Genomic DNA, 48,958 nt, shown 5'->3' on the forward strand with positions numbered 1-48,958 from the left:
CAGGTGCAAGACTTTTTTTTGGAGATCGACCAGTTGCTCGGCCACGTAGGCGCGCTTCTCCAGCTTGGCATTGGCCTTCTTCAGGCGCTCGAGCTCCTTGTCCCGGGGATCGGCGGGCTTGCGGCCCGGCTGTCGCGCAGCCACACCGGCCTCGCCGTGCTCGGCCAGATCCTTGCGCCAGGTTGACAGCTGACCGGCATACAGCCCCTTGCGGCGAAGCCAGGCGCCCTTCTCGCCGTGCGGCAGGGCATCGGCTTCGGCCAGCAGCCGCTTCTTCTCGGTTACGCTAAACCGGCGTCGGGTACGCTTCTCAAGGCGCGGGTCGGTGACAACTTCGTTGGAATCAGACATCTCTTCGCTCCGTAAGCGCCCTGAATGTTACAGATAAAACCGATCAGGTACTGTTGGGAGGGATGTTGACACACAGGGAGATGCCCGCCAATCCGGAGATTGCCCCGTCGAGCTGTGGGGGGATTTCCTGCGGATCGTGGGTGCCCTTGATACGGCTGGATACGTGGATACGCTGCGTATGCCCCTGGCGTGGGAGGGAGGCATCGCAAGTTGTCTCGCTATTCCGATTATGTGCATTGACACCTGATGCGTTACTGGTTACACTAGGCGGGTGATACGAAGCTTTAAACACAAGGGCTTGGCCAAATTTTTCAAGTCCGGCAGCACCGCAGGGATTCAGGCCGCTCACGAAAAAAGGCTTCGACTTGTTCTCGGTAGATTAAACGCAGCATCGGATGCCAAAGACATGGACTTGCCGGGCCTTCGATTGCACGAACTCTCCGGCAATCGCGCCGGCATCTGGTCAGTCACCGTTAGCGGTAACTGGCGAGTGACCTTCCGATTCGAGGATGGAGATGCCGAGATTGTGAACTATGAAGATTATCACTGAGGTACCGTCAATGTTGATGCACAATCCTCCCCATCCTGGTGAAGTGTTGCGAGAGCTTTGTCTTGAGCCACTCGGCCTCTCCGTCACGGCGGCTGCAGAGGCATTGGGCGTTAGCCGCAAGACTTTAAGTGCCGTGTTGAACGGCAAGGCCGGTATCAGTCCCGAGATGGCTATCCGGCTCTCTATCGCGTTTGATACCTCTGCACAAAGCTGGCTGAATCAGCAGTCCCAATATGAGCTCTGGCATGCCGAGCAACATCGCAGGGAGCTCAACGTGAAGAAGCTTGTTGCAGCCTGAAACAGCGCATTACCAAGCCATGCATCGGATGCCAAACTCTCTATTTTGCTCCGGTTTTGTCACCGGTGATAGCGGGCTTTTTGATGCTTGGTTTCAACTACAGTGCAACGGTAAGTTGTTGCCTGACTGAGGGTTTCAGGGGGCGCTTTGCTACGCCGCCCCCAAGTTTCATATAAACGCTCGAGCGTCACATTTCCCGCTCATCCGCTATCATGACTGCCTGATCAAAACAGGCTCTTCCCCATGAAACGCGAAGAAATCGACTTCCCACCTGAACACCAGGCCCTGCGTGACGATGTCAGCCTGCTCGGAGCCATGATCGGGGAGCTTTTGCGCGAGCAGTGTGGGGGTGCGCTGTTCGAGCGTGTGGAGACGGCGCGCTCGGCGGCGATTGACCGCCGCGTGGGAGAGGATGACGGTTCGGCTTTGCTCGCGCAGTGTCGTATTGACGATGCCGACGAGGCCAGCGCCTTCGTGCGTGCTTTTTCCGCCTGGTTTCGCATGGTCAACCTGGCCGAGCAGGTGCATCGGATTCGCCGCCGGCGCGAGTATCTGGCGGCCGGGGAGGGGGTGCAGCCCGATTCGCTGGCCGACGTGTTCGAAAAGCTCGCCGGGGAAGGCCACGGCTGGGAAGCGATCCGGTCGCGCCTCGACGGTCTTCTGATCGAGCCGGTCTTTACCGCTCATCCCACCGAGGCGACGCGCCGTTCCGTGCTCGAGAAGGAACAGCGCATGGCCGGTTATCTGATCGAGCGGCTGGATCCGAGCCTGCCGCGCAACGTTGCCAAGCGGCTGATCGACCGCGTGCGCATGGAGCAGACCATTGCCTGGCAGACGGCCGAGCAGTCGCGCACGCGCCCCACGGTGGCCGACGAGGCCGAGCACGCGCATTACTATCTGGCCAACGTGCTCTATCGGGTCGCGCCGGTGCTGCATGAAAACCTGGCCGAGGCCGCCACCCGCGCCTGGGGCAAGGATCTGTGGCCGGGCGATCTGCCTTCCGTGCTGCGCTTCGGGTCCTGGGTGGGCGGTGATATGGACGGCAACCCCAACGTCACCGGCGAGACGGTGATGGAAACGCTTACCGAGCAGCGCCGCCAGGTGATTGGCAACTATCTTGAAGAAGTGCGCCGGCTCAACCGGCTGCTCAGCCAGACCGACGTGCGCGTGGCCGTCAGCGCCGCGGTGCGCGAGCGCATGGCCGACTACCGCAGGCGCCTGGCCCAGGCGGCCGAGGCGATTCCCGCGCGCCATGCCGAAATGCCCTATCGGGTGCTGCTGTATCTGATCGAGGCCCGGCTTGCGGCCACTCTGGATGATGGTAAAGATGCTTACGGCCACGTCGACGAGTTTGCCGACGATCTTGAGCTGATTGTTGCCAGCCTGGAGGCCAACCGGGGCCGGCGCGCCGGCCTGTTTCCGGTCGAGCGCTTGCTGCGCCGCGTCGATATCTTCGGCTTTCATCTGGCGGCGCTCGATCTGCGCATCGACTCGGGTGATCTGCACGAGGCGGTGGCCGAGCTGATCGGCGATCGCCAGTGGCCCGAGCGCGAGCCGGAAGAGCGAACGCGTTACCTGACCGACGCGGTGGCCGGGGGCGATATACCCGACGGGCGGCAATCGCGCGCCGACCATCCGGTTTTCAATCTTCTGGCCGCCGCCGCCCGGGCGCATGAAAGATTCGGCGCCCGTGCGATCACCACCGTGATCATTTCGATGAGCCGCAACGCCGACGACATTCTCGCGGCGTGGTTCGTGGCCCGGGCTGCGGGCGTCGAGCGCCACGGCCTCGATATCGTGCCGCTGTTCGAGACCGTCGACGATCTGGTGGCGGCCGAAGGTGTGATGGATGGACTGCTGGGCCTCGAGGTGTGGCGCAAGCTGCTCGCCCAGCGCGGCAACCGCCAGACCATCATGATCGGCTATTCGGACTCCAACAAGGACGGCGGCATGGTCGCCTCGCGCTGGTCGCTGCAGGAGGCTCAGCGCAAGCTGCTGGCGCTGTTCAACGCGCACGACGTGAAAGTCACGTTCTTCCACGGCCGCGGCGGCACCGTGGGCCGCGGCGGCGGCAAGACCCCGCGCGCCGTGCTGGCCGCCCCGGTCGGCTCGGTCGGCGGGCGCCTGCGCATGACCGAGCAGGGCGAGGTCATTCATCGCAAGTACGGCTTTCGCACGATTGCGGTGCGCAACCTCGAGCAGACCACCGGCGCGGTCATCCAGGCCGGCTTTCTCGAGCACGACCCCGACACCGAACAGGGCCCCTGGCGCCGGGCCATGACGAAGCTGGCCGATTATTCGCGCAGCGCGTACCGTGATTTGGTCTACGGCAGCGACGACTTCAGCGACTACTTCCGCCTGGCCACGCCCATCGACGTGATCGAGCGCATGCGCATCGGCTCGCGGCCGGCCTCGCGGGCAAAAAAGGTCGGCATCTCTGGCCTGCGCGCCATTCCCTGGGTGTTCGCCTGGGGCCAGTCGCGTCAGGGCCTGCCGGGCTGGTACGGCCTGGGTACCGGGCTTGCGCGCCTGGTCGACGAGGTCGGGTTCGATCAGGTCGAGGAAATGGCGCGCGAATGGCTGTTCTTCTCCAACCTGCTGTCTGACGCCGAAATGGCCATGGCGAAGGCCGATATCGGTATCGGCCGCCACTACGCCGCCCTGGCCGGCGAGCTGGGCGAGCGCTATTTCCCGACCATCGAAGCCGAGTTTGCCCGTACCCGCGAGATGATCTGCCGCATCCTCGGCCAGAAGCAACTGCTCGACAACGATCTCACCCTCAAGCGCTCGATCCTGCTGCGCAATCCTTATGTCGACCCGATGAGCTTTACCCAGGTGGAACTGCTCAAGCTCTGGCGCGCCGGCGGATCCAGGGATGAAGCGCTGGAGCTGGCTCTGATCGACAGCGTTCACGGCATTGCCCAAGGGCTGCGCAATACCGGCTGAGCGCGCGGAATCATTCCCAATGACGGAGCAGGGCAGGCCCCTCCGGCGCCGTCCGGACAACAGCGTGGGTTGGTCGGGGCTACGTCCCCGACGGACGACGTGGCCGGGCCGGGACACGCATGGCCGGCGTCGGTGTTGATCCGGCACCTCGTCCGTCGCGGATGTAACCGCGACGCGGTGCGTGGGCCGGCACTACCCGGGCAACAACGTGGTAGGTCGGGGCTACGTCCCCGACGGACGACCGCGCAATACCGGTTGAGTTGCGTGCTTGCTCGCGTTGAGCAATTGGATTACACTTGCAAGCAAGTACTAGCTTTGCGGGAGTCGTGGTGCGAAAAAGCGGTGAGCAGCGGCGGCAGGAGATCGTCGAAGCGGTGGTCGATCTGGCCGCCGAACCTGGCGGCCGGCAGATCACCGCTCAGGCCATCGCTGACCGGGTGGGTATCGCTCAGCCGACGGTGTTTCGGCACTTCAAGAACCGCGAGAGCATTCTGGAGGCGGTATTCGAATGGATTGCCCGCCAGATGCTTGGTGTTGTAAGCGGCATGGCGACAAGCACCGGCCCGGCCGACGAGCGCCTGCGCGGGCTGCTGGAAAAGCAGCTTGAATTCGTGGCGGGCCACAAGGGCCTGCCCAGGCTGCTTTTCTCCGAGCGCCTGCACCAGGAGAACACGCGGCTGAAGCAGTCGGTCAGGCGCATCATGCAGGCCTATACGGCGACCGTAGCTGAGGTGATTCGGGACGGGGTGGAGGCCGGTATCTTTCGTGCCGATCTGGACTCCGACGAGACAGGCCGGATGACTCTTGCGCTTGTTCAGGGCACCATCATTCGCTGGTCCGTCAGCGACTTCGAATTTGACCTCGCCGGGCAGGGCCCCGCCATCTGGCGTCTGCTCGAGCCAGCGCTGCGTGCGGAGTGAGTTTTTTTTTGAATGACGTGGAAAGCAAGTACTTGCTAAAGAATATCGTTGCAATGACTCATCCTTCCGAGGTGAACCGGTGAAGCGCATCAGCAAGATCACCCCGGCGCGCGCTGTTGCGCTGGCCGCGACTCTCGCGCTTTTTATCCTGATCATCTGGGCTGCGCTGGACAAATATCGTGAAACCGTTGCCCCGGAACCGCCGAGGGCGGCACCACCCATTGCCGTGCGGGTTGAAACCGTGGCGGCGGGCCCCTTTGCCGTCGAGCGAACCTGGCGCGGGCAGATCGCGGTCGATGATCGGGCCACCCTGTCTGCCCAATGGACGGCCGCGGTTGAAGAACTGCCGTTTCGGGAAGGGCAGCATGTCGCGCCGGGCGAGACCGTATATCGGCTCGACGACAGCGAATTGCGCTCGGAAAGGGAAAGGCTGGATGCGGTACTCGAGCGCCTGGACGGCGAGCTGACGACCGCCCGCCGGGAGCTTTCCCGCCAGCGCGACCTGTATGAACGCAAGCTCACCCCCGAGAAACTGCTCGACGAGGCGGCTCAGCGGGTGGATTCGCTGCGCGCCCAGCGACGCGAGGCCGAGGCCAACCGCTCGCTGGTCGAAACGCGCCTGTCCTACACCATTGGCAAGGCGCCTTTTGCCGGCACCATTCAGCGCCTGCATGTCCAGCATGGTGAGCTGGCCCGGGCGGGAAGCCCGGTGCTCGAGCTGGTAGCCGACGATACCCTCAAGGCGGAGGCTCAGGTCGCCCAGAATGATGTTCCCGCCCTTCACGAAGGGCTGCCGGTGGCCGTGCGCGTGCCGGCGCTGGATCGGGACTGGGAAGGGCGCATCGACCGCATTTACCCGGCGCTGGATGACGCCACCCGCAACGCCACTATCGCGGTGTTGCTGCCGGCGGCCGATGGAATACAGGCTGGCATGGCCGCGGTAGTGCATGCACGAATCGGAGCGTATGATCACGTGCTGACCCTGCCGGCCCAGGCCGTGCACAGCGAACATGGCGCCGACTGGGTGTTTGTTGCCGAAGGTGGCCATGCTCGGCGTCGCGCCATCGACACCGGCGAAACCGGCCAGGGCCGCGTCCATGTCCGGGCGGGTCTGGAGGCCGGTCAGCAGGTGATCGTCACGGCCGATCCGCGCCTGCGCGACGGCGCAGCCATTCATGTGGCCGAGGGCGGGCCGTCGGCATGAATCGCTGGCCGCAGTGGGTGCTCGACCATCGCCACGTGGTCATTTCGCTGATCGTGGCCGTGCTGGTGCTCGGCCTGCAGGCGCGCTACGAGCTTCCCGTGCGCCTGTTTCCCGACACCGATCCGCCCACGGTCACTGTCATCACCGCCTATCCCGGCATGGCCGCAGTCGACGTCGACAACGACCTCACCCGCCTGCTGGAGGAAGAGTTCGCCAGCCTCGACGGCATGACCCGGCTGAGCTCGACCAGTCAGGCGGGGCTGTCGGTGGTGCGCGCCGAGTTCAACTTCGAGACGACCTCGGCGCTGGCCGCCGTCGACGTGCAGAATGCGATCGGCCGGATCCGGCACGACCTGCCCGCGGCCATAGACGAGCCGCAGGTGCTCGAATTTTCCACCGCCGACAAGCCGATCATCACCCTGGCCGCGTCCTCGGGCAGCCTGCCGATCGAGCAGGTTCGGGAACTGGCCGACAATGCGGTGCGTGAACGGCTCGAACGGGTTACCGGCGTCGCCGTCGTGGATATCTTCGGCGGGCACAAGCTGGAACTGCACGTTGCCGTCGATCGTGACCGCCTGGATGCGGCGGGCCTGTCCACTGACCAGGTGATGGCCGCGCTCGACGACTGGAACCTGAGCGCTCCGGGCGGCCGCATCGACAGCGGCGACAGCGAAGCCGTGGTGCGCTTCGACGCACCGCTGGCCTCGGCCGAGGATGCCGAACGTATCGTGCTCAAGGCAGATGGCAGTCGTTTCGTTAGGCTTCGCGACGTGGCCGATGTCGACCTGCTGCCGGGCGAAACGCGCTCGGCCTATCGCTACAACGGGCGCGACGCGATCGCCGTGCAGGTGCTCAGGCGCGACGATGCCAACACGGTGGAAGTGGCAGGGCGGGTTCGCCAGGCCGTTAAGGAACTGGCAGCCGAGCTGCCGGAGCTGGATCTGGCCATTGCCGACGACGATTCCGAGTTCACCGAGGCGGTCATCTCCGACATGACGTTCACGGTGATGGTCGCCGTCGGCCTGACCATGGCCATCGTCTTGCTGTTTTTGGCCGAATGGCGGCAGGCGATCATCATCGCGCTTTCGATTCCCGCCGCCTTCCTGAGCGCGTTCATGCTCATGCAGATGGCTGGCCTGGATTTGAACATGGTGACCATGTCGGCGCTGATTCTGGCCATCGGCCTGCTGGTCGACGACGGCATCGTGATTCTGGAGAACATCCATCGGCATCTCGACGAGCTGGGCCTGGATCCCCGCCGGGCCGCGATCGAGGGCACCGGCGAAATTCTGGGCGCCAAGCTGGGCGGCTCGCTGACCACGCTGGGCGTGCTCGTTCCCCTGATCTTCATGGGCGGCTTCATCGGCGAGCTGTTTGGTCCGCTGGCCCTGACGCTGGCTTTTGCCCTGGGATCGTCGTTTCTGGTCGCGGTCACCCTGATTCCCCTGCTGGCGGTGTGGTGGCTCAAGCCCGCCGACCCGGACAAGCCGGTTGGCGCGATATCGGGTGTTCTGGAACGCGCGCTCAAGGCCACGCGCCACGGTTATCTGGCGGCGCTGTGGATCGCCTTGCGCCACCCGGCGCTGACTCTGGCTACGGCTGCCTTGCTGTTGGTCGCCAGCGTGGGGATGCTGCGTCTGATCGGCAGCGAGATGCTGCCGCGTTTCGATTCCGGCAGTTTTCAGGTCATTGTCGATACCGTGCCGGGCACGCCGGTAGAACAGACCATGGCGAGCCTGGACGTGGTTGATGATCTGCTGGTGGGGCGCGCGGAAGTGCTCGATGTCGGCATTCGTGTCGGGCACGAACCCGGCGCACGCTCGATGGGCCAGCGCGGCGCCATGAGCGCCAACCAGGCCGAGGTGACCGTGACCCTCGTGCCGCGCACCGACCGCAAGCTCAGCCAGTGGGACATCATGGACGAAGTCCGACAAGCGCTCGAGCGCACGCCCGGCATCATGCTCGGCGTACCCATTGAAATGGGCGGTACGGCGCGCAGCAGCACGGCCGCGCCGGTGGTCGTGCGCCTGTCCGGCCATGACCCGCAGGAACTTGACGCCGCCGCCACGCAACTGCTGGAACATCTGCAGGGCATTCCCGGCATCACCGATCTGTACAAGGACTGGTCGCTCGATACGCCGGAAATCCGCGTGCAGCTCGACGAAGAACGGATCAGCGAGCTTGGCCTGAGCGCCCGGCGAACGGCCGCCAGCGTGCACCGCGCCGTCGATGGCCACGTTGCCACCAGCTATCGCCAGCCGCCAAGACGCGACCTGGATGTCGTGGTTCGTTACCGCAGCGACCAGCGAAACCAGCTCGACGACCTGGAGAGCATCGTGCTGCCCACACCCGCCGGCAGCGTGCCGCTGCGCGAAGTAGCCTCGTTCGAACAGACGGTCGGGCCACGTATCCTGACTCGCGAGAACGGCACGCGCACTCTGGAAATCCTGGGCTACCACTCCGGCCGGCCCTTGTCGGCCGTCGTCGCCGACGTTGCCGAACGCCTGCCGGGCTTCGAGGCAACCGCGGGGCCGGCGCCGATGCTCGTCGGCGAGCAGCAGGACTTCAGCGAAGCCCGGCAGCGCATGCTGCGAGCGCTGATGCTCTCGGCCCTGGCTGTTTATCTGTTGCTCGTCATCCAGTTCTCCAGCTTCGCCCATCCGATCACCATCATGGCGGCCATCCCGCTGCAGTTCATCGGCGTGGCCTCGGCGCTGCTGCTGGCCGACAAATACGTGTCGATGTCGGCGCTGCTGGGCATCATTCTGCTCGTCGGCATCGTGGTCAACAACTCCATCATCCTGCTCGACCTGGCGCGCCAGCGCGTCCAGACGGGGGCGAGCCCGGCGCGCGCCGTGGGTGTGGCCGTGGTCACGCGCCTGCGGCCAATCCTCATGACCGCACTGTCGACCATCGCCGGAATGTTGCCGCTGGCCATGGAAATGGCCGTGGGCGCCGAACGCTTCTCGCCGATAGCCACCGTCATTATCGGTGGCATCATCACCGCCACCGTGCTGACCATGGTAGTCGTGCCGACCCTGTTCGTGCTGCTGGAAAACCTGAGGCAGCGATTCGCGACGCCGCATGCCGCGCACTGACGATCCGCCCGGCGGCCTGTGCAAATCCCATGCAAATCGGTATAATCCACCGCTCCCCGGCGCCGGTGTAGCTCAGTTGGTAGAGCAACGCATTCGTAATGCGTGGGTCGGCGGTTCGACTCCGTCCACCGGCACCATCCCAACCCCCTGATTTATAAGTTGTTTTAGAGAAATCTTCCCGCTTTCTTAGCGCGGAGCTTTCGTCCCGTGCCCAAAACGGGCCAAAACGGGCCCAAATCGAGCCCGCTCTTCACGAGCATGACCTTCGCGCTCGCCACGCACTCCCAGTGCGATGGTCGGACAAGATGATCTGTCAAACGCGCGAGCGTAAGGGCCCGCGGCCTTGACTGTATTGAGCATGCGGGCGCCAATGTTATCCGGGATTTCGGCCAGCGGCAGTGAGCCGCCCCGGGTCCCAGCGCCGTTTGCATCAAGGGATCGTCGCGCAGCCCCCTGGAAAGCGTTGAAAACACGGTGATGTTTATGGTCAAAGCCTGTGCCGATGCTTTTTGGGGCAATGCCCGGGTTAGAAACAAGCGCTTGCGAACAATTTCCGGGTTTTTTGGCCATATTTCCCGCGCGATTGCGTATTTGTAAAGTATCCGGGCCCGTTTGGGGGCCGCATCACTTGCGCAACGGAGACATCGTCATGCAACGCAAACTTCTGTTTTTCATCATTGTTCTGGGTCTGTCGCTGGTCGCCATCGGCGCGTGGGCGGCCAACCCGCCACCGTTCGATGTTCCCCATGACTTCAGCCCGCAAACGCCGGCGAAGGCCGGCGAGGTCAATGCCGATAAAGCAACCCCTGTTCTGTAAATTTGCCTATCCTTCCATCGGCACTATTGCTCCATCGTGAGGTAGACCCGTCCGGTCTCCCACTCGTCGGAGATTTCCATGGCAACGGCTGAGACCAGCCTCAGGCAGCTGCCTTCATTCGGGAACAGCGTCGCCACAGCCGTTCGTCGCTTGAGCTCCTTGTTCAGGCGCTCGACCATGTTGCTGGTCCGTATCCGGCGTCGATGGGGTTCGGGGAACTCGAACACGGTCAAGGCCTCCGGAATGGCCTTTTCAGCCCACTCGGCGAGCTTGGGCGCCCTTTCCCGGTAAGCCACGATCAGCAGATCAAGCTGACGGTCGGCTTCCTGGCGGTTGAGCGCGTTGAAGACGCTGCGGATGGCTTCGGCAACCTCTCGCTTCATCGACTGGCGCGGCACGTATTTCTGGGCATTTTGCTGCACGTGGAACTGACAGCGCTGCCACGGCACGGCGGGGAAGACTGCCTTGCGGGCGGCCTTCAAGCCCTCGTGCGCATCGGAGATGAACAATTCCATGGCGTGCAGGCCCCGATCCTTCAGGCCCGACAGGAACTCGCGCCAGTGCACTTCCTGCTCCGACAGCGCCACCGAGACCCCGAGCACACTGCGCTTGCCCTGATCATCGACGCCGATGCCGAGCAACACCGCGCAGTCGACCACCCGGCCGCCGTGGCGGACCTTCTCGTAGCGCGCGTCCAGATAGACGTAGGGCATCGCGCCCAAGGGCCGGTTCCGCCACGCCGAGAGCGTCTCGTCGAGCGCACTGGCCGCCCGGCTGACTTCGCTGGAGCTGACCTCGATGCCGCACAGCTCCTCGCTCAAGCGCGCCATCTTGCGCGTCGACACGCCCTGAACGTAGGCCTCGGCAAGCGCCATCCGAAGGGCACGCTCCGACTTCAGGCCTTTTTCCAGGCAGCTCGGGTAGAAATCCGCAGCGCGCGTCTGCGGCACGGCCAGATCCAGCTCACCGATGCGGGTCTTGACCCGCTTGGGCTTGAAGCCGTTGGCATAGCCCTGGCGCTGTTCGGTGCGTTGGTACGGGCCGGCACGCAGGTGGTGACCGCGCTCGAGCTTCATCATCTCGTTGAGCAGCACGCCAAGCGCCTCACCCATGCCGTCGAATCCTTCGTTGGCCAGCAGTTCAAAAATGTGCTCAAGAGCGCTATCCTCTACTTGGTAGGTCATCGGTTGATTCCTTTTCGTCTGTGTCGTCGAAAACTCCGACGAAAGGATAAGCCGGTGGCCTACCTCAATCCAGGGCCACCGAAATTACAGAACAGATGGTGCCACTAGTGTCCGACAGATTTGTGTGCCATTTCCAGTAACTTCCTGATCCATCTATGATTTATGCGTATTTCGGGGTGTCACCGACTTGAACTTGAGTACTGAACCAGTCCAGGCTTTCCAGATTTGCTCGAGGAAAGCTGATGTATGCGGGAAAACTGGTGTTCTCCCAGCTCATGGAGTTTGCGCCCTGGCATACTTTTCGGCGCCTGGTAACCAAGTACAACGGCGACTTCAATGCTCGTACATTCCGGTGTCGGGATCAGTTCTTGTGCATGGCCTTCGCTCAACTGACCTACCGGCGAAGTCTGCGCGATATCGAGGGCTGTTTGTTGGCCCAACCTTCCAAGCTCTATCACATGGGCATCCGGGGCAATATCACTCGCTCCAACGTGGCCGATGCCAACGAAAGTCGCGACTGGCGCATCTACGCAGAGTTTGCACAGTCGTTGATCGGCACCGCTCGCCGGCTTTATGCCAAAGAGGATCTCGGACTGGACCTCGAGGGAACGGTCTATGCCCTCGATTCCACGACGATCAGTTTGTGCCTGTCGCTGTTTCCCTGGGCCGATTATCGAGAGACCAAGGCTGCAGTCAAGATTCATACGCTGCTCGACCTCAGGGGCGCTATCCCAGCATTCATACTGGTTTCCGACGGTCTGCTGCACGATGTCAACATTCTCGACTTGTTCGACCCAGAAACTGGTGCTTTCTATGTCATGGACCGCGCCTACGTCGATTTCCAGCGATTGTTCACCATCAACAAGGCCGGCGCCTTCTTCGTTACTCGCGCAAAGAAGCCCCTGAAGTTCAAACGGGTCAACTCACAGCCAGTCGACAAAACGACTGGATTGATCTGCGATCAAAAAATCAGGCTGACCGGCTTCTACTCCAAAAAGGCTTATCCCAAGTTGCTTCGAAGGGTACGCCTGAAAGACCCGGAGACTGGCAAGACACTGGTCTTTCTGACCAACAACTTCGAGATCACCGCACAGACGGTCTGCGATCTTTATCGGAGCCGATGGCAAGTCGAACTATTCTTCAAGTGGATCAAGCAGCATCTTCGCATCAACCAGTTCTTTGGGCGTTCGGAGAACGCCGTGAAGTGTCAGATCTGGATCGCCATAGCCACCTATCTGCTGGTTGCGATCGCGAAAAAGCAACTCGTCATTCCACTTTCCCTGCACTCAATGCTACAGATTCTGAGCGTGACTCCATTCGAAAATGTTCCGTTGAATCAGCTGCTTATGGATCCGGGGTTGCCTCAAGAAGGCACCTGTGGAGCCAACCAATTGAAATTATTGTGAATTCTGTCGGACACTAGTGAGATGGTGCACTAACTCAATGCCAACTTCGCCGCGCTGCAGAATCAGATCGACTACCTCCATCAGCAACTGCTCGCCCAGCAGGGCACCATCACCAGTCTGGAGGGCACGGTCAGCAATCAGGCCAGCACCATCGCCAGCCTGCAAAGCGATCTGGCCGCTGTGCAGGGCAACTCCGTGTTGGCGCTGGACGGCAAGCTGGCACTGGTGACCGACCCGGTCACCAGCCAGCCCACCGCCCGTTTCGAGGCCGTCAATGTCCAGGTGGTCAACGGCCAGGGCACCACCGACACCATCAACGGCCTGGGCAATCTGATGGTTGGCTACAACGAAACAGATTCATCGGGCATCGAGTTCTGTTCCGATGGCTGGTACGACAACCAGACCGACTGCGAGAGCAATGGCGAAATCTGGGGCGCCAACCAGCGCAGCGGCTCGCACAACCTGGTAGTAGGCTTAGCCAATGCCTTTTCGCGATACGGCGGCTTTGTTGCCGGACGAGGTAACGTGATCAACGGAACTTCGGCCTCCGTCAGCGGCGGCGTTGACAACACAGCCAGCGGGTATTACTCGTCCGTCAGCGGCGGCCGGTTCAACACACCCAGCGAGTATTACTCGTCCGTCAGCGGCGGCTCGGGGAACAAAGCCAGCGGGCAGTACTCGTCCGTCAGCGGCGGCAGCTACAACACAGCCAGCGGGGAATACTCCTCCGTCAGCGGCGGCAGCTACAACACACCCAGCGGGTATTACTCGTCCGTCGGCGGCGGCTATGCAAACACAGCCAGCGGGGATTACTCGTCCGTCAGCGGAGGCCACAACCGCAGCGCTCTCGGCACTTCCGACTGGGCCGCCGGCAGCCTGTTTGAAGACTATTGACGCTGCACGACACCGGGAGAGCACCATGAAACCTCTTGTCATTGTTTGCCTCACCGCGCTGCTGGCCCCGAGCCTGGCCGGGGCGGGCGATCGCATCTTCGCCGACCGCTTTGAACAGTGCTGCCAGATCGGCGGCACGGTCAGCGGTCTGACCGGCACCGGCCTGGTGCTGCACCTGGCCGCAGGCAGCATCAGCGAGAGCCACGCCATTCACAACAGCGGCGCGTACGATTTTGCCACCAGCGTGCCACCCGGCACGTCGTGGGCGGTCAACGTACAGACGCAACCGAGCGGCCAGTCCTGTCACCTAAGCAACGCCAGCGGCACCGCCGGCGCAGATGCGCTGATCTGGAACCAGGGCAACTGGGATGACGGTACCTGGTGGTGAGCCGCCAGCCGCGGCGTTGAAACCCGCCAGCTCGGACTATTCATGACCCGGCCGTCGCGAGACGGCTCCAGGTCCCGTAGCCGGGGCGCTTCGCGACCGAGCGGACCGGAATCGTACTCGCCTGTACGGTGAGGATGCGCGACCGAGCGAAACGGCGCGGATGCGGGGCTTGGGGTCGTCGTAGTAGGTTGGGTCATGAATAGTCCGAGCTAGGCTCAACCCCGACGCGAAACATCGCCGAGGGGTTTTCAGGGCAAGCGGGACCAATGGACATGCCACACCAAGAAATCGGTCAATCCAGATCCTTGCTTCTGGCGCTGAGCCTGATTTGTCTGCTGTCATCCGCCCTCGCTTCCGGACCCGGCACGGCACAGGCACCGGCCTTGCCGCTGGCCAATGTCTATCACCCCGGCGTGGACCTTCAGGCCTACTGGGTCAGCGAAAAACTGGATGGCGTCCGGGCATACTGGGACGGTGAGAAGCTCTGGTCCCGCGGCGGGAATGTGTACGCCGCGCCGGACTGGTTTACGGAGGGTTTTCCGGACCAGCCGCTCGACGGCGAGCTGTGGAGCGGCCGGCAGCGCTTTGCCGAATTATCGGGCGTGGTGCGCAAGCGTCAACCGATCGACAGCGAGTGGCGCCAGGTGCGTTTCCATGTATTTGATCAGCCTGGCGGGGACACGCCGTTTGAACCCTGCTGCTAAAAGCGCTCCGTATCTCCTCCAGTACCTTTCAGCGGCGAAAACGCAGCGGCCGTTTCACCGCCGACGAGTCGGACCGGTTTGTCCGGCCCGCAGGTTTGTACGGTGGGGCCGCAGACGTTCTCGGCAGCAAATGTGACGCTAGCAAATGGATGAGCACGCCCAACCGGAGTCTAGGCGGCGCCCCGCCGGCGGAATTCGCGGTCACCGAAACTGGCGCGCGCGAGGTCGAGGATCTGCTCGGCCGGATCGCCCACGGCGTGGCCGCCTGATGGTGGAATCGAACCGGCAGCCGAAGCTGTCGTGGATTACATGGACATGCTGTCTTCGGCGATGACCGTCCGCGAGGCGGCAGCGGGCGACCCGGGACAAAGTTGGTGCCGGCTCTCCAAGTTGGCCGCCCGGATCCGCCGTACTCGTATCAGCACCCTCGGTGCCTTTAGCGTCATCCGCATTTGTCCGGCTATAGTGGACTAATAGTCAGAACGTTAAAGTGTGCCCCGGCGTAGCCTTTAGAGAACTGTTAATATGTCCGTTATGAACGGACAAAAATACGGAAACGTAAAGGCTCTGCTGGAGGCTGTGCCGCCTGGATTTATCGTGGATTCTGCTTGGCTGGAGGCCAATGGTATCGGGCGCCGGTCGGCCTATGACTACGTTAAGCAGGGCTGGCTGGAACGTCTTGCTCACGGCGTCTTTCGTCGTCCGGCTCCGAACTCCCGGTCGTCGGAGAAAGTCGATTGGAAGAGTTGTGTGCTTTCCGTGCAGCACATCATGCGCTACCCCGTCCATGTGGGGGGAATGACGGCCTTGACACTTCAGGGCTACAGCCATTACCTGGCGCTTGGCGACAAGGCGCCGGTCTATCTCTACGGCTCCCAACTTCCGAGCTGGCCGAAAAAGCTGTCTCTGGATGCGCCGCTCGAAATCCGCAATCAGCGCTTGTTTACAGATCCCGAAATGGGGTTGACGGAAGCCCGAAGTGAGCAGGGCCCGGGGAGTAGCGGGATCCCCCCATGGGATTGGGCAATCAGGATGTCCGGGCCGGAGCGTGCCGTACTGGAAGCCCTGGATGAACTCCCGGACCGTGAGAGCTTCCATAACCTGGATATGGTGTTCGAAGGGCTGACGACCCTGCGTCCCAAACTCCTGTCTTCGCTGCTGAATGACTGCAGGAAGATCAAAGTCAGACGACTGTTCTTCGTATTTGCCGATCGCCACGGCCATGCCTGGCGAAAACGGGTCAATCCCGAAGTTTTCGATCTCGGGCGTGGTGATCGGGCCCTGGTGAAAGGCGGCCGGATCCACCCGCGCTACCGCATCGTTGTGCCCGAGGCGTTTGCAGGAGCCGGAAATGAGGGCAGGGATGGGAACTGACGCATATGTTGCGCAGGTTCAGCTGCTGGTTCGCATCCTGCCGGTCGTCGCCGAGGAGCGGGTTTTCGCGCTGAAGGGTGGAACAGCCATCAACCTCTTCTACCGTGACCTACCTCGTCTGTCCATTGACATCGACCTGACTTATCTCCCGATCCGGACCCGTGACGCCAGCCTTGCTGAAATCGATGCGGCCCTGGACCGGATTGCCACAGGCATCGAGCGAACGATCAGCGGTGCACAGGCACGACGTGCGGCCGGCGGCGGTGGCAGCGAGACCCGAATTCTTGCCTGGCTTGGCAGCGCTGAGATCAAGATCGGGACCTCGCCTGTGATGCGTGGTGTCGTCCATGAGCCTGAATTGCGGGAGGTCAGCGAGGCTGTTCAGGATCGCTACGGCTACGCTGAAAGTCAGGTGGTGTCTTTCGAGGATCTTTTTGGCGGCAAACTGCACGCCGCTCTGGATCGTCAGCACCCACGAGATCTGTTCGACGTGAAGCTGTTGTATGACAACGAAGGGCTGACCGACGACCTGTTCCGCGCCTTTCTGGTGTACTTAGCGAGCTCAAATCGTCCGCCGCACGAACTGCTTGATCCCCGTGCCAACGACCTCGAGCAGCGTTATCGACAGGAGTTTGCAGGCATGACCCGTAATCCGGTGGCGCTCGAGGACCTGTGCGACACGCGAAGTCGGCTGATCGACGATGTCCGATCGAGACTCGATATCAAAGCCACAGAGTTTCTGCTGTCGCTGCACGACGCCACACCCGACTTTTCTATCATCGAACTCGCGCATGCCGCAGAGCTGCCAGCGGTCAGGTGGAAGCTACACAATGTTCGACGATTGATGGAAGCGAATCCGGACAAGCACGCCGCTCAGCGTGAAGCACTCCAGGAAGTGCTGCGAAGCACAGCCGCGCCTAAGTCGAGTAGCGAATCCATTACTGGATTAGCTACTCGACTTAGGCTGAATCGTTATGGGATTCGGTTCGACTTTCGAGGCTTGCCGAGCAATCGCTGGAGCGCAGCGGCAGACCGAAGGGCAAGCGGCCGCAGGCCGCGCAGCAATGTCTCCGCCGCAGCCATGCTTGCCTGATTCCGTGCTGGCAGAAGGAGGGCTGTCGGGTCGAGCTGATTCTTCCTGCAGTTGGACCGACCTTCAGGCTCACTTGTCGTTGGAAATACGCAGCTCGTTCAGGTTCATGCGTCATTGGACAGGGCTCCCGGCCTGATCCAGAATACATACATCCAAGGCAAGCGGGGCCAATGGACATGCCACACCAAAAAACCGGTCAATCCAGATCCTTGCTTCTGGCGCTGAGCCTGATTTGTCTGCTGTCATCCGCCCTCGCTTCCGGACCCGACAACGCACAGGCACCGGCCCTGCCACTGGCCAATGTCTATCACCCCGGAGTGGACCTTCAGGCCTACTGGGTCAGCGAAAAACTGGATGGCGTCCGGGCCTACTGGGACGGCGAGAAGTTCTGGTCCCGCGGCGGGAATGTGTACGCCGCGCCGGACTGGTTCACCGAAGATTTTCCAGACCAGCCGCTCGACGGCGAGCTGTGGAGCGGCCGGCAGCGCTTTGCCGAATTATCGGGCGTGGTGCGCAAGCGTCAACCGATCGACAGCGAGTGGCGCCAGGTGCGTTTCCATGTGTTTGACCAGCCTGGCCGGGACACGCCGTTTGAACAGCGTTACCGTCAGCTCGAAGAACTGGTGGAGACATCGGGCGCTTGCTATCTGGCTCTGGTCGAGCAGCGCCCGGTTGCAAGCCACGCGGCGTTGATGGCGCAGCTTGCCGAAGCCGTGGCCAACGGTGCAGAAGGGCTGATGCTCAAGCGCAAGGCGAGCCTCTATCAGGCCGGCCGCTCCGATGATCTGCTCAAGGTCAAGACCCATCAGGATGCAGAGGCCACCGTCGTTCGCCATTTGCCCGGAAAGGGAAAGTACCGGGGCATGATGGGCTCACTGGAGGTCGAACTGGACAATGGCCGCCGGTTTCGCATCGGCACCGGTTTTGCGGACACCGATCGGCGCCATCCGCCGGCCATTGGCAGCCTGATCACATTCCGCTACCGGGGTTACACGGCAACCGGCCTGCCGCGCTTCGCCAGCTTTCTCAGGGTGCGCGATGACGAGCCGCAAACCGATCCTTGACCCGGCAAGCTCGTCGGGAAGCCCCGGGCCGGCGGCGTCGATCTGGATCAGGGCAGTTTGAAGGTGGCGGAGAAACCGTCGGCTCGCTCGGGCGCTGGTGAGGTGAGGGTCAGAGTAGTGCCGACCCCGGTGGCGATCGCATTGGCAATCGCCAGGCCGAGGCCGGCTCCGTCGGCTGTGCTGTGCGCTCGCCTAAAGCGCTCGGTCAGGTGTTCGAGCTGTGCGGCGGGCACTATCGGGCCGGCATTGATTACGCTCAGCAGGCCATCGGCGTCAAGCTCGACCTCGACGGGCTGATCGGCCGTGCCGTGTTTCAGGGCATTCTCGATGAGGTTGCGCACAAGGATTGCGAGTGCGTCCGGATCGATGATGGACTCGACGGCGCCTGACGATGGCAGCGTCAGATGAACGCGTTCGCCGGCGCTGCGGTAATCGTCGATCAGGGTCTCGAGGATCGGCGCGACATCCTGCGGCGCCGGCGCGAGCAGGCCGCCGCCTTCGGCTCTTGCGAGCTGCATCAGCTTTTCCGACAGGCGCGAAAGGCCGCGCAGGGATTGCTCGATGCGGGCCGCTCTTTCCTGTAGCGGGCCGGCCGGGGCCTGCCGTTGCAGGCGCTGAGTCTGGGCGAGCGCTTCGGCCAGGGGCGTGCGCAGCTCATGGGCGCTGTTGGCGGTAAAGCTGCGCTCGGCCTCGAGAGTGCGGCGCAGCCGCTCCATCAGTTCGTTGACTGCCTCGGCAATAGGCAGGATCTCGCTCGGCAGGCGCTCGCCGGCGATTGGTGAAAGATCCCCCGGGCCGCGGGTCGCGACCGCGCGCCGGTAGGCCAGAACGCTGCGCAGGCTGTTGCCGATCAAAAGCCAGATGCCGACCAGGCTCAGCGGCACCAGTACGATCAGCGGCAGGAGCAGGGAGGTGCTGGCCTCGATTGTCGCGCGCCGGCGATAGGCCAGCGGTTCGGCGACCTCGACGAACAGGGTGTCGCTGACGGCCGCCGCGCCGTAGATCCGGTGGGTTGCGGTGGTGTAGAAGCCGCGGCGCGGGCGCTCGGCAAAGATTCCTGCATCGACATTGCGCGCGCGCAGCAGCGTGTTGCCGGCGGCATCGCGCACCTGGTAGGCAAGATGCTCCTGGCGTGCGCGCAGCGAGGCGATCTGTTGCGGCATATCAGGATTGTCGCGGTTCATGATTTCGACCACGGCAAGCGGCAGAATGCGCTCAGCGGTCGCCTCCAGAGCGCTGTCGAGCTCCTTGTCCAGGCTGTGGCGCACGATCAGACCGCCGGCGACCGCGGCGATCAGCCACAGCAGCGTCATGACAAGCGTCAGGCCGATCCCGAGCCGGCGCTGCAGACTGTAACGGCCACTCATTTGTCAGCCAGCCGATAGCCCATGCCGCGCACCGTCTCGATTCGCTCGCGTCCCAGCTTCTTGCGCAGGCGGCTGACATAGACCTCGATGGTGTTGCTCTCGACCTCGGCACCGAAGGCATAGAGGCGGTCTTCGAGCTGTGCCTTCGACAGCAGCGCTCCCGGGCGCTGCACGAAGGCCTCGAACAGCGCCCACTCGCGCGCTGTCAAGTCGATCGCCCGCCCGTCGCTGCGGATGCTGTGTTTCGATAGATCGATCTCGAGGTCGGCCACCTGCTTGAGGGGATTGGGGTCGCCGCTGTAGCGCCGCGCCACGGCCGCGATGCGTGCCGACAGCTCCGTCAGATCGAAGGGTTTGACCAGATAATCGTCGGCGCCGGCGTCGAGCCCGGCAACGCGATCGGAGATCTGGTCGCGCGCGGTCAGGATGATCACCGGCGTGCTTTTGCCAACATCACGCTGCCGGCGCAGGAAGTCGAGACCGTGCCCATCGGGCAATATCAAATCGAGCAGGATCAGATCGTAGGCGGTAGAGCGAGCGCTCGCCTCGGCGTGGCGCAGGCACTGCACCCAGTCGACCGCATGGCCATCGTCGATGATCTGTTCGCGCACGGCCTCGCCGAGCTGCGCGGCGTCTTCAACCAGCAATATTCGCACGAGCGCCTCTTGTGCTCATCATTCCGTCGCCATGCTACTCGCTGAACCTGACGTTGACCTGAATTGTCTGGTATCGAAACTGCCTGTCCCTTGAGCCGCGCGGGTTACGGGTGTTCAGCTTGCTGTCAGAAAACCGCGTTATGGTGGCGCCTCGTTCAGAGGAAAAGGAGCCCAATCATGCACCGTACAATGACTGCCGCCGCACTGCTACTGCTGGCCACCACCTCAGCCGCCTTCGCCGATGACGACTGCAATGTGCCCATGGCCGACTGGCAGCCGCGCGAGACGCTGCGCCAGCAGCTCGAACAGCAACATCCGGACTGGAATATTCATCGCATCAAGGTCGACGATGGCTGCTACGAAATCAAGGCCACCGACGCCGATGGCAACGAAATCGAGGCCGAGTATGCGCCCGATACGCTCCAGATCAGAAAGCTGGAGATAGATTATCGTTACGGCAGCGACAAGGCAAAGTCCGATGGCGCTGCCATGAAGCCTTCCAGCGCCGATAACAGCGAATCCGACAACCGCCCGACGGCTCGGATCGAGTAATCCGACCGCGGCGGGTATTGACGCTCGCCGGATCGCAAAGCAAACCTGCTGCGCCGGAGCCTTGTCGGCTCCGGCGTTTTTTATATCCGCCATCCCGGCCTCGCCGCATTATCTTCTTTCATCCGGCAGAAACATTTGTACCGCAAACGCATACCCTGGCCGCGCAATTTCAGGTTGCTGTCAGCCTGGGCCGGTAGATTGCCTCACACACATAACGAAAGCGGAGGCCATCCCATGAAAAAACTTGCCGGAGTACTTTGCCTTGCAGCCGCCATCTCGCTGCCTGCGCTTGCCCAGGGGCGAGAGGTCACGTTCACTACCCGGTTGAAGAACTACGGTGGCGATGGCGCCTATGTCGCGCTCTATATCGCCGACGCAAACGGCCGCTACCATGAAACGCTCTGGGTGGCGGGCGAGGATACCGAGTACTACAAGCACCTGCGCGGCTGGGCCCGCGGCAGCCGCCAGCAGCGCAGCGAATACGATGGCCTGACCGGTGCCAGCGTCGGCAGCGGCCGGACTCTCACGGTGACCACTGACGTCGCCGACGCCCTGATCGATGCGGGCTACGAGGTCCGGGTCGACACCGCCGTTGAAGACATGCGCGACAACCGGGCCGATGCCAGCGTGGCGCTGACCACCGAAGGCGCCGGACAAGCGGTCACCGGCCGCGGCTACGTGCAGTCCCTGCGCTACGATCTCTGAGCCATTCATGCTGCGCCAACTTCATTCGCTACCGGGCCTGATCGCGGCCGGGCTTGTCGTCGTGATCGCGGCCAGCGGTGCGATTCTGTCGCTCGATCCGGCGCTTGAACGGGCCGGGTCCACCGTGCCCGTCGCCGGGCAGATCAGCGTCGCCGATCTGGCGGAAACGCTCGCCGACACCTATCCGGGAGCCGAGCAGATCGAGCGCAAGCCGTCGGGCGCCATCGTCGTCTACTACAGCGACGGCAATCGGGTGGGCGCCGATGTGGTCAACCCGCAGACCGGACAGCGCATCGCCGCCCATGAACCCTCGTCCTTCTCGCGCTGGGTGAAGAACCTGCACCGCTCGCTGCTGCTCGACACACCCGGCCGGGCGGCGGCCGGCATTGTTGCAGTGCTGATGCTCGCCCTGACGATCTCCGGGGCGCTGCTGCTTGCCGCCCGCCTTGGCGGCTGGCGGCAGATGCTGCGGCCTATCCGCGGCACAGCAAGTCAGCGTCTGCACGGTGAGCTGGGCCGGGCGGCATTTCTGGCCCTGCTGCTCTCGGCGCTTACCGGTGCCTATATGTCGGCTGCCACCTTCGACCTGATCCCGTCAGGATCAGCGGCGGCGCCCGAATTTCCCGCACAGGTATCAGGCGGCCCACCCAGGCCGGTCGGTGAACTGCCCGCGTTCCAGGCGACGGATCTCGGCGATCTGCGCGAGCTGGTCTATCCCTTTGCCGACGATCCGACCGACGTGTACTCGCTGACCACCCGAACCGGGGCGGGCTTTATCGATCAGGCAAGCGGCGAGTTTCTCTCCTGGCAGGCGCACAGCAGCGGGCGCAAAGTCCATCAGCTCATCTACAGCCTGCATACCGGCGAAGGGCTGTGGTGGCTCGGGCTGATTCTCGGCCTGGCCGCACTGAGCGTGCCGTTCATGGCAGTGACCGGGGTGCTGATCTGGTGGCGGCGGCGTCGCGCCATGCCGAGGTTGGCCGCCAACAGCGCGCCCAATGCGGCACAGACCGTCATTCTGGTCGGCAGCGAGAACAACAGCACCTGGGGGTTTGCCAGAACGCTGCACGAGGCACTCATCCAGCGCGGCGAGCGCGTGCATACCGCCCCCATGAACCAGCTCGCGGCCCGTTATCGCAGCGCCGAACGGCTGCTGATCCTGGCGGCGACCTATGGCGATGGCGATGCGCCGGCTTCGGCCAGCCGCTTTCTGGCCCGCCTCGAGCGCCTCCCGGACGCCCCCGGGGTTCCATTCGCGGTGCTCGGCTTCGGTGACCGGCAGTTCCCGCAGTTCTGCGGCTTCGCCATGACGGTCGATAGCGCGCTCGCCGGCCGGGGCTGGCAGCGCCTGCTCGCGCTCGACACCGTCGATCGCCAGTCAGCGCAGGACTTCGCCCGCTGGGGCGATGCGCTGGGAGAGGCCATCGGGTTTGATCTTGAACTGGAACACACGCCGGCGCGGCCGCGCACCACCACGCTCGAACTGGTCGAGCGCAGCGATTACGGCGCGGATGTGGAAGCGCCCACCGCCGTGTTGCGCTTTCAGGCCCCGGCCCGGGACGGCGCGCGTGCAGGGCGGCTGCGCAAACGCCATCGTTTGTCGCATTGTCTGCCGCGTTTCGAACCCGGCGATCTGGTCGGCATTCTGCCGCCGGGCAGCAACGTGGCGCGCTTTTATTCGCTCGCCTCGGCAGCGCGCGACGGGGTGCTGGAAATCTGCGTGCGCAAGCGCCCCGGCGGCCTGTGCTCGGGCTTTCTGCACGCCCTCGAGATCGGCGACACGATCGAGGCCTTCATCAAGCCGAGCCCGGGCTTTCGCCCGGCCGCCGGCAAGAACCCGGTGATCCTGATCGGCGCCGGCGCCGGCATCGCGCCGCTGGCCGGTTTCATCCGCCACAACGCCGCGCGCCGCCCCATGCACCTTTATTGGGGCGGTCGCAGCCCGCAATCCGACTTTCTCTATGAGGCCGAGCTCGACAGCTACCGTCGCGACCAGCGGCTGAGCGGCCTGCACGCCGCATTTTCCCGGGTCAGCGAGCGCAACTACGTACAGGACAAGCTCGTGGCCGATCGCATGCGCGTCCGCGAGATGATCGGGCACGGCGCCCAGGTTCTCGTCTGTGGCGGGCGCGACATGGCCAGCGGCGTCAGACAGGCATTGAACGAGGTAGTCGAGTCGCTCGACCTCGATGTCGCCACGCTCCAGCTACAGGGACGCTATCGTGAAGATGTCTACTGAATCCTCTTCGCCCCCGCCGGCGTTGCAGCGCTACCAACTGCACGGCCCGACCATGGGCAGCCGCTACACGGCGGTTTTCTACGCGCCGCCCGTTATACCGCAGGCCGCCATCGCCCGCGATCTGTTCACGGCCGTCGATACGGTCGACCGGCAGATGTCGACCTGGCGGGCCGATTCCGATCTGTGCCGGCTCAATCGTGCGCCGTCGGGCAAGTGGCTGACGGTGCCGGAAAAACTCATCGAGGTGCTCACCGCCGCGGTGCGTATCGAGCGGGAGTCCGGCGGCGCGTTCGATATCAACGTCGGTGATCTGGTCGACGCCTGGGGCTTCGGCCCGGGCGCCGGCAGGCCCGATAACGCGCGCATCGCAGCGCTCATTGATATGGCCCGCACACCCGCCGGCAAAGCGCTGGAGATCGATACCAAGCACCGCCGAGTGCGCAAGCACGCCACCGTGTCACTGGATCTGTCCGGCATTGCCAAGGGCTTTGCGGTCGACGAGATGGCGCGCTGTCTCGACGGCTACGGCATTGGCGCCTGGCTGGTCGGTATCGACGGAGAGATGCGCGCACGCGGGCTCAAAAGCGGCGGCGAGCCGTGGGCACTCGCTCTCGAGCGCCCCGTGCACGGCATCCGCGAGGTGGCCGGGGTAATCACCCTGCACGATGCCGCCATTGCCACCTCGGGCGACTACCGCCACTGGGTGGAGATCGGCGACAGAAAGCTTTCGCACACCATGCAGCCGGGGCGCAATGGCCCGGTGTCGAACGGGCTCGCCGCAGTCAGCGTCGTCGCGGCCAGCAGCATGCTTGCCGACGCCTGGGCCACGGCGCTGATGGCGCTCGGAGAAGAGGCGGGACCGGGACTGGCCAGAAAACGGGGAATGCAGGCGCTGTTCGTGCTGCGCGATGGCGAGGCCTTGCACGAGCTGCCGGTCGGCGCTGTGTTCGGCGGCTCGTCGACGACGAACGAGCCGTGACGCGGGATCCGCTAATCGGCACTGACCAGCGTCAGCAAATGGCTGATCATCACCCAGAGCAGGAGGGCGAGGGGTAACAGGCGGCCGATCAGATAGATCCGCCATTCCCACCACCAGCCGCGGGCGCCGAGCACGCCGACGATTCTGTGTGCCGGCACGAACCAGCACAGCAAGGCGGCACCGACCACGCCGGAGAAAATGACCAGATTGCCGCCGGCCACGCGGTCGAGCACATCGAGCACCGGCTCGCCGGCAATTTGCCAGTTCAGCGGCGTGAAGCTCAGCGCCGAGGCGCTGCCCAGCACCAGCAGCAGGGCAGTCACCGCGATCACGGCGGTGGTATTGCTCAGGCGCAGCTCCTCGGCGATGGCGGCGACCAGCACCTTGGTGCCGGCCACGCTGGAGCTGAAAGCGGCGACGAAGAACAGCCCGAAAAACAGAGTCGCGATCCAGGATCCGCCCGCCATGTTCTCGAATACGCGCGGCAGGGTCACGAAGGCGAGCTGGCTGCCCTCGTCGGGGGCAAGTCCGTGGCTGAACAGAAACGGGAAGATCATCCAGCCGGCGAGCAGCGCCACCGAGGTTTCGGTCGCGGCAACAATAACGCTCGCGCGCGGCACGTGGGTCTTTTTCGGGATGAAGCTGCCGTAGGTCACCAGATAGCCCTGGCCGATGGCCAGCGAGTAAAAGGCCTGGCCGAAGGCGAACACCCATAGCTTGCTGTCGGTCAGGCGCGAGAAGTCGACCTGAAAGAAGAAGTCCTTGGCCTGGGTCCAGCCCGGGGTCTGGCTGGCCGCCACCACCAGGCCGATCATCACCAGCAACAGCACCGGCATGAGCACCCAGGAGATCCGCTCGATCAGCGCCACCCCGCGGATCAGCACGGCACCGACCAGCACCGCCACGATCAGGAAAAACCACAGCGAGTTGTAGCCCGAGCTGAACGCATCGAACGGGCGCAGCTCGCCGCGTACCGCATCAACCGCGTAACCCAGCGTCCAGCCGGTGATGACCAGGTAATAGCTGGTGATGATTGTCGTCACCAGCACCACGAACCAGCCATAGAAGGTACCGAAACGGTTGACCTGGCGGAAGGTGGCGACCACGCTGCCCTGGGCCAGCCGGCCGGCGGCCACTTCCAGGATCATCAGCGGCAGAACGACAATGATGATAGCGGCGAAATAGGCAATCAAAAACGCCCCGCCGCCGTTGGCGCCGAGGATATAGGGAAAGCGCCAGAGATTGCCCAGGCCCACGGCGGCCGCGGCCATGGAAAAAATGAATGCCGGCTCCGAGCTCCACTGCGCGCGCGAGCTGCGCACGAACGAGGTCCTGGTGCTCATCGCTTCATCCTCTTCGAAGGCGGGCTCAGAACTCGATGCTCAGCGCCATCGAACCAAAGACATGATCGTCGCCTTGCCCGTCGAACTCGCGCGTTCGCCACACCCGCATCAGCGCCAGGCGCACGCCGCGGCCGCGCACCAGCCACTGGCTGCTGATGCCGGTGGCCACCTGCGCGACCCAGGGGCGGCGCTTGACGCTGTGGCTGCTGCGAAACAGGTTGCCGTCGAGCGAAAAATCCCAGACCACCGCCTTGGCCTCGAAATTGACGAATGCGTGAACGCCGGGCCGCGGTGCACGCGCGGACTGCGACTGTTCACCGCGTAGGTCAACGCTCGCCGACGGCGGCCGGCTTTCCGCGCCGGGGCTGATCGGATAGCTGCCGAAGTCGTTGGGCACATTCCAGCCGGCGCGCAGCACCAGCCCGGTGACGGCGGCGGTCTCGATATTGCCCAGGCGCAGGGCGTAGCTGCCGATCACGTCGCCGCTCCAGCCCGGCTGGATCGCGCCGCTGCCGGCCCAGGATCTGAATTTGCGCTCGAGGGTAAGTTTGAAGGCCGGCTCATTGTGCAACTGGTGATCCCAGCCGAGAAAACGGTCCATTCCGCGCACGTCATGGACCAGATTCTGAGACTGTTCGGCCAGCGACCAGGGGCCGATGATCCCCAAAGTCAGCTCGCGGGTGTCGAGCACCTCGTAGCCTGCGTCGGGTCGATGGCTGCGGCGATTCCATGACAGACCCGTATAGAGAAGGCCGGCATAAGGCCGGTCATCGGCGATCAGATCGCTGCGGGTGTGGTCTTCCGGCGTATACATGGCCTGGCCGAATCGGGCCACCACGTTCCAGGTAGTGTCCGCGTGCGCAGCATCGGCCCAGAATTTCGGGTTCATCGCTTTGATGAACCGCGCATGCAGCCGGACCGGCCCCGGCAGGCATTCAGCGCGTGGCCGGCCGGAAAAATCGTGCGAGACCGCTGCCAGGGACACGCCGTTGGTGTAGTTGTGGTCGGTATCGGCAATCAGATCGTTTTCCAGCCTGACCGTGCCGCCGCGCAGTCGCAGCGTATCTTGCTGCGTACAATCGTCCGCGTCATTCAGGCCGGCACCGAGTGCATGGACCACCGCCGGCGAAAGCAGCAGGGCAACGGCTGCCAGTGCCCGCATCGTTCGTCTCAGGCCGTATCGGAACAGAGGCTCGAAAAAGAGAACAGCAAAAGACACGCGCTCACTCCTGCTCTGCCTCAAGATCCGGCGGGCAGCCGGTGTAGAAGGACTCGAGCATGGCCACGATCTCCTCGGCCGTGTCCACGCGCGCAAAAAGCTGTATATCGGACGCGCTGATAAAGCCTTCTTCCACCAGATAGTCAAAATCGATCAGCCGGTCCCAGAATTCCGTGCCGACCAGAATGATCGGCACGCGCGGCATCTTGCCCGTTTGCACCAGCGTCAGAACCTCGAACAGTTCATCGAGCGTGCCATAACCGCCCGGAAAGGCAACCAGCGCTTTGGCGCGCAGCAGAAAATGCATCTTGCGGAGAGCGAAATAGTGAAACCGGAACGCCAGCTCTGGCGTGATGTAGGGATTGGGCGCCTGTTCGTGCGGCAGGGTGATATTGAGTCCGATCGATCGCGCGCCGGCCTCGTAGGCGCCGCGGTTGGCGGCCTCCATGATCCCCGGTCCGCCGCCGGTCACGACAACGAAATCGCGCCGCTGCTCGCGCTGGAAGCGGCGCGATATCTGCTCCGAGAAGCGCCGTGCTTCCTCGTAGTGGCGGGCCTGGGCGAGCCGGCGGCGGCCGACAGGCGGAACCTGGGCCTGCGCAGGCGAGACAATCCGCGCGCTGCCGAAGACGACGACCGTCGATGCGATCTTGTGCTCGCGCAGGGCGTGTTCAGGCTTGAGCAGTTCGAGCTGCATGCGCAGCGGCCGCAGATCGGGCCCGGCTAGAAACTCGGTATCTTCCTGCGCCAGGTGCCAGGCCGGACCGCTGTAGATCGCCTCAAGCAGGCGTTGGCGTTCTTCGGCATCGATCATCATTGTGCCTCCTTGAGCTTGCGCGCTGTGGTTTTGCTGGCAGATGCACAAGCGCTGGACGGTCGGAGCCGGGTCTCACGGGTCGCCATACGGCGCAGCGCGCCGACGCCGGTCGGGGCACACGCATCCGTCGGCGCGTGCCGCGCCATATGGCGGCCCTGAGACCCGGCTCCAGGACGGCCGGCCGGACCAGGGATGGTTGTCGTAGACTCTCAACCATTGCCCTGCCGGTCGTCCGTAACTGCGCCTTGTTCAGTGTCGGCGACGGGAGTGGGCACCTCCGGCATGTCCCAGCCGCCGCCCAAGGCCTTGAACAGGGCCACCAGATCAATCGCAGCAGCGGTATGGGCGCGCACCCGGGCATCCTCGGCGTCGCGCAGGACCCGCTCTTCGGCCAGCAGATCGGTTAAGGCAATGTCGCCGACTTCGAAGCGCGCTTGTGCATGCGCGTAGCTGCGACGCGCGGCCGCCACCGCCGCGCGCTGGCGCGCCACGGCATCGAGACCGTGCAGATAGTTACTCAAGGCTCGTTCCGCGTCGCCAAGTGCGGCCAGCACGACCTGCTCGTAGGCCAGCGCCGCCTGCTCGTGACGCGCCTCGCTGGCGCGAACCCGTGCGCGCACGCGACCGCCGTCGAACACCCGCCAAGAGATCAGCGGCATGATCGAAAAGGTCTGGCTACCGGACTCGAACAGACTGCCGGCGTCCAGCGACTGGAAGCCGCCGCCGGCGCCGATGGACAGTTTCGGAAAGAGCTCCGCGGTAGCCACGCCGATGTCGGCGCTGCTGGCGGCCAGGCGGCGCTCGGCGGCGCGCACGTCGGGCCGACGGCGCAGCACATCGGCGCGCTCGCCGGTCGGAAACGGCGCGAGCGCAAGCGGCGCGGCGGCAGTATCGAGCAGTGAGAGCTCGCGCTCCGGCGGCGCGCCGAGCAGCACGCCCAGACCGAGTGCGGCGGCCCGCTGCCGGGCCCGGATGGCAGGCAGGCCGGCGGCGGCAGCCGCCAGGCGCGCGTGGGCGGCCTCGACGTCGGCCAGGGCGGCGTCCCCGAGCGCATAACGCTTTTCCACCAGCTCAGCGGTCTGCTGCAGGGTCGCCACCGACGCCTGACGCACGGCCAGCTCGCGCTGCGCGCCTCTGAAGGTCAGATAGCTGCGCGCGACCTCGGCGGCAATGCTGATGCGCACAGCACTGGCGTCGGCCTGGGCCGCCTGGAGGCGGGCTTCAGCGCCTTCCATCGCGCGCCGGGTCGAGCCGAACAGATCGATTTCCCAGGCCGCGTCGAAGCCGGCCTCGTAGATCGTCTGGTTGCGATCGAGTCCGGGAATGGCGCCGATCGGCAGCGGACCGTTGAGACTTTGCCGGCGCCGGGTCACGCCGGCGTCGGCATAGAGGAGGGGCGCATGAGCGCCGGCGGCATAATCGCGCAGCGCACGCGCCTCGGCGATGCGCCAGCGCGCCTGACGCAGATCGAGGTTATCGGCCAGCGCGGTGGCCACCAGCCGGTTCAGGGCAGGATCGCCCAGCGATGTCCACCAACTCGCCAGATCGAGCGACTGCGCCTCGGCCTCGACCGGCTGGGTCCAGCCGCTGCCGGTATCGACCGGCGGCGGTTCGCGGTAGTCGGGGCCGACCGCGCAGGCGCTCAGCAGCAGTGCTCCCAGCACGGCGGCCGGCACATGGGCGTCGTAGTTTCGTCTTTTAGTTACATTTGTCATGGCACAGTCTTCATGTTTCGCATCCACCAATCCGGCCTCACTGCAGGCGGCCGCGGACAAATAGTGTTGCCATCGTCAGCGTTACCAGTGCGATGACCGCCAGCGGCCAGGTGTTGGCGATGATGTCGGCCGGCGGCATGGCCTTAAGAAACGTGCCGACGACAATGATCAGGAAATGCTTGAGCGGGATCGCCTCGGCCAGCCACTGCAGTACGACTGGCATGTTTTCCACCGGCGTGGCAAAGCCCGACATCAGCACCGCCGGCACGCCGATGGCGAAGCTGCCGAGAATGGCCTGCTGCTGGGTAGCCGAGACTGAGGAAATCATCAGGCCGATGCCGACCACCGACAGGATGAACAAAAGCAGACTGGGCAGCAGCAGCAAAAACGAACCGGTGAAAGGAACCTGGAAGATGAACGCTGCGGCGGCGATCATCAGCAGCCCCAGCGCGGCACCGATGGCGAGCGCCGGCACGGTTTTGGCGATGATGATCTCCACGGTCGTCGTCGGCGAGACCAGAAGCTGGTCGAAGGTGCCCAGCTCGCGCTCGCGCGCAATCGACAGGGCGGTGATCATCAGCGCGCTGAAGAACATCAGGATGCCCGCCAGGCCCGGGACAATGAACCAGCGATAGGTCAGGTTGGGATTGAACCAGTGGCGGACGCTGACCGGGGAGCTGAGCGGCCTGTCGGGGCGGGCAACAGCGCTCACGTCGGCGGCAATCGCGTTGAGGTAGCCGACCGTGATCTGGCCGGCATTGCTGCGCCGGCCGTCAACGATAACCTGCGCGGTGGCCGTGTTTCCAGCGGCGACGCTGCGCGAGAAATCCGGCGCAATACCCAGCGCCGCAATCACCTTGCGCTCGTCGATCAGCCGGCGCAGCTCGTCGGGGCTATGTACCGTGTGGAGTCGCTTGATGAAATCGGCAGCGCCGACGCTTGCGACCAGCTCGTGCGACCAGCGCCCGGCATCGCGGTCGTGAACGGCAATCTCGGCATTGCGCACTTCCAGCGTGGCGGCGAAAGTAAAGACCAGAAGCTGCAAAAGCGGCGGTGCGAACACCACCAGGCGGCTGCGCGGGTCGCGCAGGATGCTGAGCAGCTCCTTGACGATCTGCGCGCGTAGCCGGGCGTTGAAAAAGAGTTTGGGGAGGCGGCGCATGGTTCAGGCCTCCAGGTTCTTGCGCGTCTTGTTCTTGGCAATCGCGAAAAAGAGCACACCGATGGCTGTCATCGCCGCCAGATCCGGCACGAACACCGCCCAGACATCACCGGCCAGAAAGACGGTCTGCAGCGAGGAGACGAAATAGCGCGCCGGAATCGCGTAGGTAATCGCCTGTATCCACAGCGGCATGGCGTCGATCTCGAACAAAAAGCCCGAGAGCAGAAACGAGGGCAAAAAGCCCGAGAACAGCGCGACCTGCGAGGCCAGGAACTGGTTCTTGGTCACCGACGAGATCAGCAGGCCCTGACCGAGCGCGGGAACCAGGAACACCGCCGAGAGCGTCATGAGCGCCAGAAGCGAGCCGCGCAGGGGCACGTCGAAGACGAACACGGCCAATGCCGCCGAGCCCAGGGTGGCGATCATGCCGAGGACGAAATAGGGCAGCAGCTTGCCGATCAGGATCTCGACGACCGAGGCCGGCGTCGACAGCACCGCCTCCATCGTGCCGCGTTCCCACTCGCGCGCGACCACTAGCGCCGTGAGCATGGTGCCGATGATGGTCATGACGATGGCAATCGCACCGGGCACCAGCGAACGACGACTTTCGAGCTCGGCGTTGAACCAGTAGCGCGGTTCCAGCGCAATGGCCGGTGTCGGCGTGCTGTTGCCGCGGCCGGCAGCCCAGGTCTGGGCCACGCCCTGGGCGTAATTGGCGACGAAGTTGGCCGTGTTGGGCTGCGAGCCGTCGGTGATGACCTGCACCAGCGGCTGCGCCTTGCCCGCAGTCAGGCGGCGCTCGAAATCCTGCGGAATGACGACAAAGCCGCGCAGCCTGCCGGAGACGATCTGATCGACCACTTCGCGGCGATCGCGCGCGGGCGTGACCTTCAGATAGCGGGTGCCGGCGAACGCCGCGGCCAGCGACTGCGCCGCGGCGGCATCGGATTCCAGGACCACGCCGATGCGCACCTCGCGCACGTCCAGCGAGACCGCATAGGCGAACAGAAACAGCAGCACCACCGGCAACACGAAGGCGATCAGGATGGTGGACGGATCGCGGATCGCCTGCAGGCTTTCCTTGCGCACCAGCGCGATCAGGCGCGCCAGGTCGAAGCCGTGGCGGGCGCGTTCCCTGGACGCAGAGTCAGGCTGAAGCGTAGCGGTTTTGCTGTTCATGTCACCGCCTTGGCGCTGGCGCGCGCCTCGTCGTCGAGTTCCGCCGATTCGACTAGGTGAATGAAGGCATCCTCCATGGTCGGATCGCGGCGTTTTTCGCTTCTGGCCTCGCGCTTGAGCGCGTCAGGAGTGTCGAGTGCAATCAGCTTTGCGCGGTGCATCATGGCCACGCGGTCGCAGTACTCGGCCTCGTCCATGAAATGGGTGGTGACCATCACCGTCACCCCTTTTCGCGCCAGGCCGTTGATGTGGGTCCAGAACTCGCGCCGGGTGATCGGATCGACGCCTGAGGTCGGCTCATCGAGAAACAGCACCGGCGGGCGGTGCATCAGCGCGCAGGCCAGTGCAAGACGTTGCTTGTAGCCCAGCGGCAGTGAATCAGGCGAGGTGCCAAGGTATCGTCCGAGATCGAAAGTCTGCACCATCTCGTCGATGCGCTCGCGCTGGATATGGCCTTCCAGCCCGTAGACGCCGGCAAACAAGTCAAGATTCTGGCGCACCGACAAGAGCCCGTAGAGGGAAAACTTCTGCGCCATGTAGCCAAGCCGGCCCTTGGCCTCACCCGTGGCGTGACGCAGGTCGTTGCCGACCACCTGCGCCTCGCCTTCGGTCGGTTTGAGCAGCCCGCAGAGCATCTTGAAAGTCGTTGACTTGCCGGCGCCGTTGGGGCCCAGCAGGCCGAAGATCTCGCCCTTGTCAACCTCGAAACTGACGCTGTCGGTGGCGGTAAAGTCACCGAAACGTTTGGTCAGGTTCTGGCACGACACGGCAATGTCGGACTCGAGCTCGACCGCATCAATCCGCTCGGCCAGCGCCGAGGTGCCGCCCGGACCGCCGCCGAGCAGGTCGACAAAGGCATCTTCGAAGCGCGGCTGTACGGGTTCGAGCCTTGCGCCCACCTCGGCGGCCAGCGCATCGATTTCGCCGCGCTCGGCGTCTTCACGCAGCACCACGCGCACGGCATCGCCCTGGATGACGCCGTCGCCGACGCTGCTCAGATCCAGCGCGCGCGCGAGCACGGCGCGCCGCTCGTCGCCAACCTGCTCCAGGCGGAAGCTGCGCTCCTTGATGCGGTCGGTCAGCGCCTGCGGCGGGCCGTCGAACTCGAGCTTGCCCTCGTTGAGCAAAAGAACTGTCTCGCAGCGCTCGGCCTCGTCCAGATAAGCGGTCGACCAGACCACGGCCATGCCCTCGTCGGTCAGCTCCTGGACCATGCGCCACAGATCCTGGCGGCTGACCGGATCGACGCCGACGCTGGGCTCGTCGAGCAGCAGCACTTCAGGTTTTGCCATCAGCGCACAGGCCAGCCCCAGCTTTTGCTTCATGCCGCCCGAGAGCTTGCCGGCCAGGCGTTCGGTAAAGGGGCCCAGGCGGGTGAAGTCGAGCAGGCTTTCAAAAAGGTCGGCGTGCTGATCGGCCGCCATGCCGCGAAGCTGCGCGTACAGGCGCATGTTCTCCATCACCGACAGATCTTCGTAGAGCCCGAAGCGCTGCGGCATATAGCCGCTGGCGATGTGGATGGCGTCATTGTCGTCAACCACATCGAAACCGGCCAGGGTGACGCGGCCGTCGTTGGGCACCAGCAGCCCGGTCATGATTCGCATCAGGGTGGTCTTGCCGGCGCCGTCGGGGCCGACCAGGCCGGTCAGACGGCCGTAATGGATGTTGGCGCTGAGGCCGCGCAGGGCTTCGACCTTACCGAAGTGTTTGACCACGCCGTCGATGACGACGGCCGCGGCGTCCCTGCCGGGCCGGTCGACAGCGTCGCTGGCAGCGCGCGCGTTCATCCTTACTGCCCGCGGGCGATTTCGTTGCCCGAGCCACGCGTGTCGATATCGACCGTGACCGGCATGCCCTGGCGCAGGCCCTGATCGGCATCGGCCACCACCACGCGCAGGCGGTAGACCAGGTCGGTGCGCAAATCTGCCGTCTCGACTGTTTTCGGGGTGAATTCCGCCCGCGGCGAGATAAAGCCGACCTGGCCGCGATACGCCTTGTCGGAAGAATCCGTGTGGACGCGCACTGTCGCGCCCGGCGCGATACGGCCCAAATCCGGCTCGCTGATATAGGCGCGCACGTAGACCGGATCGCGCAGACTCAGGCTGTAGACCGGCGTGGAGCTGGCTACCATGCTGCCCGGCTCACGCACTCGCGCAATCACGGTGGCGTTGGTTGGGGCGACGAGTTCGGTATCGGCCAGCGCGGTGCGCGCCTGGGCCAGGGCCGCCTCGGCGGCCGCCACCCGCGCCTGGCCAACGGCGATGTCCTCGGTTCGAAAGCCGTCCTGGATCAGCGAAAGCGTTGCTTTGGCCGAAGCCAGGGTGGCAGCAGCTCGGTCGCGTGCAGCGCGCGCGGCATCGACGGTACGCTCGCTGCTGGCGCCCGATTCGAGCAGGGCAGCCTGGCGCTCGAAGTTGCGATCCGCCTCGGAATAACCCGCCTGCGCCCGATTCACGGCTTCCTGCGCCTGCGCGACCTCCTGCGGACGATTGCCGCCGCGCAGCTTGTCCAGTTCAGCCTGGGCCGCGGCCAGTTCGGCTTGTGCCGCATCCAGCCGTTCACGATAGGGCTCGGCGTCGAGCTGCGCCATGACCTCACCGGCGCTCACGGCATCCCCTTCGTCAAACGACATGCTCATCAGGCGGCCGGGCTGGCGGAAAGACAGCTCCACCTCGCGGATATCGACGTTGCCGTACAGACGCAGCACGCCGTCGTCGCCGCGCTCCGGCAGCAGCCACCACAGCAGCAGGCCGGCAGCGACAATGACAGCGGCGACGACCAATAAAGCCCAGCGTGCCTTGCCAGCGGAAGAAATCGGGGTCTTCATCGCCCAGGCTCCGGTTGGGGTGCTGCCTTGATCAACTCGAAGCACTGGCCAGCTTCGGGGACGGTCACCGCCCAGCCGTGATCCGTTCGCAGTCGTTCGGCAAAGGTGAGTGCGGCTTTTTCCTCGCCATGCACCACAAAGGTCCTGGTTGGGGAAGGACTGAAATGGGCCGCCCAGGCCAGCAGCGCCGCCTGGTCAGCATGCGCCGACAGTCCGCCAACGGTGTGGACTGACGCGTGCACCGGAACATCGTCGCCAAAGATGCGCACCTGCTCCGCGCCGTCGACCAGCCTTCGGCCGAGCGTGCCCTGAGCCTGAAACCCGGTGATCAGAACGCTGCATTCGCGCCGCGGCAGATTGTGGCGCAGGTGGTGTTTGATGCGCCCGGCCGTGCACATGCCGCTGGCCGAAATGATGATGGCGCCCGAGCGGATCTGGTTCAGCGCCATGGATTCCTCGACGCTGGCAGTAAAGTGAAGATAGGGAAGGTTCTGGCCGAGCGCGTACCATCCGGCGAGCTGACGGGCGTTGTCGTCGAACAGCGCCATATGCCGCTGGGTGATTCGCGTGACCCTGGTCGCCATCGGTGAGTCGACGAATATCTTCAGGCCACTGAGACGACCTTCACGGCTCAGGCGATGGAGGTGGTAGATGACCTCCTGGGTGCGGCCGACGGCAAACGCGGGGACAATGACATTGCCGGCCTCCAGGGTGCGCTCGACGATTTCGACCAGTTCATCTTCGGTCGCGACCAGATCCTTGTGATTGCGGTCGCCGTAGGTCGATTCGATGATCAGATAATCCGCGTCCCTGATCGCCACCGGGTCGCGCAGAATCGGCCGTCCCGGTTGACCGAGGTCGCCGCTGAACACGAGCTTTCTGGTCTGCCCACCCTGGCTCAGCCAGATCTCGATAATGGCCGAGCCCAGGATGTGGCCGGCATCTCGGAAGCGGCAGCGCACGCCGGGCGCGGGGGTCAGTTCCTGATCGTAGCTGATCGGCTGGACCTGCTCGAGGCTGTCATGGGCATCCTGCTGGGTGTAGAGCGGTGTCAGGGTCTCTTTCCTGGTGCGCGAGGACTTCCTGTAGCGTCGCGCCCGCTCGGCGTCCTTCTCCTGGATGTAGCCGCTGTCGGGCAGCATGACCTCCAGCAGATCGGCGGTTGCGGACGTGGCGAGTATGGGCCCGCTGAAGCCGGCTTTCACCAGCTTGGGCAGCAAGCCGCTGTGGTCGATATGGGCGTGGGTCAGCAAGACGAAATCGATGGATTGCGGATCGAATGTAAACGGCTGATGATTGCGCAGCGATGCTTCGCGTCCGCCCTGGATCATGCCGCAATCGACCAGAAAGCGGACTCTTTCGGTCTCAACCAGAAAGCACGAACCGGTCACTTCACGTGCGGCACCAAGAAAGGTGATGTTCATTGTTGTTCTCCGCTGGATGTCTCAGGCAGGAGCCGCCACCAGGCAATCCCCGCAATGGCGGCCCACACCGCGGTGCGCAGGCTCATGGCAATGACCGTGCGCGGCTCGAAGGCGCTACCGAAATAAACGTGCAGCCCGAAAGCCGCGAAGGTCAGGGCGGTTGCCGCAGCGACAGCGAGAGCCAGCCACAGCGCCCAGCGCCGGCGCAACCACAGGCCGATGCCGGCAAGCAGATAGGCGAAGCCGGCCAGAAAGTTGAACCACAGTACGAACGGCACGTAATCACCAGCCGCGGCGCGCGCCGGCCCGTCGACAAACAGAACGGAACCGCCTTCCTTGAGGGTCAGCAGGCCGAATCCGACTGCAACCAGAGATGTGGCCCAAACCCAGGCATCACGTCGCTTGTGTCTTGTCATGTCGGCTCCTTATTGGAGTAGCCAAAATGCTGCCGGCGGCTCAAACCCGCCGGCGCCAAAGCCCGGATCAGTCATGGGCGATGGGCTTGTCTGTAAACAGGAATTCCTTGAGATAACCGGAAAAGGTTGGATCCTGACGCCTGATCCACTCGAGCACCATGGCCGCGTGCTCCTTTTCCTCGTCGCGGTTGTGGACCAGGATGGCTTCAAGCTCCTGATCACTGCAGGCATCGCAGCGCTGGTTGTACCAGTCGATGGCCTCAAGCTCTTCCATCAAAGAGACGATGGCCCGGTGCATATCGCGGGTTTCGGCTGAAAGGTCTTCGAAGCGTTCATGAAAGTCAGTGCTGGGCATGGTTTTTCTCCTTCAATCAAATGTCCGGAAAATTTGCAACCTTGAGGGCCGGCGCTTCATCAAGCCTGCTCGATGCCGCGCCGGTAAATGGCAAAAACGCCGGGGGCGGCCTGGCGCAGATGCGCGACATCGCCGAGCAGCAGCGACTGCATGACCAGGCCCTGGATCATGCCGATAAACAGCGTTGCGGCGGCTTCGCCGTCGACCGATTCGGCCACCTCGCCGCGGGCCTTGCCGGCATCGACAAGGTGCTGCAGGCGCTCGCCGTAGCGGGCAATCAAGGTCTGCACCATGCGCTTGGCCGGCGTCGATTTGGCGCGCTGAAGCTCGCCGAACATCATCCGGGGCACGCCGGGATGCTCGGCCACGAAGTCGATATGGCTTAAAAACATCGCTTCCATCGCGTCCAGGGGCAAGTCGATACCCTTTACGGACTGGTCCAGTCGCGTCAACAGGCGTTCGGCCATCCATTCCATTACCGACTGCCAGATGGCCGCCTTGTTGGGGAAGTGCCGAAACAAGGCACCCTGAGTCACGTTCATGCGTTCGGCAATTGCCGCGGTCGTGATTTCGCTGGGGTTTTGCGAGCCGGCCAGCTCAACGACGGACTCGACGGTCACGGCCCGGCGTTGCTCGGCTGAAAGATTCTTGCGGCGGTTGTTCATTCATGATTCCCGACAAGATAGTAATTGCTCACTACCTTATCATGCAAGACGGCTTGTGCAAATCTCAGCGTGCAGCGTTGTCTTTCCAGCGACGCTTGATGGCTGCGCCGGCTACGGCGGATCACGGATCCGGGCGCAGCGAGGTCGGGGCCACATACAGCGGGGCGGCCGCGCGATCGCCACGACAGTCGCCCGCCGCGGTCCCGGGCAGCAGCCACCAGTACTGGCTGTTCTGGAAGCCCAGATCCCGGGCCTGGTCCAGATCGAGGCAGTCGAACAGGTCTTGATGTTCGCGCGCGACCAGCAGCCAGCGGCGCTGCGGCGATTCATTCAGCCAGTCGAACGCGCGCAATGCCTGGCGCTCGGTAGGCGTCGAATAGCCGAAATGGATAATCGGCTGGCGGGCCTGTAGAACGAATTCCTCGCCAAAATCGGGCAGCGCCAGCCAGGCCTCCGGGCCGGTGATCGCCACGATCTTGTGCATCATCTGGCGTGGGGAGCGGCTCGTGTTCATGTCCGGCCAGGCAAACAGCGACAGGCTGAGCCACAACAGCCCGAACCAGAGGGCCAGCGCAAATGCGCCGCGGCGGGGCCCGAGCCAGGCCAGTAAAGCGACCACCGCCGCGCCCAGAGCGGTCCACCAGAGCCAAGGCCAGGCCTGGTGTTTTTCTGCCAGCGCCGCCAGCGGCTCGAAACCGGCCGCGCCGGCAATGGCACCGGCGGCAAAAAGGGCGCCGAGAAGCGCCAGAACGGCAGTGCACAGCCACTGCAGGCCGCGCTTGTCCAGCAAACCGGGCAGCAGCGGCGCCAGGGCGATGACCAGCAGCGGCACGGTCGGCAGCAGGTAGACGCCGCGCTTGCCGGGCGACAGGCTGAAAAAGGTCAGGATCAGGACTACGCCCGAAAGCGGCAGGAGGGTGCGGGCGTCGCCGCGCTTGAGCCGACGCCACCAGTTGGGCACGGCCCAGGGCAGCGCCAGCCACAGCGGTAGCCAGGCCCAGGGAATGACTTCGACGATGAAATAGAACCAGGGCTGGAGATGACCCCATGGGTCGGCATAGCGCTCGGCGGTCTGGCGCAGCAGAATGTCGTCGCGATAGGCCAGCAGGGCCGGATCACCACTGGTCGTCGTATAGAGCGCCATCGGCACCACCCAGGCGGCGATGGTGGCCAGCATCACGCCCAGGCCGGTGAGCAGATCCCCGGCGGTGGGACTGTGGGCCGCACCGCGCCGCGCCAGCAGGATCCACGGCGGGATCATCAGCAGCGGCAGAAAGCCCACGCCCTTGGTGATCACGCCCAGGCCCATGGCCGCGCAGGCGATCAGCCACCAGCGCCGCTCCGGCCCGAGCAGGGCGTGGCGCATCAGGCCATAGGCGCCCAGCGTGGTCCAGAAGCACAGCATGATATCGATCTGCGCCGTCTTGGCCTGGAGCATGAACTGCACCGTCGCCAGCAGCGCCAGGCCGGCGAGCATGGCGATTCGGCGGCCGTGAAGGCGAGCGACAAGGTCGACGACCAGCCATAGAATGCCCAGCCCGGAGAGAATCGACGGCAGCAAAAAGGCGGCTCTTACCGAGCCGGTGGCCAGGAGGGCCGCCGCCTGCGCCCACATGAACACCGGCGGCTTGTCGGGATAGGGCTCGCCGGCGCGATGGGGAACGAGCCAGTTGCCGGTCTCGATCATCTCCAGGGCATTGAGCACGAAGCGGGGCTCGTCGGCCGGCCAGGGATCGCGCAGGCCGATGCCGGCGGCAAAAAGAACGACGGCGGCAAGAAACAGCCAGGCGAAACGCTGCCCGGACAGCCAGCGAACGGTCTTCGTCGGCGCGCGCATCAGTCGTCGATGCCGTCGCTCCGGCTCGCCTGGCGGCGCTCGCCGTAGATCAGCATCAGGTTGCGTCCATAGATGATCAGGCCGCCGGCCTGGCCGACGATAAAGACGGGATCGCGGCGATGAATGGCGTAGATGAGCAGGGTCAGACCGCCGCCGATACTCAACAGCCAGAAAGCCAGGGGCACCACGCTGCGACGCGCTCGCTCGCTGGCGATCCACTGGACGAGGAAGCGCGCCGAAAACAGGGCCTGGCCGAGAAAGCCCACCGTCAGCCACGGCCACGGCGCCATCATGCTGACCTCCGTCTGTTCAGGTCGCGATTGTTCTTTTTACGATCGGTCACTTCGATCGCGGCCGGCAGGCGCGAGCGGTGGATAAGCCACATCACGCCGAACAGATCGACGATGCCCGGCCAGAGGCGATCGTGCAGCCCGTAGTGAGAGCGACCGCGCTCGCGTGCGCGATGATTGACCGGCACGGAGGCGCAGCGCCCGCCCTGGGACTGCACCAGCGCCGGCAGAAAGCGATGCATGTGATCGAAATAAGGCAGGTCAAGAAAAACCGCCCGGTCGATGACTTTGAGACCGCAGCCGGTATCCGGGGTGCGGTCGCGAAGCAAGCGGGCGCGCACGCCGTTGGCAACGCGTGAGGACAGGCGTTTTATCCGTCTGTCGCGGCGCTGCGTCCGGTAGCCGGTGACCAGCGCCAGGTCGTGCTCGGCCGCGTAGTCGAGTAGCCGCGGCAGGTCGGCCGGATCGTTCTGACCGTCGCCGTCGAGCGTGGCTAGCCAGCGCCCGCGCGCCAGGCGAGCGGCCTGCCAGATGGACGTGCTCTGCCCGGCGCTGTGCCCGTGATGGATCGGCCGCAGGGTCGGATCGGTGCGGGCGCGCTCGAGCAGCAGTGCCCAGCTCTCGTCGCCGGAGCCATCGTCGATGACCAGCACTTCGTAGGCGCGATCGCGCATGGCGGCGGCAATTTCATCGAGCAGCCCGGGTAGATTGCCGGCCTCGTCGCGGGCGGGGATGAGGATCGATACGTTCATCAGCCCTTTCTGGTTGCGTTGGTAACCCAGCCCGACAAAGTCGTGACCGATTCCGCGACCAGCACTTGTGCGTTGATCATGCGTGCGATCGTGACTGCTCGAGACCAGCCACCTTCAGGGCTGCTCGAGAATGCGCTGGCGAATCGTGGCCTCCTCCTCGGCCGTGATCAGGCCTTCCTCGAGCAGCTCCTGGAGAAAGCGCAGTTGGGTGAGCCTCTTCGCGGCGCGCCCGTTATCGTCGGCCGCAGTGGCCCGCGTCGTCGCTGACGGCAGCGCTGCGTCGCTGATTGCCTTACCAGCGCCGCAATCGAGCACCAGAGACAGACCGTTGATGATGTCACCGTCACCCGGCCGGATATTCATTTCCTCGCACCCGGACTTGCGCAGGGTGACCACGCCGTATTGCGGCTGCTGCTCGGGGCGATAGCTGTTGGGATAGATGTCGCGTTCGGTCAGGGTCAGCGGGGTGGTGCCGTGAGTGCCGGTGATGGTGACCACCTCGGCGCCGGGCGGGTCGGATTCGACGGCAAAGCTGCGGATGCCGGCGCCGTCGAGGGCAATGGCCGGGGCGGCGCAAGCGACGACCATCAGTGCCGCCACCGTCACGGCCAGCGGCCCGCGCCGCCGGGATGTCCGGTCAATAAGCCGCATCGAAGCCCAGCAGCAAATAGTGCTCCTGCTCGAGGTGACCAGTGTAGTAGTCGCCGGCTTGTCGCTTGTCGTCGAGTAAGTCGACGTTGAACTCCATGATGCCCTTGAGGTTGCGCATGAAGTAGTACGAGGCCGTGAACGTCAGGCTGTTGAGGTCGATGCCCTCGTAGATGGTATCGGTGTTCTTGAAGTCGCCGGCGTCGGCGTAATTGTAGAGTGCCGAAAACGCCCAGCGGTCGTTGTGGATGTAGTCGAGGCCGGCAAAGCCGCCATCCCAGGAATATTTGGTATCGGGATTGGCATCCAGAAAACCGTCCCACTCGTTCCACAGATACTGGGCATACCAGTACCAGCGCCCGCCGATGGCGCCGGATAGATCCAGGCCGGCGACGCGCTTGTCGCTGTTGCGCGTGCTGGTCTCCAGGCCGGCCGGTCCGCCGGCCGCACGCTGGCGGCCGTCGAGCGCGAACAGGCCGACGCCCACGGGCCCGACGTCGAAGCCGACGCGGCCGAAGACGGTCTTGGAATTGTCGTTGTCGAACAGATTGTCGGGGCGATTGAAACCGGGCGTGTTGACGTCGAAGCTCGACTTGATGCCGTTGCCGTTGACGAATCCCAGGCCGATATCGAGCGGGCCGGCAGCGCGCTCAAACAGTACGCCACGCTCGTAGGTGATGCCGGCCATGCGATAGGCAACATAGTCCTGAAAGGGCAGGCGCACCTCGCGTGGGAACATCAGATCCGAGACCTGGAACTGGCCCAGCATCATGCTGGCGCCCGAGCCGAAGATGTCGTCGTGCTGGAACCAGGCGTCCTCGACCAGGACTTCGCCGTTGCCGCCCTTCTCGCCGAAGATGGCGTAAAAATAGTAAGTAATGTGCTCGCTCAATGGCGCGCTTGAGATCAGCTTGATCAGGTAGGGCGACTGGAAGTCGGTGGAGGCCTGGGTTTGCTCTCCGCTGATCGGGTCGATGTTGCCGGCCTCGCGCGCCTGGAAATAGCCTTGGGCGCGAACCGCCAGGGGCGGATATTCCGGCAGCTTGAGCAGCTTGTCGCCGGTATCGAGCGTGCCCGCATCCCAGTTGTCGAGCTTGAAGTTGTTGCCGGCAAAAAACTCGCCGAACTGATTGAGCTTGGGATAGGCGGCGTGACAGGCCGCACAGGTCATGTCGTATTTGCGCGCGAACTCAGGCATAGCCGCAAGCTGAGCCGAAACCATCGCAAGCACTGCTGCGAATGCCATGTGCATCGTCACGCTAGTTTTTCTATTCATTGACCCGCCTCCATCGCAACCAAAGTCAGCCCGGCCAACCGCATTCGGCCACCGGCAGTTGCCAAAAGCTTAGAGGTTCAGGCAATTACCAGCCATCGGGCAAATGACATAGAGGGTGCTCAGGATCCTGACAAGACAGCGATTTGTGCCTTATGGATCGGCATCGAATTCAGGCAGAAGCAGGTCTTCCAGGAAAAATGCCGACAGCTCCGAGCGGCTGCCCAGACCGGCTTTGCGATAGACCGCGCGCGCCTGTTCCCTGACCGTTCGTTCGGCGGTGTTGCGAGCAGAGGCAATCTCCTTGAAGCTCAGCCCTTTGAGGAGCAGCAACGCAACTTGGGCTTCGGCCATGCTCAGTTGCCATAGCCCGAACTGCTCCTCGATGGCCTCACTCAAACCCCGAATCGTCGACTGATAGCGCGAGCGCCAGCGCCGCGACTCCGCCCGGGCCGTATCGAGGCGGCTGTGCAACTGCTTGAGCTCACGGCGTCCGCGCAACATTCGGGCGAGAATGTAACCGAACATGGTCGCGGCCAGCAGCAGTACGACCAGCTCTACGACCACGTGCAGTGGCTCGACGCCCGAGGCGTAATCGGAGAGCACATCCCAGCCGATCAGCACGGCGATCAGGCCGGAGACGACCAGAAGGAGTAGGTGACCCGATCTTGCCGGTTGGTCATTCAACATCAGGACTGCGATTGTCTGGGTCTGGTGGGTGAACGTCGTCTGGATCGGATGACTCGAACTCGAGACGCAATCGGCCCCAATGCATCCTGCTGTTCTTTTCACTGTTGCAGGTGTGTCGGGAGTCGACGCTCCGTTGAGTACGCATATCATCAGCCTCAAGCCCGCCAGCGCCTAACTGCTCGCACAGCGAAAGCGCGGATTCCTGTTGCGCTGCTGAAAGCAGCTGCGTACCAAGCACGACAATCGAGCTGTAGCAGATGCTATCGAGCTGACTCATCCAGCCCCGGGAAACGGCCGGGAGCATATTTGGTGTGGCAGTCCACGCAGCCGCTGATCAGTTCCGAGAACAGCCGCGTCTGCTCTTCCATATCCTCGTTGCGCGCGGCTTCGGCAAGTCCGGCGCTGAGTTCATGGAGCTCCTGATCGCGTTCCACGAACGCTTCGGGGAGGGTGTCATGCAGAACCTGCTCGTCCTCGGCCGTCATCTGCTGCTCCATGATGAAGCTGTCATGGATGGCCTGCGCCCGCTCCGCGACGATTTCGTGCTGGCCCTGGACCATGGCGGCCTGAATTTGCTGGCTGGCTTGCTGAATCCCCTGCATTTCCTGAATCAACAACCCGCGGAGCTTCGGCGGAAGCTCTGCGCCGATGTTTGTGGTGGCAGGCTGGCCGGCGACCGCCAGCATGAAAACGCCCGTTGCCACGGCGCCTGATATCAATGTGATTGCCAGAGTTTTCATGGCTTTGTCTCCTCAGGTCACGATTCAAGGGTGGTTTCGGGACAATAGCGCATATAACTCGGTGTCTGCAAAGATTTCAGGTTAAAGGATCTCCGGTCCGGCATAATGACCAGTGACCTGCGCGGTACCCGCTGCGGCCGCGTCGAGTTCGGTCATGCAAACGCCAGACTCGGGAAAGTGATGATGAGACGCAAGCGCACCACGCCACTGCGCGACAGTTCCGTACAGCCGGGCCACTGCTCGACTGAGCTTCGGGCCCGAATCCTGGGCGATGTGTCCTATTTTCGCGGCCTGTCAAGCGGCGCTCTCGAGGCCGTCAACCAGCATTTTCGGGCCTTCGACTACCCCAGCGGCGCTGCGATTCACCACGAAGGCGAACCGGCCAAGGCGCTTTTCCTCGTCGCTCACGGCAAGGTCAAGCTGCTTCAGCACAGCTTCTCGGGCACCAGGGTGGTCTTCGACCTGCTCAGCCAGGGCCAGCTTTTCGGCGGGCTCGCCGTGCTCGGGCGGCGGCATTATCCGCACTCTGCCCAGGCGCAGACCGACTGCTGCGTGCTGGCAATCACTACTGCCGACTTTCGGCACCTGCTTCGCACCTACTCGGAGGTGGCGCTGGCCACACTCGATGGCGTGGCTCGCGATCTCGAAGCGGCCCACGACACCATCCGGGCAATCGCCACGCTGCCGGTGGAGGCACGCATCGCCCGGGCGCTGCTGCATCTTGCCGATCGCTTCGGCGAGGCAGATGAGGGCGGGCTTCTGATCCAGTCGCCGCTGTCGCAGCAGGATCTGGCCGCCATGGTCAGCACCACTGCAGAAACCGTCAGCCGGGTCATGTCCGGGCTGCGGCGCAGCGGTCATGTCGAAACCGGGCGGCAGTGGGTTCGCATCCGCGACCGCGCCAGCCTGGCCGATCTGGCCGAAGAGATCGACGCCGGCGGCTGATCTTCTTTCCGCCGGGCTCCTTTCCCCTGACGCACGGCCGTCGCGTGCGACGCTCCAGCCGTCTTCCGGCCTGAAAAGCGCTCCTGAAACAGCCATATACGGCTTTTTATCGCCGATTCTGGAGCAACTTGTTCCGGCTCATGTAGTGCGTCGTCGATATCGTTCAACCTACTCCTGCATCAACACACCACTCAGGAGATGAACGATGAAAACCCTTCTTCGAAGCGACGAACTGAACTGCCCTTCCTGCATCCCGAAGATCGAAAAGGCGCTGGGTCGACTCGACGGCGTGACCGATGCCGAAGTGCATTTCGCCACCGGGCGGATCGAGATCGAGCATGACCCCGAGCGGGTCGAGGCCGAGCACCTCATTGCGGCGGTGCGGGAGGTCGGTTACGAGGCGCGCGTCAGCGCATTCTGATTCCACGCTGCCGGGCGGGCGCAAACCGCCCGGCAGCTCCGTATTGAGGCAATTGATCATGAAGTATATAAACCTGTTGCAAAACTGGCTGCGGCGGCTGCGCGTGCCGGCCCAGCGACGCGGCACGGTGGCGCTCATCGCCGGTCTGTCCGGCCTGGGCGGGGTCGCCAGCCAGTTTCTTGGCGGCCCAGCCTGGCTGACCGACGTGCTGTGGCTTTTTGCCGCTGCGGTTGCGGGCACCGAGATCGCCCTGCGGGCGCTCGGAGCCTTGCGTGCCGCCACGATCAGTATCGAGCTGCTGGTCACCATTGCTGCCGTCGGCGCGCTGTTCATCGGCGAATACTGGGAGTCGGCCGCGGTCACCTTCCTGTTCGTGCTGGGCGGCTACCTGGAGTCGCGGACTCTGGCCAGGACCCGCTCGGCGCTCAAGGATCTGCTGGCATTGGCGCCCACCGAGGTTGTGGTGCGTCGCGACGGCAGCGAGGCGACGGTGGCGCCGCATGAAGTCCAGCCGGGAGAGACGGTGATCGTGCGCCCGGGCGGGCGCATCGGCGTCGACGGCACCATCCTCGGCGGTCGTGCCGCGATTGATGAGAGCGCCATCACCGGCGAGCCGATTCCCGCCGAGAAACAGGAAGACGACGGCGTGTTTGCCGGCACCGTCAGCCATGACGGTTATCTCGAAATTCGTGCCGAGGGCGTCGGCGCCGACACCACGCTGGCGCGCATCATCCAGCGCGTCGAGCAGGCCCAGGAGGCCAAGGCGCCGACCCAGCGCTTCATCGAGCGCTTCGCCGCCTGGTACACGCCGGCCATCATCGTCATGGCGATAGGCGCCTATGGGGTGACCGCGAATATCGCCCTGGCCCTGACGCTGCTGGTGATTGCCTGCCCCGGGGCCCTGGTGATTTCCACGCCGATTTCGGTGATCGCCGGTATCGGTCGTTCGGCACGCGACGGGATACTGATCAAGGGTGGTGAGTATCTGGAAACGGCCGGTCGCATTCGTGCGGTAGCCTTCGACAAGACCGGCACGCTCACGGAAGGGCGTCCCGAGGTCATGACGGTCACGCCGCTGTCCGGGATACCGGCGCTGCCGACGATGGCCGATGAAACTTCGCCCCGCCAGCGCCTGCTGCACTGGGCAGCGCTGGCCGAGAGCGGCTCGGAGCATCCTCTGGGGCGCGCCGTCGAACGGGCGCTGCCGGCCGATTACAGCGGCCCGCTTGCCGACGACTTCGAGACTGCCGCAGGCGGCGGCATCAGCGCCGAATGGCAAAAGCGGCGGGTCGAGATCGGCCGCCCCGACTGGCTCGGGGCGCGGGTCAGTGAGTGGCCTGAACAAGCAGCCGCGGCGCTGGAGGAAATCCGCGAGCGCGGCGAGACGGTGGCGGCGATTGCTGTCGACGGCGTACTTGTCGGCCTGCTGGGCTTTGCCGACCGCATTCGCTCCGAGGCGGCCGCTGCCCTAAAGGCGCTGCGCGATACTGGAGTCAAGCGCCTGGTGATGCTCACCGGCGACCACGAAGCCAGTGCCTGGCGCGTCGCCCGCGAGCTGGGCATCGAGGAGGTGCAGGCCGGGCTGCTGCCCGAGCAGAAACTCGAGGCCATCGAGGCGATTCAGCGCGAGAGCGGCACCACCGCCATGGTCGGCGACGGCATCAACGACGCTCCGGCCCTGGCCACGGCGGATATCGGTATCGCCATGGGCGCGGCCGGCACCGACGTGGCCATCGAGAGCGCCGATATCGCGCTGATGGCCGATGATCTGGGCAAGATCGCCGAGGCAGTGGGAATGGCCCGGGCAACCCTCAACAACATCCGCCAGAACGTGGTGATTGCCCTGCTGACCGTGGTCGGGCTGCTGGCCGGCGTCTTTGCCGGCGAGGTACACATGGCCGGCGGCATGTTCATTCACCAGATCTCGGTGCTGGTGGTCGTCGTCAACGGCATGCGGCTTCTACGCACGCGTCGCCCGCGACAGCGGGCGCGATCAGCCGCCCAGGCCCTGCCGCAGACTACTTGACGATGGCTTCCAAAAGCACCTTCTCGGCAACCACCGCACAACCGATCGGATCGGTTGTGCGGTCGGCCCAGCCTGGCCGGTGCTGCTTGGTCTGCGTTCGCCTACCGATTCAATCGATGCTTCGGGCTCGATCACCCGATAGACCGATTGGCCTACGCGGCCTGGCGCGCCTTGTGTTCGTAATAGGTCGACGGGCAATCGGCAGCTCGGCATGGATCGGCCCGACCCCGTAGACCTCACGATGATCGTCGATGAAATCCACCGTTACCCGGGTTTGCGGTTGAGCTTCGCCTGAGCGAAAAAGCCGACGCCTTGGGCAGGATTTCATTGGCGCGCTTGAGCTCAACGTTCTCTCGCTCCAGTGCCTTGCGTCGCTCACGATCCGACGTTGTGAGCCCGGCACGCTGGCCTGTATCTCGCTCAGCCTGTCGCACCCAGCGGCGTACATTCGATCTTCGAAGAAATCGATTCGATGGCTGCCACTGGGAATTACTCGCAGCTTCCTGCTCGGACACCATGCGAACCGAACCCTCCCGGACTTCCAGGGAGCATCTCATTCGCTTGGTCATTGCCGTGTCCTCTCAAATCGAGGAGCCTCTGGGAAAGCCGGGCGGCTCAGTTGAGAAGGGTGTCGGTTCGCGGGCGCTTACCCTCATGATCGATCTTGCCATGAAAGGTGAAGATTGCCGAGGGACTATGAAGCCATCCGAGATGAAGCACTTAACCTTTGGGGATCCTCAAGAAGCTCCTTGAATGTTCCCAGGAATTTTGCCACCGGACCAGCTTGCAATACGCGATGATCAAAAGACAAATAAAAGTTGATCACAGGCGCTATGACAACCTCCCATTTTTTGCAATGGGCGTCTCGATTTTTGCGGAAACACAAAGAGCAGCAACTGTTGGCAGAACAGACATGGCGATAAAGAAGTTCACCGGGGCGATCATGCCGATGTTTGATATACCCAGGTTTGGGACGCTGAGCATTTTTTTAAAACCATCCTGAGCGGCCTTTTCCGATAATTCACTCTGCCGTATTTTCTCAACGATCTTTTGGGTCTCTTTCGCGATTTCGATCAATGATTTCGAGCCTGCGTTTTCTACAAGATGCGGCAGGGCTACGTCTCCGACCTGGACCGGGCCACCGACGGCGATAGAGTCGTTTCTCGGAACGATAACCTTATCATCGCCTTCCCAGAGACCACAGACAATAGGGTAAGTCTTGCAAGCCTCGGCAGCGGCTTTTTGTATCAGATTCATCAGGCTGATTTTGACTTCGTTTTCCTTACCCCAGCTTATTCATCAGACTGCCTCTTTCACGCTGAGTCAAGCCGGCTTTGATGGATTTTGGTCACCCAGCTTGCAGGTTCGGCTCGATGGTGGGTCTGGATGGCATTGATTCGCCAGGATTTGGCATTTTTGAGGCTT

General features: G+C 63.9%; 45 protein-coding genes, 1 tRNA gene, 2 pseudogenes and 1 other annotated feature. Of the genes and pseudogenes, 23 read left to right on the plus strand and 25 right to left on the minus strand.

Annotated features, from left to right (window positions below):
- Positions 1-351: transposase (locus ACEWQZ_RS00755; protein WP_476481162.1), on the minus strand; the 351-nt coding region annotated here is incomplete at its 3' end.
- A gap of 271 nt (positions 352-622) precedes the next feature.
- Here ACEWQZ_RS00755 and ACEWQZ_RS00760 point away from each other — a divergent pair.
- The 8 genes from ACEWQZ_RS00760 (at position 623) to ACEWQZ_RS00795 (ending at position 10,184) form a co-directional block, all read left to right on the plus strand.
- A complete protein-coding gene (locus ACEWQZ_RS00760; protein WP_476481163.1) occupies positions 623-901 on the plus strand; it encodes a type II toxin-antitoxin system RelE/ParE family toxin in 279 nt (92 codons plus the stop codon).
- A 10-nt stretch (positions 902-911) separates the two neighbouring features.
- Entirely contained in the window at positions 912-1,199 is a 288-nt protein-coding gene (locus tag ACEWQZ_RS00765; protein WP_476481204.1) for a HigA family addiction module antitoxin, read from the plus strand.
- A gap of 243 nt (positions 1,200-1,442) precedes the next feature.
- Positions 1,443-4,145, plus strand: coding sequence for a phosphoenolpyruvate carboxylase (ppc, locus tag ACEWQZ_RS00770; protein ID WP_476481164.1), 2,703 nt, complete (start codon positions 1,443-1,445; stop codon positions 4,143-4,145).
- Positions 4,146-4,471: 326 nt separating this feature from the next.
- The gene (locus ACEWQZ_RS00775; RefSeq protein ID WP_476481205.1) at positions 4,472-5,065 is read left to right on the plus strand and encodes a TetR/AcrR family transcriptional regulator; all 594 of its coding nucleotides are present in this window, start codon (positions 4,472-4,474) and stop codon (positions 5,063-5,065) included.
- A 79-nt stretch (positions 5,066-5,144) separates the two neighbouring features.
- The gene (locus ACEWQZ_RS00780; RefSeq protein WP_476481165.1) at positions 5,145-6,269 is read left to right on the plus strand and encodes an efflux RND transporter periplasmic adaptor subunit; all 1,125 of its coding nucleotides are present in this window, start codon (positions 5,145-5,147) and stop codon (positions 6,267-6,269) included.
- Positions 6,266-9,367: an efflux RND transporter permease subunit gene (locus ACEWQZ_RS00785; RefSeq protein ID WP_476481166.1), complete on the plus strand. Its 3,102-nt coding sequence runs from the start codon at positions 6,266-6,268 to the stop codon at positions 9,365-9,367. The genes ACEWQZ_RS00780 and ACEWQZ_RS00785 overlap by 4 nt, the downstream gene beginning before the upstream one ends.
- Before the next feature lie 61 nt (positions 9,368-9,428).
- A tRNA-Thr gene (locus ACEWQZ_RS00790) sits at positions 9,429-9,504 on the plus strand.
- 512 nt (positions 9,505-10,016) lie between these two features.
- The gene (locus ACEWQZ_RS00795; RefSeq protein WP_476481167.1) at positions 10,017-10,184 is read left to right on the plus strand and encodes a hypothetical protein; all 168 of its coding nucleotides are present in this window, start codon (positions 10,017-10,019) and stop codon (positions 10,182-10,184) included.
- Positions 10,185-10,207: 23 nt separating this feature from the next.
- Here the strand turns inward: ACEWQZ_RS00795 and ACEWQZ_RS00800 are convergent, their stop codons facing one another.
- Positions 10,208-11,368 carry an IS256 family transposase gene (locus tag ACEWQZ_RS00800; protein ID WP_476481168.1) on the minus strand — a complete coding sequence of 387 codons (1,161 nt, stop codon included), beginning with the start codon at positions 11,366-11,368 and terminating at the stop codon, positions 10,208-10,210.
- Positions 11,369-11,610: 242 nt separating this feature from the next.
- Here ACEWQZ_RS00800 and ACEWQZ_RS00805 point away from each other — a divergent pair, with 242 nt between their 5' ends.
- From ACEWQZ_RS00805 to ACEWQZ_RS00840, 8 genes are all read left to right on the plus strand, one after another.
- Positions 11,611-12,774: an IS4 family transposase gene (locus ACEWQZ_RS00805; RefSeq protein ID WP_476481169.1), complete on the plus strand. Its 1,164-nt coding sequence runs from the start codon at positions 11,611-11,613 to the stop codon at positions 12,772-12,774.
- A gap of 195 nt (positions 12,775-12,969) precedes the next feature.
- Positions 12,970-13,668: a hypothetical protein gene (locus ACEWQZ_RS00810; RefSeq protein WP_476481170.1), complete on the plus strand. Its 699-nt coding sequence runs from the start codon at positions 12,970-12,972 to the stop codon at positions 13,666-13,668.
- A 25-nt stretch (positions 13,669-13,693) separates the two neighbouring features.
- Complete coding sequence (locus tag ACEWQZ_RS00815; RefSeq protein WP_476481171.1) at positions 13,694-14,056, plus strand: hypothetical protein; 363 nt, start codon at positions 13,694-13,696, stop codon at positions 14,054-14,056.
- Positions 14,057-14,328: 272 nt separating this feature from the next.
- Positions 14,329-14,760: a hypothetical protein gene (locus tag ACEWQZ_RS00820; RefSeq protein WP_476481172.1), complete on the plus strand. Its 432-nt coding sequence runs from the start codon at positions 14,329-14,331 to the stop codon at positions 14,758-14,760.
- Positions 14,761-14,771: 11 nt separating this feature from the next.
- Positions 14,772-15,029, plus strand: coding sequence for an antitoxin Xre/MbcA/ParS toxin-binding domain-containing protein (locus ACEWQZ_RS00825; protein ID WP_476481206.1), 258 nt, complete (start codon positions 14,772-14,774; stop codon positions 15,027-15,029).
- Between the two features lie 256 nt (positions 15,030-15,285).
- A complete protein-coding gene (locus ACEWQZ_RS00830) occupies positions 15,286-16,134 on the plus strand; it encodes a type IV toxin-antitoxin system AbiEi family antitoxin domain-containing protein (RefSeq protein ID WP_476481173.1) in 849 nt (282 codons plus the stop codon).
- Positions 16,124-17,227, plus strand: a complete 1,104-nt coding sequence (locus tag ACEWQZ_RS00835; RefSeq protein WP_476481174.1) for a nucleotidyl transferase AbiEii/AbiGii toxin family protein — start codon at positions 16,124-16,126, stop codon at positions 17,225-17,227. Before ACEWQZ_RS00830 ends, ACEWQZ_RS00835 begins: the two co-directional genes overlap by 11 nt.
- A gap of 176 nt (positions 17,228-17,403) precedes the next feature.
- Positions 17,404-18,291, plus strand: a complete 888-nt coding sequence (locus ACEWQZ_RS00840) for a DNA ligase (RefSeq protein ID WP_476481175.1) — start codon at positions 17,404-17,406, stop codon at positions 18,289-18,291.
- Between the two features lie 47 nt (positions 18,292-18,338).
- On the opposite strand, the gene ACEWQZ_RS00845 is transcribed toward ACEWQZ_RS00840, so the two are convergent.
- Positions 18,339-19,658: a sensor histidine kinase gene (locus ACEWQZ_RS00845; RefSeq protein WP_476481176.1), complete on the minus strand. Its 1,320-nt coding sequence runs from the start codon at positions 19,656-19,658 to the stop codon at positions 18,339-18,341.
- Positions 19,655-20,314, minus strand: a complete 660-nt coding sequence (locus ACEWQZ_RS00850; protein ID WP_476481177.1) for a response regulator — start codon at positions 20,312-20,314, stop codon at positions 19,655-19,657. The genes ACEWQZ_RS00845 and ACEWQZ_RS00850 overlap by 4 nt, the downstream gene beginning before the upstream one ends.
- Before the next feature lie 177 nt (positions 20,315-20,491).
- Here ACEWQZ_RS00850 and ACEWQZ_RS00855 point away from each other — a divergent pair, with 177 nt between their 5' ends.
- From ACEWQZ_RS00855 to ACEWQZ_RS00870, 4 genes are all read left to right on the plus strand, one after another.
- Positions 20,492-20,866, plus strand: a complete 375-nt coding sequence (locus tag ACEWQZ_RS00855; protein WP_476481178.1) for a PepSY domain-containing protein — start codon at positions 20,492-20,494, stop codon at positions 20,864-20,866.
- Positions 20,867-21,100: 234 nt separating this feature from the next.
- Positions 21,101-21,571 carry a DUF2271 domain-containing protein gene (locus tag ACEWQZ_RS00860; RefSeq protein WP_476481179.1) on the plus strand — a complete coding sequence of 157 codons (471 nt, stop codon included), beginning with the start codon at positions 21,101-21,103 and terminating at the stop codon, positions 21,569-21,571.
- A gap of 7 nt (positions 21,572-21,578) precedes the next feature.
- Entirely contained in the window at positions 21,579-23,810 is a 2,232-nt protein-coding gene (locus ACEWQZ_RS00865; protein WP_476481180.1) for a PepSY domain-containing protein, read from the plus strand.
- A complete protein-coding gene (locus tag ACEWQZ_RS00870; RefSeq protein WP_476481181.1) occupies positions 23,800-24,789 on the plus strand; it encodes an FAD:protein FMN transferase in 990 nt (329 codons plus the stop codon). The genes ACEWQZ_RS00865 and ACEWQZ_RS00870 overlap by 11 nt, the downstream gene beginning before the upstream one ends.
- Before the next feature lie 11 nt (positions 24,790-24,800).
- Here ACEWQZ_RS00870 and ACEWQZ_RS00875 read toward each other — a convergent pair whose 3' ends face one another.
- The 19 genes from ACEWQZ_RS00875 to ACEWQZ_RS00965 all read right to left on the minus strand — a co-directional run bounded on the left by ACEWQZ_RS00875 (position 24,801) and on the right by ACEWQZ_RS00965 (position 44,087).
- Positions 24,801-26,132, minus strand: coding sequence for a sodium-dependent transporter (locus ACEWQZ_RS00875; RefSeq protein ID WP_476481182.1), 1,332 nt, complete (start codon positions 26,130-26,132; stop codon positions 24,801-24,803).
- 25 nt (positions 26,133-26,157) lie between these two features.
- Positions 26,158-27,294, minus strand: a complete 1,137-nt coding sequence (locus tag ACEWQZ_RS00880) for a lipid A deacylase LpxR family protein (RefSeq protein WP_476481183.1) — start codon at positions 27,292-27,294, stop codon at positions 26,158-26,160.
- Positions 27,295-27,355: 61 nt separating this feature from the next.
- Positions 27,356-28,168, minus strand: a complete 813-nt coding sequence (locus ACEWQZ_RS00885; RefSeq protein ID WP_476481184.1) for an LOG family protein — start codon at positions 28,166-28,168, stop codon at positions 27,356-27,358.
- A 209-nt stretch (positions 28,169-28,377) separates the two neighbouring features.
- A complete protein-coding gene (locus tag ACEWQZ_RS00890; protein WP_476481185.1) occupies positions 28,378-29,883 on the minus strand; it encodes an efflux transporter outer membrane subunit in 1,506 nt (501 codons plus the stop codon).
- Positions 29,884-29,920: 37 nt separating this feature from the next.
- A complete protein-coding gene (locus ACEWQZ_RS00895; RefSeq protein ID WP_476481186.1) occupies positions 29,921-31,045 on the minus strand; it encodes an ABC transporter permease in 1,125 nt (374 codons plus the stop codon).
- A 3-nt stretch (positions 31,046-31,048) separates the two neighbouring features.
- Complete coding sequence (locus ACEWQZ_RS00900) at positions 31,049-32,224, minus strand: ABC transporter permease (protein WP_476481187.1); 1,176 nt, start codon at positions 32,222-32,224, stop codon at positions 31,049-31,051.
- Positions 32,221-34,011: an ATP-binding cassette domain-containing protein gene (locus ACEWQZ_RS00905; RefSeq protein ID WP_476481188.1), complete on the minus strand. Its 1,791-nt coding sequence runs from the start codon at positions 34,009-34,011 to the stop codon at positions 32,221-32,223. The genes ACEWQZ_RS00900 and ACEWQZ_RS00905 overlap by 4 nt, the downstream gene beginning before the upstream one ends.
- Positions 34,012-34,013: 2 nt before the next feature.
- Positions 34,014-35,051, minus strand: coding sequence for a secretion protein HlyD (hlyD, locus tag ACEWQZ_RS00910; protein WP_476481189.1), 1,038 nt, complete (start codon positions 35,049-35,051; stop codon positions 34,014-34,016).
- Positions 35,048-36,475, minus strand: coding sequence for an MBL fold metallo-hydrolase RNA specificity domain-containing protein (locus ACEWQZ_RS00915; RefSeq protein ID WP_476481190.1), 1,428 nt, complete (start codon positions 36,473-36,475; stop codon positions 35,048-35,050). Before ACEWQZ_RS00915 ends, hlyD begins: the two co-directional genes overlap by 4 nt.
- Positions 36,472-36,891, minus strand: a complete 420-nt coding sequence (locus ACEWQZ_RS00920) for a hypothetical protein (RefSeq protein WP_476481191.1) — start codon at positions 36,889-36,891, stop codon at positions 36,472-36,474. Before ACEWQZ_RS00920 ends, ACEWQZ_RS00915 begins: the two co-directional genes overlap by 4 nt.
- A 67-nt stretch (positions 36,892-36,958) precedes the next feature.
- On the minus strand, positions 36,959-37,246 hold the full coding sequence (locus ACEWQZ_RS00925) for an encapsulin-associated ferritin-like protein (RefSeq protein WP_476481192.1): 288 nt from the start codon (positions 37,244-37,246) through the stop codon (positions 36,959-36,961).
- Between the two features lie 59 nt (positions 37,247-37,305).
- The gene (locus ACEWQZ_RS00930; protein WP_476481193.1) at positions 37,306-37,911 is read right to left on the minus strand and encodes a TetR/AcrR family transcriptional regulator; all 606 of its coding nucleotides are present in this window, start codon (positions 37,909-37,911) and stop codon (positions 37,306-37,308) included.
- A gap of 121 nt (positions 37,912-38,032) precedes the next feature.
- A complete protein-coding gene (locus ACEWQZ_RS00935; protein ID WP_476481194.1) occupies positions 38,033-39,748 on the minus strand; it encodes an ArnT family glycosyltransferase in 1,716 nt (571 codons plus the stop codon).
- Positions 39,748-40,041 carry a lipid-A-disaccharide synthase N-terminal domain-containing protein gene (locus ACEWQZ_RS00940; RefSeq protein ID WP_476481195.1) on the minus strand — a complete coding sequence of 98 codons (294 nt, stop codon included), beginning with the start codon at positions 40,039-40,041 and terminating at the stop codon, positions 39,748-39,750. The genes ACEWQZ_RS00935 and ACEWQZ_RS00940 overlap by 1 nt, the downstream gene beginning before the upstream one ends.
- Positions 40,038-40,790 (minus strand): glycosyltransferase family 2 protein, encoded by a 753-nt coding sequence (locus ACEWQZ_RS00945; protein WP_476481196.1) that lies wholly within the window; start codon positions 40,788-40,790, stop codon positions 40,038-40,040. The genes ACEWQZ_RS00940 and ACEWQZ_RS00945 overlap by 4 nt, the downstream gene beginning before the upstream one ends.
- 114 nt (positions 40,791-40,904) lie before the next feature.
- The gene (locus tag ACEWQZ_RS00950) at positions 40,905-41,441 is read right to left on the minus strand and encodes a hypothetical protein (RefSeq protein WP_476481197.1); all 537 of its coding nucleotides are present in this window, start codon (positions 41,439-41,441) and stop codon (positions 40,905-40,907) included.
- Entirely contained in the window at positions 41,428-42,714 is a 1,287-nt protein-coding gene (locus ACEWQZ_RS00955; RefSeq protein ID WP_476481198.1) for a hypothetical protein, read from the minus strand. Before ACEWQZ_RS00955 ends, ACEWQZ_RS00950 begins: the two co-directional genes overlap by 14 nt.
- 150 nt (positions 42,715-42,864) lie before the next feature.
- The gene (locus ACEWQZ_RS00960) at positions 42,865-43,401 is read right to left on the minus strand and encodes a helix-turn-helix transcriptional regulator (protein WP_476481199.1); all 537 of its coding nucleotides are present in this window, start codon (positions 43,399-43,401) and stop codon (positions 42,865-42,867) included.
- 260 nt (positions 43,402-43,661) lie between these two features.
- Positions 43,662-44,087 carry a cytochrome c gene (locus ACEWQZ_RS00965; RefSeq protein ID WP_476481200.1) on the minus strand — a complete coding sequence of 142 codons (426 nt, stop codon included), beginning with the start codon at positions 44,085-44,087 and terminating at the stop codon, positions 43,662-43,664.
- Positions 44,088-44,321: 234 nt separating this feature from the next.
- Between ACEWQZ_RS00965 and ACEWQZ_RS00970 the strand changes: the two genes are divergently transcribed.
- From ACEWQZ_RS00970 to ACEWQZ_RS00980, 3 genes are all read left to right on the plus strand, one after another.
- The gene (locus ACEWQZ_RS00970) at positions 44,322-45,086 is read left to right on the plus strand and encodes a Crp/Fnr family transcriptional regulator (protein WP_476481201.1); all 765 of its coding nucleotides are present in this window, start codon (positions 44,322-44,324) and stop codon (positions 45,084-45,086) included.
- Between the two features lie 205 nt (positions 45,087-45,291).
- Complete coding sequence (locus ACEWQZ_RS00975; protein WP_476481202.1) at positions 45,292-45,507, plus strand: heavy-metal-associated domain-containing protein; 216 nt, start codon at positions 45,292-45,294, stop codon at positions 45,505-45,507.
- A 58-nt stretch (positions 45,508-45,565) separates the two neighbouring features.
- Positions 45,566-47,533, plus strand: a complete 1,968-nt coding sequence (locus ACEWQZ_RS00980) for a heavy metal translocating P-type ATPase (RefSeq protein WP_476481203.1) — start codon at positions 45,566-45,568, stop codon at positions 47,531-47,533.
- 158 nt (positions 47,534-47,691) lie between these two features.
- Here ACEWQZ_RS00980 and ACEWQZ_RS00985 read toward each other — a convergent pair.
- Both ACEWQZ_RS00985 and ACEWQZ_RS00990 read right to left on the minus strand, forming a co-directional pair.
- Positions 47,692-48,102 (minus strand): annotated as a pseudogene (locus ACEWQZ_RS00985) (IS3 family transposase); the annotation flags it as partial.
- Positions 47,725-47,840 (minus strand) — a sequence feature (AL1L pseudoknot). (Overlaps the previous pseudogene by 116 nt.)
- Positions 48,103-48,227: 125 nt before the next feature.
- A pseudogene (locus ACEWQZ_RS00990) lies at positions 48,228-48,790 on the minus strand (2-oxo acid dehydrogenase subunit E2).
- Positions 48,791-48,958: the final 168 nt, after the last annotated feature.

The organism is Wenzhouxiangella sp. YN1, assembly GCF_056324145.1.

Excerpts from the sequence above, each read along its gene's own strand:
- ACEWQZ_RS00765 (WP_476481204.1), top strand. The coding sequence starts at position 912 with ATGTTGATGCACAATCCTCCCCATCCTGGTGAAGTGTTGCGAGAGCTT.
- ppc (WP_476481164.1), top strand. The coding sequence starts at position 1,443 with ATGAAACGCGAAGAAATCGACTTCCCACCTGAACACCAGGCCCTGCGT.
- ACEWQZ_RS00785 (WP_476481166.1), top strand. The coding sequence starts at position 6,266 with ATGAATCGCTGGCCGCAGTGGGTGCTCGACCATCGCCACGTGGTCATT.
- ACEWQZ_RS00795 (WP_476481167.1), top strand. The coding sequence starts at position 10,017 with ATGCAACGCAAACTTCTGTTTTTCATCATTGTTCTGGGTCTGTCGCTG.
- ACEWQZ_RS00800 (WP_476481168.1), bottom strand. The coding sequence starts at position 11,368 with ATGACCTACCAAGTAGAGGATAGCGCTCTTGAGCACATTTTTGAACTG.
- ACEWQZ_RS00805 (WP_476481169.1), top strand. The coding sequence starts at position 11,611 with ATGTATGCGGGAAAACTGGTGTTCTCCCAGCTCATGGAGTTTGCGCCC.
- ACEWQZ_RS00815 (WP_476481171.1), top strand. The coding sequence starts at position 13,694 with ATGAAACCTCTTGTCATTGTTTGCCTCACCGCGCTGCTGGCCCCGAGC.
- ACEWQZ_RS00820 (WP_476481172.1), top strand. The coding sequence starts at position 14,329 with ATGCCACACCAAGAAATCGGTCAATCCAGATCCTTGCTTCTGGCGCTG.
- ACEWQZ_RS00830 (WP_476481173.1), top strand. The coding sequence starts at position 15,286 with ATGTCCGTTATGAACGGACAAAAATACGGAAACGTAAAGGCTCTGCTG.
- ACEWQZ_RS00835 (WP_476481174.1), top strand. The coding sequence starts at position 16,124 with ATGGGAACTGACGCATATGTTGCGCAGGTTCAGCTGCTGGTTCGCATC.
- ACEWQZ_RS00840 (WP_476481175.1), top strand. The coding sequence starts at position 17,404 with ATGCCACACCAAAAAACCGGTCAATCCAGATCCTTGCTTCTGGCGCTG.
- ACEWQZ_RS00845 (WP_476481176.1), bottom strand. The coding sequence starts at position 19,658 with ATGAGTGGCCGTTACAGTCTGCAGCGCCGGCTCGGGATCGGCCTGACG.
- ACEWQZ_RS00855 (WP_476481178.1), top strand. The coding sequence starts at position 20,492 with ATGCACCGTACAATGACTGCCGCCGCACTGCTACTGCTGGCCACCACC.
- ACEWQZ_RS00860 (WP_476481179.1), top strand. The coding sequence starts at position 21,101 with ATGAAAAAACTTGCCGGAGTACTTTGCCTTGCAGCCGCCATCTCGCTG.
- ACEWQZ_RS00865 (WP_476481180.1), top strand. The coding sequence starts at position 21,579 with ATGCTGCGCCAACTTCATTCGCTACCGGGCCTGATCGCGGCCGGGCTT.
- ACEWQZ_RS00870 (WP_476481181.1), top strand. The coding sequence starts at position 23,800 with ATGTCTACTGAATCCTCTTCGCCCCCGCCGGCGTTGCAGCGCTACCAA.
- ACEWQZ_RS00875 (WP_476481182.1), bottom strand. The coding sequence starts at position 26,132 with ATGAGCACCAGGACCTCGTTCGTGCGCAGCTCGCGCGCGCAGTGGAGC.
- ACEWQZ_RS00880 (WP_476481183.1), bottom strand. The coding sequence starts at position 27,294 with ATGCGGGCACTGGCAGCCGTTGCCCTGCTGCTTTCGCCGGCGGTGGTC.
- ACEWQZ_RS00885 (WP_476481184.1), bottom strand. The coding sequence starts at position 28,168 with ATGATGATCGATGCCGAAGAACGCCAACGCCTGCTTGAGGCGATCTAC.
- ACEWQZ_RS00890 (WP_476481185.1), bottom strand. The coding sequence starts at position 29,883 with ATGACAAATGTAACTAAAAGACGAAACTACGACGCCCATGTGCCGGCC.
- ACEWQZ_RS00895 (WP_476481186.1), bottom strand. The coding sequence starts at position 31,045 with ATGCGCCGCCTCCCCAAACTCTTTTTCAACGCCCGGCTACGCGCGCAG.
- ACEWQZ_RS00900 (WP_476481187.1), bottom strand. The coding sequence starts at position 32,224 with ATGAACAGCAAAACCGCTACGCTTCAGCCTGACTCTGCGTCCAGGGAA.
- ACEWQZ_RS00905 (WP_476481188.1), bottom strand. The coding sequence starts at position 34,011 with ATGAACGCGCGCGCTGCCAGCGACGCTGTCGACCGGCCCGGCAGGGAC.
- hlyD (WP_476481189.1), bottom strand. The coding sequence starts at position 35,051 with ATGAAGACCCCGATTTCTTCCGCTGGCAAGGCACGCTGGGCTTTATTG.
- ACEWQZ_RS00915 (WP_476481190.1), bottom strand. The coding sequence starts at position 36,475 with ATGAACATCACCTTTCTTGGTGCCGCACGTGAAGTGACCGGTTCGTGC.
- ACEWQZ_RS00920 (WP_476481191.1), bottom strand. The coding sequence starts at position 36,891 with ATGACAAGACACAAGCGACGTGATGCCTGGGTTTGGGCCACATCTCTG.
- ACEWQZ_RS00925 (WP_476481192.1), bottom strand. The coding sequence starts at position 37,246 with ATGCCCAGCACTGACTTTCATGAACGCTTCGAAGACCTTTCAGCCGAA.
- ACEWQZ_RS00930 (WP_476481193.1), bottom strand. The coding sequence starts at position 37,911 with ATGAACAACCGCCGCAAGAATCTTTCAGCCGAGCAACGCCGGGCCGTG.
- ACEWQZ_RS00935 (WP_476481194.1), bottom strand. The coding sequence starts at position 39,748 with ATGCGCGCGCCGACGAAGACCGTTCGCTGGCTGTCCGGGCAGCGTTTC.
- ACEWQZ_RS00940 (WP_476481195.1), bottom strand. The coding sequence starts at position 40,041 with ATGATGGCGCCGTGGCCGTGGCTGACGGTGGGCTTTCTCGGCCAGGCC.
- ACEWQZ_RS00945 (WP_476481196.1), bottom strand. The coding sequence starts at position 40,790 with ATGAACGTATCGATCCTCATCCCCGCCCGCGACGAGGCCGGCAATCTA.
- ACEWQZ_RS00950 (WP_476481197.1), bottom strand. The coding sequence starts at position 41,441 with ATGCGGCTTATTGACCGGACATCCCGGCGGCGCGGGCCGCTGGCCGTG.
- ACEWQZ_RS00955 (WP_476481198.1), bottom strand. The coding sequence starts at position 42,714 with ATGAATAGAAAAACTAGCGTGACGATGCACATGGCATTCGCAGCAGTG.
- ACEWQZ_RS00960 (WP_476481199.1), bottom strand. The coding sequence starts at position 43,401 with ATGTTGAATGACCAACCGGCAAGATCGGGTCACCTACTCCTTCTGGTC.
- ACEWQZ_RS00965 (WP_476481200.1), bottom strand. The coding sequence starts at position 44,087 with ATGCTGGCGGTCGCCGGCCAGCCTGCCACCACAAACATCGGCGCAGAG.
- ACEWQZ_RS00970 (WP_476481201.1), top strand. The coding sequence starts at position 44,322 with ATGATGAGACGCAAGCGCACCACGCCACTGCGCGACAGTTCCGTACAG.
- ACEWQZ_RS00975 (WP_476481202.1), top strand. The coding sequence starts at position 45,292 with ATGAAAACCCTTCTTCGAAGCGACGAACTGAACTGCCCTTCCTGCATC.
- ACEWQZ_RS00980 (WP_476481203.1), top strand. The coding sequence starts at position 45,566 with ATGAAGTATATAAACCTGTTGCAAAACTGGCTGCGGCGGCTGCGCGTG.